The 55,527-nt window shown below is 62.3% G+C and carries 58 protein-coding genes (1 of these 58 cut by a window edge); 37 read left to right on the plus strand and 21 right to left on the minus strand.

The genetic code is table 11. The annotated features are described in order from the left end of the window. Both phbB and P0D96_RS00570 read left to right on the plus strand, forming a co-directional pair. Window positions 1–698 carry the 3' portion of an acetoacetyl-CoA reductase gene (gene phbB / locus P0D96_RS00565; RefSeq protein ID WP_132374144.1) on the plus strand. It extends 46 nt beyond the left edge of the window, so only the last 698 of its 744 coding nucleotides appear in the window; the start codon falls outside the window, past its left edge; its stop codon occupies window positions 696–698. A 27-nt stretch (window positions 699–725) separates the two neighbouring features. Further along, a complete protein-coding gene (locus P0D96_RS00570; RefSeq protein WP_408176092.1) occupies window positions 726–884 on the plus strand; it encodes a hypothetical protein in 159 nt (52 codons plus the stop codon). A 218-nt stretch (window positions 885–1,102) separates the two neighbouring features. Here the strand turns inward: P0D96_RS00570 and P0D96_RS00575 are convergent, their stop codons facing one another. Beyond that, complete coding sequence (locus P0D96_RS00575) at window positions 1,103–1,261, minus strand: STAS domain-containing protein (protein WP_408287523.1); 159 nt, start codon at window positions 1,259–1,261, stop codon at window positions 1,103–1,105. Window positions 1,262–1,504: 243 nt separating this feature from the next. Between P0D96_RS00575 and P0D96_RS00580 the strand changes: the two genes are divergently transcribed. Then, window positions 1,505–2,689 (plus strand): acyltransferase family protein, encoded by a 1,185-nt coding sequence (locus tag P0D96_RS00580; protein WP_408287520.1) that lies wholly within the window; start codon window positions 1,505–1,507, stop codon window positions 2,687–2,689. Between the two features lie 202 nt (window positions 2,690–2,891). Continuing rightward, complete coding sequence (locus tag P0D96_RS00585; protein WP_132374146.1) at window positions 2,892–3,557, plus strand: protein-L-isoaspartate(D-aspartate) O-methyltransferase; 666 nt, start codon at window positions 2,892–2,894, stop codon at window positions 3,555–3,557. Between the two features lie 375 nt (window positions 3,558–3,932). On the opposite strand, the gene P0D96_RS00590 is transcribed toward P0D96_RS00585, so the two are convergent. Next, on the minus strand, window positions 3,933–4,277 hold the full coding sequence (locus tag P0D96_RS00590) for a hypothetical protein (RefSeq protein ID WP_408310763.1): 345 nt from the start codon (window positions 4,275–4,277) through the stop codon (window positions 3,933–3,935). A 232-nt stretch (window positions 4,278–4,509) separates the two neighbouring features. Beyond that, window positions 4,510–4,917, minus strand: coding sequence for a hypothetical protein (locus tag P0D96_RS00595; protein ID WP_408310766.1), 408 nt, complete (start codon window positions 4,915–4,917; stop codon window positions 4,510–4,512). 108 nt (window positions 4,918–5,025) lie between these two features. Here P0D96_RS00595 and P0D96_RS00600 point away from each other — a divergent pair, with 108 nt between their 5' ends. After that, window positions 5,026–5,289, plus strand: a complete 264-nt coding sequence (locus P0D96_RS00600) for a DUF2934 domain-containing protein (protein WP_132374149.1) — start codon at window positions 5,026–5,028, stop codon at window positions 5,287–5,289. Window positions 5,290–5,403: 114 nt separating this feature from the next. Here P0D96_RS00600 and P0D96_RS00605 read toward each other — a convergent pair whose 3' ends face one another. From P0D96_RS00605 to P0D96_RS00615, 3 genes are all read right to left on the minus strand, one after another. Further along, window positions 5,404–6,321, minus strand: a complete 918-nt coding sequence (locus P0D96_RS00605; protein ID WP_408310770.1) for a YihY/virulence factor BrkB family protein — start codon at window positions 6,319–6,321, stop codon at window positions 5,404–5,406. A gap of 150 nt (window positions 6,322–6,471) precedes the next feature. Then, on the minus strand, window positions 6,472–7,344 hold the full coding sequence (locus P0D96_RS00610; RefSeq protein WP_408310773.1) for an endonuclease/exonuclease/phosphatase family protein: 873 nt from the start codon (window positions 7,342–7,344) through the stop codon (window positions 6,472–6,474). Window positions 7,345–7,396: 52 nt separating this feature from the next. Beyond that, complete coding sequence (locus P0D96_RS00615; protein WP_408176105.1) at window positions 7,397–7,996, minus strand: ParB-like protein; 600 nt, start codon at window positions 7,994–7,996, stop codon at window positions 7,397–7,399. A gap of 246 nt (window positions 7,997–8,242) precedes the next feature. Here P0D96_RS00615 and P0D96_RS00620 point away from each other — a divergent pair, with 246 nt between their 5' ends. Further along, entirely contained in the window at window positions 8,243–8,902 is a 660-nt protein-coding gene (locus P0D96_RS00620; protein WP_408310776.1) for a UdgX family uracil-DNA binding protein, read from the plus strand. 34 nt (window positions 8,903–8,936) lie between these two features. On the opposite strand, the gene P0D96_RS00625 is transcribed toward P0D96_RS00620, so the two are convergent. Then, a complete protein-coding gene (locus P0D96_RS00625) occupies window positions 8,937–9,842 on the minus strand; it encodes a DUF72 domain-containing protein (RefSeq protein ID WP_408311644.1) in 906 nt (301 codons plus the stop codon). Window positions 9,843–9,997: 155 nt separating this feature from the next. Between P0D96_RS00625 and P0D96_RS00630 the strand changes: the two genes are divergently transcribed. Beyond that, on the plus strand, window positions 9,998–10,510 hold the full coding sequence (locus P0D96_RS00630) for a hypothetical protein (RefSeq protein WP_408287503.1): 513 nt from the start codon (window positions 9,998–10,000) through the stop codon (window positions 10,508–10,510). A 487-nt stretch (window positions 10,511–10,997) separates the two neighbouring features. Continuing rightward, window positions 10,998–11,375 carry a YybH family protein gene (locus tag P0D96_RS00635; RefSeq protein WP_408176109.1) on the plus strand — a complete coding sequence of 126 codons (378 nt, stop codon included), beginning with the start codon at window positions 10,998–11,000 and terminating at the stop codon, window positions 11,373–11,375. A gap of 235 nt (window positions 11,376–11,610) precedes the next feature. On the opposite strand, the gene P0D96_RS00640 is transcribed toward P0D96_RS00635, so the two are convergent. Then, window positions 11,611–12,354, minus strand: a complete 744-nt coding sequence (locus tag P0D96_RS00640) for an SDR family oxidoreductase (RefSeq protein ID WP_408310778.1) — start codon at window positions 12,352–12,354, stop codon at window positions 11,611–11,613. A gap of 98 nt (window positions 12,355–12,452) precedes the next feature. Here P0D96_RS00640 and P0D96_RS00645 point away from each other — a divergent pair, with 98 nt between their 5' ends. From P0D96_RS00645 to P0D96_RS00680, 8 genes are all read left to right on the plus strand, one after another. Further along, a complete protein-coding gene (locus P0D96_RS00645; RefSeq protein ID WP_408287496.1) occupies window positions 12,453–13,355 on the plus strand; it encodes an AraC family transcriptional regulator in 903 nt (300 codons plus the stop codon). A gap of 218 nt (window positions 13,356–13,573) precedes the next feature. Continuing rightward, window positions 13,574–14,122, plus strand: a complete 549-nt coding sequence (locus P0D96_RS00650; RefSeq protein ID WP_408176112.1) for a hypothetical protein — start codon at window positions 13,574–13,576, stop codon at window positions 14,120–14,122. Window positions 14,123–14,296: 174 nt separating this feature from the next. Further along, window positions 14,297–15,178 carry an RNA polymerase sigma-70 factor gene (locus P0D96_RS00655; protein ID WP_408310781.1) on the plus strand — a complete coding sequence of 294 codons (882 nt, stop codon included), beginning with the start codon at window positions 14,297–14,299 and terminating at the stop codon, window positions 15,176–15,178. Window positions 15,179–15,347: 169 nt separating this feature from the next. Further along, a complete protein-coding gene (locus P0D96_RS00660) occupies window positions 15,348–15,827 on the plus strand; it encodes a carboxymuconolactone decarboxylase family protein (protein ID WP_132374160.1) in 480 nt (159 codons plus the stop codon). A 70-nt stretch (window positions 15,828–15,897) separates the two neighbouring features. Beyond that, window positions 15,898–16,305, plus strand: coding sequence for a cupin domain-containing protein (locus P0D96_RS00665; RefSeq protein ID WP_408287490.1), 408 nt, complete (start codon window positions 15,898–15,900; stop codon window positions 16,303–16,305). Between the two features lie 102 nt (window positions 16,306–16,407). Beyond that, window positions 16,408–17,418, plus strand: coding sequence for a LysR family transcriptional regulator (locus P0D96_RS00670; protein WP_408176117.1), 1,011 nt, complete (start codon window positions 16,408–16,410; stop codon window positions 17,416–17,418). Between the two features lie 241 nt (window positions 17,419–17,659). Further along, window positions 17,660–18,415: an SDR family oxidoreductase gene (locus tag P0D96_RS00675; protein WP_408310785.1), complete on the plus strand. Its 756-nt coding sequence runs from the start codon at window positions 17,660–17,662 to the stop codon at window positions 18,413–18,415. A gap of 23 nt (window positions 18,416–18,438) precedes the next feature. Beyond that, window positions 18,439–18,954, plus strand: coding sequence for an Ohr family peroxiredoxin (locus tag P0D96_RS00680; RefSeq protein ID WP_408310787.1), 516 nt, complete (start codon window positions 18,439–18,441; stop codon window positions 18,952–18,954). Between the two features lie 211 nt (window positions 18,955–19,165). Here P0D96_RS00680 and P0D96_RS00685 read toward each other — a convergent pair whose 3' ends face one another. Together P0D96_RS00685 and P0D96_RS00690 are read right to left on the minus strand one after the other, a co-directional pair. Further along, on the minus strand, window positions 19,166–20,638 hold the full coding sequence (locus P0D96_RS00685; protein ID WP_408310790.1) for a UdgX family uracil-DNA binding protein: 1,473 nt from the start codon (window positions 20,636–20,638) through the stop codon (window positions 19,166–19,168). Between the two features lie 9 nt (window positions 20,639–20,647). Next, on the minus strand, window positions 20,648–21,856 hold the full coding sequence (locus tag P0D96_RS00690; protein WP_408176122.1) for a putative DNA modification/repair radical SAM protein: 1,209 nt from the start codon (window positions 21,854–21,856) through the stop codon (window positions 20,648–20,650). Between the two features lie 322 nt (window positions 21,857–22,178). Between P0D96_RS00690 and P0D96_RS00695 the strand changes: the two genes are divergently transcribed. Continuing rightward, the gene (locus P0D96_RS00695; protein ID WP_408176123.1) at window positions 22,179–22,784 is read left to right on the plus strand and encodes a 2'-5' RNA ligase family protein; all 606 of its coding nucleotides are present in this window, start codon (window positions 22,179–22,181) and stop codon (window positions 22,782–22,784) included. Window positions 22,785–22,827: 43 nt separating this feature from the next. On the opposite strand, the gene P0D96_RS00700 is transcribed toward P0D96_RS00695, so the two are convergent. Continuing rightward, window positions 22,828–23,061 (minus strand): hypothetical protein, encoded by a 234-nt coding sequence (locus P0D96_RS00700; RefSeq protein WP_408176125.1) that lies wholly within the window; start codon window positions 23,059–23,061, stop codon window positions 22,828–22,830. A gap of 261 nt (window positions 23,062–23,322) precedes the next feature. Here P0D96_RS00700 and P0D96_RS00705 point away from each other — a divergent pair, with 261 nt between their 5' ends. From P0D96_RS00705 to P0D96_RS00750, 10 genes are all read left to right on the plus strand, one after another. Beyond that, the gene (locus tag P0D96_RS00705; RefSeq protein ID WP_132374168.1) at window positions 23,323–23,724 is read left to right on the plus strand and encodes a DnaJ family domain-containing protein; all 402 of its coding nucleotides are present in this window, start codon (window positions 23,323–23,325) and stop codon (window positions 23,722–23,724) included. Between the two features lie 173 nt (window positions 23,725–23,897). Then, window positions 23,898–24,455, plus strand: a complete 558-nt coding sequence (tadA, locus tag P0D96_RS00710) for a tRNA adenosine(34) deaminase TadA (RefSeq protein ID WP_408311647.1) — start codon at window positions 23,898–23,900, stop codon at window positions 24,453–24,455. Window positions 24,456–24,483: 28 nt separating this feature from the next. Further along, window positions 24,484–25,410, plus strand: coding sequence for a muramoyltetrapeptide carboxypeptidase (ldcA, locus tag P0D96_RS00715; protein ID WP_408310793.1), 927 nt, complete (start codon window positions 24,484–24,486; stop codon window positions 25,408–25,410). Between the two features lie 312 nt (window positions 25,411–25,722). Continuing rightward, window positions 25,723–26,463, plus strand: coding sequence for a GntR family transcriptional regulator (locus P0D96_RS00720; protein ID WP_132374170.1), 741 nt, complete (start codon window positions 25,723–25,725; stop codon window positions 26,461–26,463). A gap of 334 nt (window positions 26,464–26,797) precedes the next feature. Continuing rightward, window positions 26,798–28,279: an NCS1 family nucleobase:cation symporter-1 gene (locus tag P0D96_RS00725; RefSeq protein WP_408310796.1), complete on the plus strand. Its 1,482-nt coding sequence runs from the start codon at window positions 26,798–26,800 to the stop codon at window positions 28,277–28,279. A 26-nt stretch (window positions 28,280–28,305) separates the two neighbouring features. After that, window positions 28,306–29,172, plus strand: coding sequence for an aspartate/glutamate racemase family protein (locus P0D96_RS00730; protein ID WP_408310799.1), 867 nt, complete (start codon window positions 28,306–28,308; stop codon window positions 29,170–29,172). A gap of 238 nt (window positions 29,173–29,410) precedes the next feature. Further along, window positions 29,411–30,361, plus strand: a complete 951-nt coding sequence (gene puuE, locus P0D96_RS00735; RefSeq protein WP_408310801.1) for an allantoinase PuuE — start codon at window positions 29,411–29,413, stop codon at window positions 30,359–30,361. Beyond that, window positions 30,358–30,879 carry a 2-oxo-4-hydroxy-4-carboxy-5-ureidoimidazoline decarboxylase gene (gene uraD / locus P0D96_RS00740; RefSeq protein WP_408287466.1) on the plus strand — a complete coding sequence of 174 codons (522 nt, stop codon included), beginning with the start codon at window positions 30,358–30,360 and terminating at the stop codon, window positions 30,877–30,879. Before puuE ends, uraD begins: the two co-directional genes overlap by 4 nt. A 72-nt stretch (window positions 30,880–30,951) precedes the next feature. After that, a complete protein-coding gene (gene alc / locus P0D96_RS00745; protein ID WP_408287463.1) occupies window positions 30,952–31,965 on the plus strand; it encodes an allantoicase in 1,014 nt (337 codons plus the stop codon). After that, window positions 31,962–32,474, plus strand: a complete 513-nt coding sequence (locus P0D96_RS00750) for an ureidoglycolate lyase (protein ID WP_408176132.1) — start codon at window positions 31,962–31,964, stop codon at window positions 32,472–32,474. Before alc ends, P0D96_RS00750 begins: the two co-directional genes overlap by 4 nt. A gap of 138 nt (window positions 32,475–32,612) precedes the next feature. On the opposite strand, the gene P0D96_RS00755 is transcribed toward P0D96_RS00750, so the two are convergent. The 4 genes from P0D96_RS00755 to uraH form a co-directional block, all read right to left on the minus strand. Next, complete coding sequence (locus tag P0D96_RS00755) at window positions 32,613–33,962, minus strand: type II toxin-antitoxin system HipA family toxin (RefSeq protein WP_408310804.1); 1,350 nt, start codon at window positions 33,960–33,962, stop codon at window positions 32,613–32,615. Next, window positions 33,959–34,225: a helix-turn-helix domain-containing protein gene (locus tag P0D96_RS00760; protein WP_011488637.1), complete on the minus strand. Its 267-nt coding sequence runs from the start codon at window positions 34,223–34,225 to the stop codon at window positions 33,959–33,961. Before P0D96_RS00760 ends, P0D96_RS00755 begins: the two co-directional genes overlap by 4 nt. Before the next feature lie 267 nt (window positions 34,226–34,492). Continuing rightward, on the minus strand, window positions 34,493–35,686 hold the full coding sequence (locus P0D96_RS00765; protein ID WP_408310807.1) for a urate hydroxylase PuuD: 1,194 nt from the start codon (window positions 35,684–35,686) through the stop codon (window positions 34,493–34,495). Window positions 35,687–36,033: 347 nt separating this feature from the next. After that, entirely contained in the window at window positions 36,034–36,387 is a 354-nt protein-coding gene (uraH, locus tag P0D96_RS00770) for a hydroxyisourate hydrolase (RefSeq protein WP_132374179.1), read from the minus strand. Between the two features lie 537 nt (window positions 36,388–36,924). On the opposite strand from uraH, the gene P0D96_RS00775 reads away from it, so the two are divergent. Then, window positions 36,925–38,322 carry an 8-oxoguanine deaminase gene (locus tag P0D96_RS00775; RefSeq protein WP_408310811.1) on the plus strand — a complete coding sequence of 466 codons (1,398 nt, stop codon included), beginning with the start codon at window positions 36,925–36,927 and terminating at the stop codon, window positions 38,320–38,322. Window positions 38,323–38,385: 63 nt separating this feature from the next. On the opposite strand, the gene P0D96_RS00780 is transcribed toward P0D96_RS00775, so the two are convergent. Continuing rightward, a complete protein-coding gene (locus P0D96_RS00780) occupies window positions 38,386–39,318 on the minus strand; it encodes a LysR substrate-binding domain-containing protein (protein ID WP_074764203.1) in 933 nt (310 codons plus the stop codon). 251 nt (window positions 39,319–39,569) lie between these two features. Here P0D96_RS00780 and P0D96_RS00785 point away from each other — a divergent pair, with 251 nt between their 5' ends. The 4 genes from P0D96_RS00785 (at window position 39,570) to P0D96_RS00800 (ending at window position 44,474) form a co-directional block, all read left to right on the plus strand. Beyond that, window positions 39,570–41,171, plus strand: a complete 1,602-nt coding sequence (locus P0D96_RS00785; RefSeq protein ID WP_408176137.1) for an ABC transporter ATP-binding protein — start codon at window positions 39,570–39,572, stop codon at window positions 41,169–41,171. 75 nt (window positions 41,172–41,246) lie between these two features. Next, window positions 41,247–42,353, plus strand: coding sequence for an ABC transporter permease (locus P0D96_RS00790; protein WP_132374181.1), 1,107 nt, complete (start codon window positions 41,247–41,249; stop codon window positions 42,351–42,353). Window positions 42,354–42,396: 43 nt separating this feature from the next. Then, window positions 42,397–43,326: an ABC transporter permease gene (locus tag P0D96_RS00795; RefSeq protein WP_106313708.1), complete on the plus strand. Its 930-nt coding sequence runs from the start codon at window positions 42,397–42,399 to the stop codon at window positions 43,324–43,326. Between the two features lie 53 nt (window positions 43,327–43,379). Then, window positions 43,380–44,474 carry a BMP family ABC transporter substrate-binding protein gene (locus P0D96_RS00800; protein WP_408287450.1) on the plus strand — a complete coding sequence of 365 codons (1,095 nt, stop codon included), beginning with the start codon at window positions 43,380–43,382 and terminating at the stop codon, window positions 44,472–44,474. A gap of 123 nt (window positions 44,475–44,597) precedes the next feature. On the opposite strand, the gene P0D96_RS00805 is transcribed toward P0D96_RS00800, so the two are convergent. Continuing rightward, the gene (locus P0D96_RS00805; RefSeq protein WP_091793652.1) at window positions 44,598–44,804 is read right to left on the minus strand and encodes a dodecin; all 207 of its coding nucleotides are present in this window, start codon (window positions 44,802–44,804) and stop codon (window positions 44,598–44,600) included. A 173-nt stretch (window positions 44,805–44,977) separates the two neighbouring features. Here P0D96_RS00805 and P0D96_RS00810 point away from each other — a divergent pair, with 173 nt between their 5' ends. Together P0D96_RS00810 and P0D96_RS00815 are read left to right on the plus strand one after the other, a co-directional pair. Next, window positions 44,978–45,919: an NAD(P)-dependent oxidoreductase gene (locus P0D96_RS00810; protein ID WP_408310814.1), complete on the plus strand. Its 942-nt coding sequence runs from the start codon at window positions 44,978–44,980 to the stop codon at window positions 45,917–45,919. 83 nt (window positions 45,920–46,002) lie between these two features. Continuing rightward, on the plus strand, window positions 46,003–47,595 hold the full coding sequence (locus tag P0D96_RS00815) for an ABC-F family ATPase (RefSeq protein WP_408310817.1): 1,593 nt from the start codon (window positions 46,003–46,005) through the stop codon (window positions 47,593–47,595). 87 nt (window positions 47,596–47,682) lie between these two features. On the opposite strand, the gene P0D96_RS00820 is transcribed toward P0D96_RS00815, so the two are convergent. Continuing rightward, complete coding sequence (locus P0D96_RS00820) at window positions 47,683–48,879, minus strand: acyltransferase family protein (protein WP_408310820.1); 1,197 nt, start codon at window positions 48,877–48,879, stop codon at window positions 47,683–47,685. Between the two features lie 323 nt (window positions 48,880–49,202). Continuing rightward, complete coding sequence (locus tag P0D96_RS00825) at window positions 49,203–49,694, minus strand: hypothetical protein (RefSeq protein WP_408310822.1); 492 nt, start codon at window positions 49,692–49,694, stop codon at window positions 49,203–49,205. Window positions 49,695–49,993: 299 nt separating this feature from the next. Between P0D96_RS00825 and P0D96_RS00830 the strand changes: the two genes are divergently transcribed. The 3 genes from P0D96_RS00830 (at window position 49,994) to P0D96_RS00840 (ending at window position 53,466) form a co-directional block, all read left to right on the plus strand. Beyond that, on the plus strand, window positions 49,994–51,418 hold the full coding sequence (locus P0D96_RS00830) for an aldehyde dehydrogenase family protein (protein ID WP_132374185.1): 1,425 nt from the start codon (window positions 49,994–49,996) through the stop codon (window positions 51,416–51,418). Window positions 51,419–51,547: 129 nt separating this feature from the next. Beyond that, on the plus strand, window positions 51,548–52,738 hold the full coding sequence (locus P0D96_RS00835; protein WP_408310826.1) for an NAD(P)H-dependent flavin oxidoreductase: 1,191 nt from the start codon (window positions 51,548–51,550) through the stop codon (window positions 52,736–52,738). 71 nt (window positions 52,739–52,809) lie between these two features. Then, complete coding sequence (locus tag P0D96_RS00840; protein ID WP_132374187.1) at window positions 52,810–53,466, plus strand: OmpW/AlkL family protein; 657 nt, start codon at window positions 52,810–52,812, stop codon at window positions 53,464–53,466. A gap of 149 nt (window positions 53,467–53,615) precedes the next feature. On the opposite strand, the gene P0D96_RS00845 is transcribed toward P0D96_RS00840, so the two are convergent. Continuing rightward, a complete protein-coding gene (locus P0D96_RS00845; RefSeq protein ID WP_132374188.1) occupies window positions 53,616–53,819 on the minus strand; it encodes a DUF1289 domain-containing protein in 204 nt (67 codons plus the stop codon). A 159-nt stretch (window positions 53,820–53,978) separates the two neighbouring features. Beyond that, window positions 53,979–55,307 carry a phospholipase A gene (locus tag P0D96_RS00850; RefSeq protein ID WP_408310828.1) on the minus strand — a complete coding sequence of 443 codons (1,329 nt, stop codon included), beginning with the start codon at window positions 55,305–55,307 and terminating at the stop codon, window positions 53,979–53,981. Between the last annotated feature and the right edge of the window lie 220 nt (window positions 55,308–55,527).

Genomic DNA, 55,527 nt, shown 5'->3' on the forward strand with positions numbered 1-55,527 from the left:
GCGAAGCAATCAGTGTCAAGCTGCATGACGCCGGGTATGCAGTCGTGGTCACCTGTTCGCCGGCCAACACCGGCGCGAACGAGTGGCTCGCACGGATGGAAGCCCAGGGACGACAGTTCCGCGCGTACGCGGTCGATGTCGCCGACTACGACTCGTGCGAAAAATGCATGGCGCAGATCAAGGCAGAAGTCGGACCGGTCGATATTCTGATCAACAACGCCGGCATCACGCGCGACGCGAGCTTCAAGAAGCTGGACAAGGTCAATTGGGACGCAGTAATCCGAACCAACCTCGATTCGGTGTTCAACATGACGAAGCCGGTGTGCGACAGCATGGTCGAGCGGGGTTGGGGTCGCATCATCAATGTGTCGTCGATCATCGGCTCCAAGGGCGGCTTCGGGCAGACCAACTATGCGGCGGCGAAGGCCGGCATGCATGGCTTCACGAAATCGCTGGCGCTCGAAGTGGCGAAGAAAGGCGTCACGGTCAACACTATCTCGCCAGGTTACATCGCGACGAAGATGGTGATGGCGGTGCCCGAGGAGATCCGCGAGACGAAGATCATTCCGCAGATTCCGGTCGGCCGGCTTGGACAGCCCGACGAAGTCGCCGCACTCGTGCTGTACCTGTGCTCGCGCGAAGCCGGTTTCGTGACCGGAGCCAACATTGCCATCAACGGCGGGCAACACCTGCAATGAAGCCGATAGTCGGCAACGGAGGTTCCGATGAATGAAGCAGTGGCAATCGTCGTAGGTTCGTTCGTGATGGCGACGGCAGCCGTGTTCGTCGCCGCTCACTATCACCAGGAGCAAATGCGTCGAAAACGACTCAGACAGATGGGGCACCATCACTACTGGCGGCATTGGAGCAGCGCCCGGCATTGAGCTGCGCTACCGCGCTTGCAGGCGCGGTGACCGCCCGCGGATTCTGCTGGTCATCTCGACCAGCAGAATTCCCCAAGCCAAGACAACCGCCACACACTGCCTCTGTAGCGCGACACGCCTACGCCTGATCCTCCCAATCGTGCCATCCGACCGGATGCGACTCCAGATAGCGGTTTAACGCCCGTCCGACAGTAGGAAAGAAGTGTTGCGATGGCGATTCATGCGGTTTTTGTCGCCGCTTCGCGCACGGCCTGCAGCATGCGCTGGCGAAAAATCTCCGTGTTGGCGAAGAAGAACGTGGCATCCCATCGGGGCATGACGAGCCCCGGAATGCAGCGGCCCTCCGGATTGCGGGCGACGTCGCGATAGCCCTTCATCTGATCGACGCGACCGCGGACGCCACGCACGCCACAGGAACCGCATAACCGCGAGCGCAAGCGCAACGCCGACGCCGTTCACGACCCCGTTCATCGCGACACCGATCAGACACCCGATCGATTGCACGAACTCTCAAGCCCCATTCTGTAGCGAAAAAAGTAGGAACTTCCGCGAACCGTGCCTTGTCCACGAAGCTCGCCCCCGCCTGATCGGGCGGCATGAACCGCGAGGAGGACGTATCGATGGAAAAAGGACGTGTTGCCGCGCTCGACGTCGGTCGGGCGCTCGCGATCGTCGGTGTCGTTGCAGTACACCTGTCGTTCCAGTTTCCCAATCTGCCGCACAGCGTCACGCTGCTGGCGCGCATGGGCCAATACGGCGTGCAGCTGTTCTTCGTAATCAGCGCGATCACGATCTTCATGACGCTTGAAGCGGACCACGAACGTTGCGCGGGCCCACGTCACGTGACATTGCGTTTCTATATCAAGCGTTTCTTTCGCATTGCCCCAATGTATTACGCCGCGATCGCCGTGTATGGACTGATCAGTTACGGCGCGACGCGCTCAGGCTACGAACCCGCATGGGTGCTCGGTGCCCACGGCGCAACGGATATTCTGCTCAACGTGCTGTTTCTGCATGCGCTGTCGCCGACTGCGATCAACAACGTGGTGCCGGGCGGTTGGTCGATCGGTGTCGAGATGCTGTTCTATTTGATCGCGCCGCTGCTGTTTTTCGTCGCGATGAACCGCACGCGCTTGCTGATCGCGACGGTGTCGTTGCTGGCGCTGTCGGTCGTGGCATTGTCGATCGGTGACTGTCACGGCACGCTCGACTGTCATGTAACGAACAACTCGTTCAGCTATTTCTGGCCGCCGGTGCAAGGGCCATGCTTCATCGTCGGCATGTGGGCGTGGTACGCATTCCGCTCGCATCTGACGGGCAGATCCAGCGTGACGCGGCGCACGACGTGGCTGATTTTTTCGCTCGCCTCGGGTTTCGCGCTCGCGACGGCGGCGCTCGGCGTGTGGCTCGCGAAAGCGCACGAACTCGCGCCGGTCTTCGCCGCGTGCAGCGCAGTTGCGTTTCTCCTACTCGTCTGCTCTCGCAACCGCCCCGCGCCGGGCGACAATGCTCGCGGCGCATACATCCGCCGTTGTGCCGACGCGTTGGGTCGCGAAAGCTACGGCATCTACCTGTGGCACTTCATCTGCGTCTACGCGACGTTGCACTTTTTCGAAGGCGTGTTCGGGCAGAGTGGCCGGGAGACGTCGCTTGTGCTCTTCGTCGCGACCGTGCTGGCCGTGCTCGCCGCGTCGTATGCGTTCTCGCGCGCCTCCGACCGCATGATTCAGGGACGCGCGGCCCGTCTGTCGCGCAGCATTCTCGCCCATGTCGACCGGCGCTTCCATCTGAGTAGCCGGGCGTGATGAGCTGCACGTGCAAGCGATCCTGAGGCACGTCAGTTGCTGAAAAAAAGATAAAGGGGTGTGAATCAAAATCGGAATTCTGCCGTGAACACACCTGTCTTCTTTCTCAGGTCATGTCTTTTGGCATTTTCCGCGCTATGGTGATGTATGGTTGGGCAGCCCCCGGGACAGCGAGCCGCTGCACAACAAGGGGAGAAGCACTGTGCATGAAGATCTGGCGGTGTCGCGCGAAACGATGGTCGAGCGGCAACTGATTGCGCGCGGCATTGCGGAGCCGCGCATTCTTGACGCGATGCGGCGCGTGCCGCGCGAGGCCTTTCTGAGTCCCGACCTGCGCGCATGGGCTTATGCGGACGCAGCCCTTCCGATCGAAGCCGGCCAGACCATCACCCAACCGTTCATGGTAGCGCGGATGCTGCAGGCGGCGCGGCTCAAGCCGGACGACCGTGTACTGGAAATCGGCACAGGTTCCGGCTACGCGGCGGCCGTGCTCGCGGAAATCGTTGCACACGTCGATACGGTCGAGCGTCATCCGCAACTCGCTGAGAGCGCGATGGACCGGCTCCGTACACTCGGCTACGACAACGTGAACGTCTACACCGCGGACGGCACACTCGGACTGCCGGCGCATGCACCGTTCGATGCAATCGTCGCCACCGCATCCGGCCCGGGCGTGCCGCCGGCGTGGAGCGCGCAACTGCAGATTGGCGGCCGGATCGTGATGCCGGTGGGTCCGGGCCCGGAGCATCAGCGGCTGATCCGGCTGACTCGTAACAGCAGCACGACTTACCACGAGGAAATGCTCGACCTCGTGCGTTTTGTACCGTTGATTGGTGCTCAGGGCTGGGGCGACATCGAAGGGAAATGAGCCGGCGTGGGCGTGGACATCATCCGAAGCGCCTGCGAGGAATCCGTCCGATGCATCTGTCCGTGAGCAGGCTGCAACGCCCGCGCACGGTGAGGGGCCGCGCGCGCGATATCCCGTGCGCTATGCGAGTGGAGATCACAATGGTCAGCACATTGACGAAAATTCTTCTCATCGTTGTCATTGCGGCGTCGTGCAGCGGATGCTCGCGCAAGGACGACAGCGGAATCGGTGTTCCGGGTGGACACAACGGCATTGGCAACAGTGCGTCATCGCCGAGGGCGGACACGGATTCCTGAGTTCTCCAGGTGATCCGTCGAGCGCGGCACGCGTGCGCGCAAGGTACTCGTCAGGCGGCGGAAGCGAGCAGGGAATTCTTTACGCCTGAGGCAATGCGCAGGGACAAAAGTACGCATCGAGCGCCCACGGGAGCGCGACCAGGCGGCCCACCATCGTTGCGAGTGTATCGGGCGACACTGCGGCGAACGTAATGGTCATTTCTTCGAAGCTGTGACGGCGATCCACACGGATCCGAACGTGATCCGCCTGGGGCGCCTCGCAACCGAAAACCTGCCACGCGGCAACGACCCTCAAGTTGCCTGCCTTTGCACGCACGGTGAGCCGGTAACGATCGTGCTGGAGCGGTGCGCTGTCCCGGGTTGTCATCCCCTGCACGGCGGGATCGTCCGGTGCCGCTTCGATTTGCTCGTCGGTCGATTGCATACTGAACTCCGGATGGCCGGTCATGCGGGACAGGAGCCAGAGCCGATCGGCCGCTCGCAGGACGTCCGCTGTATGAGTATCGTTATAGTCCGCGAGTTCATCGAACGTTAGGATTGCGCGTCGAAATCGACAATATTCTGTGCGCCGGGGCATGGCATGCGTTGCGATGCTGCGACTGCTTAGTCGATAGAAGGGCAACCGGCGATTTCGTTGGGCTCAAGCCCTTAGCGGTTTATAGAAGAAAACACGTGTGCCCGCGAATTTTTACGCTGCGTTGCAATTTGTGCAAAGCATCGTAGGCCGTATGAAAACCGCATCTTCGCGACGCGTCTGTGGGCATGCTTATTGCTCCGTTGAGGAGGGGCGGCGTGTTGTTTGGCCGCGACCCCGAACCATGAGGAGATTCAGCGATGAAACCGAACTTCAGGAACGTCATGGTGATCACGGCAATCGCGATACTGACGATGGGTGGCGCAGGCTGCAAGCGCGCCGACAACAGCAGCGGTGCAGGTGCTGATGCCGGCAGCAGCACAGGAGCAATGAGCGCTCCGTCTGCCGCGAGTGGCATGAGTGCCGGCGCATCGGGCGCGAGCCAGTAGCTCTGGTCGGCGAGCAGCTCGTCTTCACTGCCATCGCGCACGAGTCGATTGCGAACGACAGCAAGGCGCCGGACAGGCAGCGATATCGGCTCGCATCGCCGCACGCCATCTGTAGCGCGGTGCAGCCGAATTTTATGGAGAAACGCAGCATGGACAACGATCTCGAAGCTCGCATTCGCACCCGGGCGTATCAGCTCTGGGAAAATGATCCGTCGCCGGACAGCAACGCAGAAAAGCACTGGGAGGAAGCGCGCCGGCAGATCGAAGCCGAGGGTGATGATGCGCAGGGCAGTCCAGAACCCAACGTCGATCAATCGGCGGATCGGGAGCGGGGCGGCCGGATTGCGCCGGAAGAGCAACTGCAGGACGTGCCCGGCGGCGATGCGGATGCGGCAGGTAGAGAAAAACGGTAGCGCCGGCGTTGCGTGGGCGCGAGCGACCGCAGATGCGGCTCACTCCCTAGAGCGTTGATACAGGACGCTCTCGGCCTTGAATGTCCCAACTTCACCGGTCGGTGTTTTGGTCATTCAATGCGCTGCGCTCAAGCGAGCCTTGACGTCCTCGGCGTTGCCGTCTTTCGGCGTTTGACCCAGCGAAGCAGTGACCTCCGCGCCAAAAAGAAAAACGATGGCGCAAAAATATAGCCACATCATCAGCACTGCAAGCGAGCCCGCTGCGCCGAATGCGCCCGCCGTCCCCGCGTGGGCGAGGTATAGGCCAAACAGGTGCCTGCCCACTGTAAACAGCAACGCTGCGATGGCTCCCCCTATCAAGGCGGAGCGGAAGTTGACTCGCTTGTCAGGTAGCCACTTGATCAGCGCACCTAGTCCGAAAGTCATTATCACGAGGCCAAAAATAGACTGCGCGACGTCGGCAACGACGCTAAGGGTCGAACTGCCAAATACAGCACGGCCCGCTGTCTGTATCGCGGCGTCGAGGACCAGCGAGACCACCAGCAGAAAGCTGAGTCCCATGAGCAGGCCGAGCGAGACGAGTCGCGCCCGTATCACCCATGCCAGGCCGGCTAGGCCTTTAGGCGATTTCGCCGCAAAGACCACATCGAGTGCCGTATTCAGGCACGAAAACGTCGCCGAAGCCCCGATGAGCAGCAGCACGACAGAGAACGCCGCAGCCACGCCACTGCCACTCGAACGATGCGCGTGTTCGACAACAGCCTGCATCGCACTGGCAGCCTCGTTGCCGAGCAACTGCCTGATCTGGCCGAAGAACTGGCCCTGTGCGATGTCGCGGCCGACGAACCAGCCCGTAATCGCGAGAACGATCAGTAAAGTCGGAGCCAGCGAAAACGCGGAGTAGAAGCCGATGCTCGCGCCCATCATCGCGCACCGGTCCGACGAAAATCGTTCGACGGCGTCCCTCATGACGGCCACTGCGTTGCCTGCTCGGCTGGATCGGGAGCCGGCGTTGCGTCTCTGATATTCCATGCTGTTCTCCCGTCGGCTCGTTGCCTTAAGTGTCCAGAGGTCGAGCAATTTCCCAGCCGCCGGACGTCAGGCACTCAGTCTTCTTCGAGGCGCTGCGCAAATATTCAACGACGAGTCCGATCCGCACACACTTCGTTAGCTATGGACGACCTAACGCAATTCGAGCCACATTGGCTGATGATCCGAGGCCTGACTGTCCGGATCGACCTCGCAAGCCGCAACGCGTGATGTCAGGTCGTCCGTTACGAAAATGAAATCGCAGGCGAATGGACCATCCGGCCACTGCTCGTGATCATATAAACCCACCGTCGGGGCGCGCGGCGCGCGAGGGTGGGCGCTGGCCCACGCATCGATAAAACAAGGGGCATCGGCGATCGGTTCAAGCATCCGGCAATACGCGCTGCTTTCAAACGCACTGTTGAAGTCGCCACAGACAATCGCGCTCATAGGCCGCGCGGTGTCGGAAAACGGGCTGTCGATTTTTTCCGCCTTGGCGGGCGCTCGTGCGTGATCGCATGCTTCCCTGTGCAACTCCCGCAATCGGGCGAGTTGCGCGAGCAGCTGTTTCTCCGAATAGAACTCGAGATGCGTGGAGACCACCCGTATCGCGCCGATATCGGTTTCGATCACGGCTTCGAGCGCCACTCTCAGCATCGACGGTCTGGCGGGATCCGCAGGCCACGGGAGGGCGTGGCGCAACACCTGCCTGACGGGCAACCGCGTCACGATCGCATTGCCGAACTGACGCCGATGGTGGCTCGCGCCGAGCGCTGGAAGATCGGAGCCCACTGCGTCGAGCACCGTGAACTGCGGAAGCAATGCGGCCAGTTCGGCGAATTGATCGGCGGAGGGGCCGCCGGCCAAACCTCCCGACATCGGGTCCTCATGAAAACCGCGCGTGACTTCCTGCATGCAAAGGATGTCGAAATCGCACAGCGCGCGCGCTTCGCTCACGATTCGGGCGAGGTCGACCCTGCCGTCCACGCCGCGTCCCCATTGAACATTCCAATTGACGAGTTCCATGGCGGTTTCATCTCCATTCGGCTTACGCCCGCGGGTTCCTGTGGTGCAGAGGCTAACCGTCCGTGTCCGGACCGAGGTAGCCGGGCAATCCCAGTGCCGCGTTGCTCTTTGCCAGTCTGATCGCTTCGTTCACTAGCGCGGCGAATGTCTCGTCGCTGTCCGGCCGCGGCAGAGTCGAGCGAAAGAAGTCGGCCCATCGGAATTCTTCCAGAGGGACACTGGTTTTTTCATAGCCGCCGGCATCGCGGACTGCCGCTGCGAGGCTGCGGTACTCGTCATCCCCCAGCGCCCAGATGTGTTCCGGTAAATCGGAAAACGGCCGACGTCTGCCTTCGGCGTCGTACGGGAATGTCCATCGCTTGTTTTCCATGCTGAGCCAGAATGACGCCTGTGAATAGGAGGACAGATCCCTGACCAAAACAATCGGCACGGACTTGATGCCCACGTGCCAGAGCGCGGCGGCCACGTGATGATGATCGATCGCAAACGGCGCGTCGTTCGGCCCGTAGACCACGGGTATCGGTTTCTCTGCGATGGCCATCTCCAGATCGTGCCCGCTCAGCGCTTTGTATTGTTTGATTTTTTCGCGGACCTCCCGTGCGCCGTGTGTCATCTGGGTGGGACGTAGACGTTCGATTTTGAGAGTGGTCATGCCGGTCTCCTGTCGACCCGAGTTGGCGGATGTTTTGAACCTACCGCAAGATGCATACCGTCCGCCGCTAGGGCAGGATACAAGCGGAATTACCGATGCCCCCCAGCATTGGCGCGCCATGCGGTGAACATCCATCAGCCGGGCCTGTGTTTTGCTACCAAACCGAGCCATAGGGGTATGCATCAAACAGCAGGCGTTACATCCTCCGACGCCTCGCAACGTTTTGCGGCTCCCCACAATCGACCCATGTCTGAAGACAAACCGAAGAGCCGTCCGCGCGGCAGCACGCAGGCCGACCCAGATGCCGAGCGCGACCAGCAACCGGCGACGTTAGACGAATGCCGCCGTTGCGCGCTATGGCGCAATGCGACACAAGCGGTGCCCGGTGAAGGGCCGAAACATGCGGCAATCATGTTGATTGGCGAGCAGCCGGGGGACGCCGAAGACTTGCAAGGCAGACCATTCGTCGGACCAGCGGGAGCACTGCTCGATAAGGCACTCGAAGAGGCCGGGCTGGAACGCAAAAAGGTTTATGTGACGAACGCCGTCAAGCATTTCAAGTGGACGCCGCGTGGCAAGCGCCGCACGCACAAAACGCCGGGACAGCGAGAGATCGAAGCGTGCGGATACTGGCTCGAACAGGAACTGCGGAGTACAGCGGCGCTCGTGATCGTTGCGTTAGGCGCTACTGCGCTAAAGGCGGTGCTGGACGATTCGCACGCGCGGTTACAGGATACGCTCGGCAAAACGATCGAGCACGGCGAGCGGACGGTTGTTGCGACGTATCATCCGTCGTTCGCATTGCGCGCGCCGGATGCCGCAACGCGGCAACGCGCGTATGACGCGATTGTCTCGGCCCTTCAGGACGCGGACAAGCTGAGTCGCAAGCACAAGCGATCCAACTGATGCCGTAGCCCACGCTGGACCGAGCGCCTTGCGCTCACGCCGCCGATTGCGCTGCCTGTAAGCCAAGCCGTTCCATCAACCGTTGCGCGTCGAAGGGCGCATGTGTTTTGGCGTCGTTGTCGAAATAGCAGTACACGTCTCGCCGCGCCCGAGTGGGTGGACGAAGGTGCGGCGCGATCAGCCGCGCGTCGGCTGGCTGCGAACCGCGGCGCCATGCATCGATCCGGGCGGCCCAGTCGTCTAACGCTTCGTCCGCGTAGGCGCCGGAATACCGCGATTCGGTGCCGTGCAGTCGGATGTAGACGAAGTCAGCGGTAACGTCTTCGGCCAGCGGCCACGGTTCGGTCGAGTCGGAGACAACCAGCGCGGTTTCGTACTCCCTGAGCAGATCGACGAAGGCAGGGTCCATAAAACTGGCGTGGCGTACCTCGATGGCGTGGCGCAGTCTCCGCTTGCGGTCCATCGCGATATACGGCGTCTTGACGCGCTCATCGTGTTGCTCCGCCAAAGAGAGCGCGGCGGCGGTGTCGCGAGGCAGAAAACGTAAAAAGCGTTCCATGGCCGCCGGTTCGAAGCGGAACGAAGGCGGGAACTGCCACAGAATGGGCCCGAGCTTTTCGTTCAGCGAGAGGAGGCCCTGCGCGAAAAAGTTGGCACTGGCGACTCGCGTGCTGTCGTCGCGGAAACGCAATAGGTGCGTCAGATACCGCGCGCCTTTCACGCTGAAGACAAAGTCGGCAGGAGTCTCGGCATACCAACGCCGCCAACTGTCGAGCGACTGAAGGCTGTAATGCGTACCATTGATTTCAATGCTCTGGAAAAGCGACGACGCGAACTGCAATTCGGCGGCCTGTTTTAGCCCATGGGGATAGAAGCTATCTCTCCATCCCTTGTAGCGCCAACCGGAAATGCCTATGCGTACGTCGCCAATTTGTTTCATGGGTACATCGCGCGATTGCATGCGTGGACTGAATTCAGACGAAGCGAGCAACGCCTGTTCCCGCGGTGGCGGTACATTCCAGAGTGCAGTTCATCAGGTATGGGCCGCCTGATTGCAAGGCGCTGAACAACGGGACCATCAAGGAGCAAGAACTCGTGCCGAAAGCCTCTCCATCAACTGCGTTTGGAATTTTCGAGCGGGTGGTCATTAGCCTTTACGACGGCGGCGTTCTGTCGCCAGCGGTGCTAGAGCGCGTCATTGGCGCGTTCGCGCAGGCGGGTGCCGACTGGCATGGCACTTCCACTGGCCGTTCCGTCGACGGCCGCTCGCTGCATGAAATCGTCGTACAGACAATGCTTCCGCGCGATGACCTGCAGTCGGCTTCAACGTCGTTCATGACGGTGGTCGAACACATCGCGGAAAGCGTGCTTTCGGCTAGCGCTGCGAGCAAATCCGCCAAAGAGGCTGAACCACGGCGTACCAGAAGCAGGAAAACGTCCGACGCAGACGAAGACGAAGACACCGGCGCGGACGAACTGTTGGCGCAACTATCGGGCAGCGCACAACCAGGCAAGCGACGTCGCTCGAACAAAGCCGATACGCCGGCCAAGTCGAGCAGTTTCAATCCGTTTCTGAATGCGGCGCTGCCGCGTACGAAGAAGTCGTGACAGCCCACTCGAGGCAAGAGGCTGGCGCAACGCAGCATAGAGATATGTCGGTGCGCCGGGCCGAGGGGTCCCAAGACCTTGGCGCGAACTACGTTGACCGAAATCGCGCGGATAGCAACGTTAACCTTGGAAAATCCATGCAAATTTGATTGGAACGACGCGTATCGGACGAGCACTGAAAGGGCGGGACGTGTAGTTTTCCGCGCACCCGGAGTGGGTCTTACGGTTGATGCGCCGCAACAGCCGATCACGGGCGTCGATCGAGGACGGAAGGCCGGAACAAGTGCATCATCCTGGAACGGAGGGCCTTCGCCGCCTGAATGACGGCACCCGGCTTACCTGTGAGTACACGGACGACGATCGGCATCCTAACCATCCCCCTTTGTGCGGAAGGCACCCAACATGCGGGCGTCATTCCGCATTCGGCCGGTCCAACCCGGTGCCCGATGGAAGTGCCCACCGGGCCGAAAAGATAGGAGGCAGCATCATGCCCGCCACGAATCCTGAAGAGATCTGTCGCCTGTTCCAGCAGTACATGGCCGAGGGCGATCTTGAATCAGCGTTGAGCGTGTACGACCCCGACGCAGTCTTCTTGAATCAATCGCGCGACATCAGCAAGGGCCGGGAAGGTTTAAGGCAGGAGTTGGCGCCCCTCGCGGCAATGAAGGTTCGCTTCGACTTCAAGGTCAAACAGGTGATCGAGACCGGAGGCATTGCGCTGATGCACACGGAGTGGACAGTCTCCGGACCGGAGCCGATGAAGGTGTACGCGATCGAGGTTGCGCGCCGTCAGCAAGATGGCAGTTGGCGCTGGCTGATCGGCGACCCTTTTACGGTCAGCAGGGAGTTTGGCGCTGAGAAGTAGCCCGTATTGGCCAAAGGCGATTTCGTGCTGATGGCGTTGCCGCGTGGGCAAGGGGAGAACGCTGTGCGCTAACCGGTGCCGTCCGGTTTAGCTGGCCTGTAGCGATCCCCAATCGCAGCCTTTCGAACGCAAACGCAAGGGAATGTGCCACCGGCCTCGAATCAAAGGACATCGCTGGTCGTCGCCACGAAGGACATTCACGGCGACGACAAACCTCGGCGCTTGCCTTCCCGCTTCACCGTGAATTGGCCCACGCGATAGCGTCAGCACCGGCGGCGATGCGAAGCGGGCTCGATGGATCGTTCGCTGCGCGCCACACGGCTTCCGCTACGTCGAGCGAGCGTGTGATTGCCGACTCCTGCTGCCATTGGGTGAAAACGCGCTGTGCCAACTCAGAATACGCTTCGGGAACGCCGCTCCGCATGCGGGACTGTGCATTCTCGCCGAAGCGGGTCTCCGGCGCGCGTCCCGGCAGGACCAGGCGCACGCGCACATTGAATGGCTCGAGTTCCAGAGCGACGGATTCGGTGAACGCGTTAATCGCCGCCTTGCTGGCGGTATAAACGGAAAGCAGATGCAGCGGCCTCAAGGTCACACTCGAGGTGACATTGACGACGACGCCTGCTTTCCGCTCCCGAAACTGAGGCAGGACCGCCTGGGTCATCGCTATCGTGCCGAGGGTGTTCGTTTCGAAGACTTCGCGAGCGATGTCCATCGATGTGCCTTCGAGGGCGTTCAGCACGCCAATCCCCGCGTTATTGACGAGCACGTCGAGCGGCCCGGCCGCATCCACGGCGTGACGGATGCTTTCCGAGTCTGTCACGTCGAGGGCGAGCACGCGCAGACGCTCGGAGCGCGGCAGAACCTCCTCCCGCAGCGTGCGCATGGTGGCGACGACGCGCCAGTCGCGATCGAGGAAATAGCGGGCGGTTTCGAGGCCGAATCCGGACGAGCATCCGGTGATCAGGACGGTTTTCATGACGATTCCTGTAGAAGGTCGAAGTACCGACACGATAAGTCGCCCTTGGTGGACTTGCTACAATTGAACGTCCAGTTTTCATTCGAAGGAGTCCGGTTATGGTCGACCCTCTCGCCGAGATCGTCACGCTGCTACAGCCGGTCGCCACGTTCTCGAAGGTGGTCAGCGGCGCCGGTCGCTGGCGTGTTCGCCGCTCGGACGCCGGGCAGCCGTTCTACTGTGTGATCCTCGATGGTTCGTGCCGCCTCGTCACGAACGGGCACGAACCGGTCATCCTTCAGGCAGATGATTTCGTTCTGATCCCGGAGGTATGCGGCTTCACGATGTCGAGCCTCGAGCCGCCCGACCCGGAGGACACCGATACCTCGCCCGTCGCGCTGCTCGATGGCGGATTCAGGCTGGGCGTCGAGGGCGAACCGGCTGACGTTCAACTGCTCGTCGGCCACTGCGTGTTCGGTTCGCCGGACGCCGCCTTGCTGGTGTCGCTTCTTCCTGAACTCGTGCACGTTCGCGGCGAGCGCAGACTGGCCACCCTGGTGAAGCTCGTCAGGGAGGAATCTCGCGAGCAGCGGCCCGCGCGGGACGTCGTGCTCGCGCGCCTGCTCGAAGTTCTTTTCATCGAGGCACTCCGGTCGACGGGAACGGCAGCGTCGCCCGGCCTCGTGCGCGGGCTCGCCGACGGACGCCTTGCGCTGGCGATATGTCAAATGCACGAACGTCCTGACAAGTCCTGGACGGTGGCGCAACTGGCGACGGCAGCCGCGCTTTCCCGCTCGGCATTTTTCGAACGCTTCAGCCGCGCGGTAGGCGTCGCGCCGATGGAGTACCTGTTGTCCTGGCGCATGGCCCTGGCCAAGAACCTGCTGCGACGGAAAGATAGCGGCGTCGCGAAAATAGCGGAGCGCGTCGGCTACAGTTCGGCGAGTGCGTTCAGCGTTGCATTCACTCGCTATGTCGGACTACCGCCGACTCAATACGCACAAGAGCAGAGGGATACGTGACGCCCATAACGAACGCTGATGCGGCGGAGCGGCCTGCACATTTCAGGTAGTATTTGTTCGCGGTGAATCGCACGTCGATTAGAACAAGTCATGTATTCGACGCAAGACGCTCTTGTCAATCAGGCCTGTACCAATCAGCTTCGAGTGTCCCTGGCATTACTGCAGAGCGAAGCGGCGCAGGTGTGCGCCGATGCCGGACATCAGGATATTCACAAGCGATGCACGGACGGTTCAGTTCGCTGACATGTCGCGCAAGAGTTTGGCTATACAAAGGTACCGCAACCGGTTACCACCGAAGCGCAGCCGCTCCAGGAGGATCTGCCATGAATACGAAGCAGGGTAAAAAAGTACATCTCGATGCTGCTGCATCGCATCACGAGCAAGCGGCGCGATTTCACCGCGAGGCATCGCAGTACTACGAGGCGGCCAAGAATTACGATCACGCGGCTCATCAGGCCGTGTTGGCGCAAGGCCATGCACTGTTCGCCATCGAGGAGTCCAATCTCGCCGCCAAGCATTCAGGCGCGCCATTGCCGGCCGGGTCCGTTGAAAGCGGGCTGACTGCCGCGCAACACCATGCAGCGGCGTCGGAGCTTCATGGGCAGGCGGCGCAACATCTGCGGCGCGCGGCAAAAGTCTTCGATGAAGACCGCAGCGCAGTCGCCCATGAAACTCAGGTGGGTTTTTCTCTTGCGTCACGGGCGCTCGCGCATGGCAACGAAGCAGCCAAGCAATATGTCGCGTCGCTGCGGGAAAAAGGAGTTTAAATTTTTACCTGAAACGAAGCCGCGCTCTGCAAGTGAGTGCGGCGAGCTCCAGTTTCTGTAGATCGAAAGGACACAATGCCCGGCGTATCAGGCTTGTCCGATCCGTGGCAATACTTTGCTGCCAGCATCTCTTCGGGCAGCGTTTGTCCTTTCAACATAACAGGAAGTCTGTGCATGGACGAAGATGCACGTGCCTTTAACGGGCTGCGCCCGCGACTCCAGAAGATTGCGTATCGAATGCTGGGGTCGGTTGCCGAGGCCGAAGATATCGTGCAGGACGTCTGGCTGCGTTGGCATGCGACAGCCCGTGAAGCCATTGATAACGCGGAAGCGTGGCTGGTCTCAGTTACGACTCGCATGTCCATCGACCGTTTGCGCGCGGCGAAGATTCAACGCGAACACTACGCGGGCATCTGGTTGCCCGAACCGCAGATGACGGACTTCCCGGCTACGCCAGAGGAGGCCACGGAGCGCGCCGACGACGTCTCCGTGGCGTTTCTGGCGCTGCTCGAGCGGCTGACGCCGGAAGCCCGGGCGGCGTTCCTGCTGCGCGAGGTATTCGACGCCGACTATGACGAAGTCGCACAAGCCATCGGCAAGACTGAGGCGGCGTGCCGTCAACTGGTCAGCCGTGCAAAAACGCAACTACGCGACGATCGTCCGCGCTATGTGGTCCCGCGCGAGACGCATCTCCGTTTGCTGGGAACGTTCGCGCAGGCGCTGCAGCGCGGCGACTTCCACGCGATCAACGCGTTGCTGGCCGAAGACGCGACGCTGATCGGCGACGGCGGCGGCAAAGTCCAGAGTTTCCCGAAGCCGATGGCGGGTGGGCGGCGCATCGCGCAGCTTTTCTACGCGTCGTCGCGGCGCTATGGCGACGAACTCAGCGTCAAGCTCGTGGTGCTCAACGGTCAATGGGCACTGTTGCGTTTTATCGAAGGCAAACTCGAATCGGCACAGTCGTTCGAAACGGACGGCGAGCGCATCGTTCGCATCCATGTGCAGCGCAACCCTGACAAGCTCTCACGCATCGCGGCGGCACACGCCAACGGCTGAACGCCGGTCTCTCTGCGGCGCGTCGATTGGTGTCTCGCGGGCAACACCGTGAGCGCGTGCACCGGCCTACCGTGACACGCCGCCCTGGCCTACGATGAATTCGTGCGGCTCACTGCCGCTAACGGCACCTGCAAGGCAGGGTGGCCACTCATCGTCGCCAGGAGAAAACATGACGCAGCGTATCAACTATGTGCAGCAATCGCCGGAACTGTTCAAGAAGTTTTTCGAACTCAGCAATCTGCTGAAAGACAGCGCAATCGAAGAATCGATCCGTGACCTGGTATCGATCCGGGCGTCGCAACTCAATGGCTGTGGATTCTGTCTGGACATGCACGTGAAGGAAGCGCGCCTTCACGGCGAGCGCGAGTTGCGCGTCCATCACCTCGCGACGTGGCGCGAGTCGACGCTTTTCTCCCCGCGCGAACGCGCCGCACTGGCGTGGACGGAAGTGCTGACCAGGCTTCCCGAACACGGCGTGCCCGACGATATCTACGAGCGCGTGCGCACCCAGTTCTCCGAAAAGGAACTCTCGGACCTGACGTTCGAAGTGATGGCGATCAACGGATGGAACCGCGCGAATGTTGCGTTCAAGACGGTGCCGGGTTCGTCGGACAAGGCATTCGGTCTGGACAAGGCGAACCTCGTCTGAGCGGACGCGTTTCGCTGGTTCTTCAGTTAGGCCCGCACTGGCGGGCCGCGTTACTTGAGGACAAACTATCATGCTTCGTTTGAGAAATACGGCTCTGGCCGCGCTCATCGTCGTGGGCGCGTCGTTGGGTGTGGCCCGCGCCGAGGCGCCCGCCGCAATCGTCACGCCGCTGATGACGCAGCCGCTCGACGACTATCCGGGCAAGGAAGCCTTGATGATCAGCGTCGAGTACCCGCCGGGAGCGGCGGATCCCGTCCATCGGCATCATGCGCACGGTTTTATCTATGTACTGGAAGGAACGATCGTGATGCAGGTCAAGGGCGGCAAAGCCGTCACGCTGACACCCGGACAGACCTTCTATGAAGGTCCAAACGATGTTCACACGGTCGGACGCAACGCAAGCCAGACCAAGCCGGCCAGGTTCCTCGTGCTATTGCTGAAGGATAAGGGCGCGCCCGTTCTCGTTCCGGAGAAATAGCCGCCTCTGCGCGCCGCATCCGGTTTAAAAAAATGGTGGACCGTGTCACAAACGGCAGCGCTGATACGTCTAGTCGCTATGGACTTCACGAACCGCGCTTCCATGTCAGACAACCCGCCACGCCGTCCCATCGCCGGCGCCGCCGACCCGTTCGCAAGCAGTTTTGCGACCAGCTACGCCGGCGTCATTTCTTTTCTCGCTGTTGCCAACGAAGGCAGCTTTGCCCGCGCGGGAGATCGCCTCGGTATCGGCCGCTCCTCCGTTAGCCGCAACGTGCAGAAGCTCGAGGCCCAGCTCGACGCGCGCCTCTTCCTGCGCACAACGCGCAGCACGTCGTTGACGCGCGAGGGCGAGCTCTTCTACGAGAACTGCCAGCCTGCCATAGAGCGCATCGCCCAGGCGCTGGAAGACATGCGGGAACTGCGCAACGGACCGCCTCGCGGCCATCTGCGCATCGTCTCGACGCCGGGCTTCGGCCGCAAGATCGTGGCGCCCTTGCTGCGGGGCTTTCATACGCGCTATCCCGAGATCGCCCTCGAACTGCTGCTGAACGATCGGCCCGCCGACTTCACGGCCGATCGCGTCGACGTTTCGTTTCACGACGGACGCATGGAAGACAGCGGGATCGTGGCGCGCCAGCTGATTCCGATGCAGATGCTCGTGTGCGCGTCGCCGGCTTATGCACGACAACACGGGTTGCCGCGGCATGTCGATGAACTGGCGGATCATCGCTGCATCAACTTCCTGACCGCGTCAGGCCGCATCAGTGAGTGGGAGTTCAAGGTCGACGGACTCCCGCAGCGGCGCCAACCCGTCGCACAGCACATATTCAACGACCCGGATCTGATCGTGCAGGCGGTGCTGGACGGGCTGGGCGTTGCGCAGTTGCCTGCGTATCAGGTCTGCGACCTGCTGGGCGATGGGCGGCTGGTCAGTTGTCTTGCGCAGCACGCGCCGGAAGATGGCGGCCACTACATCTGCTATCTCAGCCGCAAGCAACTTCCCGCGCGGGTCCGCGTGTTCGTCGACTACATGACCGAGCATACGAGAGCGCTCGACCTGCAGTGTCTGACCACGATGACGACGCGATCGTCGTTATCCACGGTCGAATGACGGCATCCGAACGACCTTGTGTTGATTGATGCTCGTCATGCAACACGGTGCGTCCCGCTGCGGCCCTACCGCATGACGCAGTGCATGCCTACCATGCTTTCTGTACGGACGGCACGCGAATCGCGGCCCGTCCGGCACAGCACCGGCAAACCCATCCGCACCTTCCGCACTGCGATGCAAAGCCGGAGTCGAACAATTGGCGGCGGCGCGAGAGCCGCGCACAAGCTCATGGAGAGACATCATGAAGATCGTCGTGATTGGTGGCACGGGACTCATCGGTAGCAAAGTCGTCAAGAATCTGCGCGCGCGCGGTCATGCGGTCGTTGCCGCGTCGCCCGCATCGGGCGTGAACACCATCACTGGCGAAGGCCTGAAGGAGGTGTTGGCGGGCGCGAATGTCGTGGTCGATCTGGCCAATTCCCCGTCGTTCGAAGATGCCGCCGTGCTCGAGTTCTTCGAGACGGCCGGACGCAATCTGTTTGCGGCGGAGATTGCCGCCGGCGTACAGCATCACGTCGCGCTTTCTGTCGTCGGCACCGACAGGCTTGCGGAAAGCGGCTATTTCCGCGGCAAGATCGCTCAGGAAGAGCTGATCCGCGAATCGGGCGTGCCGTACACGATCGTCCATTCGACCCAGTTCTTCGAGTTTCTTGGCGGCATCGCGCAATCGGGTAGCGACGGCCAGACCATCAGGCTGTCTCCGGCATTCTTCCAGCCGATCGCATCGGATGATGTGGCGGCAGCCGTCGCGGACTTTGCGGCGGGCGAACCGCGCAACGGCATCGCGGAGATCGCGGGCCCGGAACGCGTGCGGCTCGCCGACATGGTGCAGCGTTTCCTCCTGGCAACGCACGATTCGCGCAAGGTCGCCGAAGACCCACAGGCCCGTTATTTCGGCGCAAGGTTGCAGGATGACACGCTCGTCCCGGGCGCAAACCCGCGTCTCGGTACGATGACCTTCGAGGCGTGGTTCGCCCAGACGCAAGCCGCGAAATAAGCCACGAGCTTAGGAGACGCGCCATGACCACGTTGCGTCCACCGCCGCTGACGCTGCTCGACAAGTATCACGGGCGCGACCTCCAAACGCTGTACTCGACTACCGTCACCGTAACAGGCGGGGACGCGGGGCACGGGCGCGCGTCGGGCATCGCCCGTTCTGACGACGGCAATCTCGTAGTCCATTTGCGATTGCCGAAGGCGCTGGGCGGGCCCGGCGGCGGCACCAATCCCGAGCAGCTGTTCGCGGCGGGTTACGCGGCCTGCTTTCATGGCGCGCTGAGTCTGCTTGCGGCACAGGCGAGCATTCCGATTCCCGATGCCTCGGTGCAAGTCACCGTCGATTTTGGCCGTGACCCGATGGACGGTCTGTTCATTCTGAGCGCGCAGACCCGTGTTCGATTGCCAGGTGTCGAGCGTGTTGTCGCCGAAGAACTGGTTCGCAACAGCGAACGCTTTTGCCCTTACACCAAGATGGCGCGGCAGGGAATCGAGAATGTCGTCGCGCTGGTGCGGCAGGATGATGCCGGGGAATCGTGATGCTGGGAGCAGGCGCTCTCAGACGTTGTTAGAGCAAAAGCGGAGCTTTATCCGGCTCGTTAGATCGTTGTATTGCGAATGTTCTAGACGCGTATCTGGATATAAATTCAGCTGTCGCCACGTCAAGGGTGCTTTGCCCGGTGACGTTCCAGCAGGAATAAATTCAGCGAACTAACGGCACGAAAGAGGGCGCCGCGGCGTCATTTTTTGTTTACTGCTCTTTAGTGCCAGCCGGCGTGGCGGATTCGGCCAACTCACGCGCCCGGATGAGCGCCTTGCTGATGTCGGCCAATACTTTGTCGCGGTCCGCGTCGTTCTGCTGCCGTAACGCGAACGACGGATGATAGGTGGCGATGCCCCAGCCGCCTTCCACTTTGAACGGCGCATCAAGATGGTCTCTCAGGCTGACTTTGCCACGCAACAAGGCGGTGAGTGCAGTAGCGCCGAGCGCGACGATCACCGCCGGGCGCACTGTGCGCAACTCACGTTCGAGCCAGTAAGAACACGCTTCGATCTCACGCTGTCCCGGCGTTTTGTGCAGCCTGCGTTTGCCGCGGGGTTCCCATTTGAAATGCTTCACCGCGTTGGTCAGATAAATCTGGTCGCGCGATAGCCCGGCGCGCGTGATCGCTATCGTCAACAATTGCCCCGCCGGCCCGACGAACGGTTGACCACTCAGATCTTCCTGATCGCCGGGCTGCTCGCCGATCAGCATGATGCGCGCGCCGCTCGGCCCCGAACTGCCGACAGCTTGCGTCGCATTACGCCACAGGTCGCAACGTCGGCATGCATCGAGCGACGAAGGTTGATCGCGGACCGGCTGCGCCATGTCCGCTTCGATCGGAATGGTTTTGCCGGCCAGCGCGCCGACGCCGCTCGCCTGCGCCACGCGGCGCGCGCCGCTTTTCGCTTCACTGATCATGGCGGGGATCAGATGGCCCTCCGGCAAGCCTTTCCAGAAGCGTACCGGCATGTGCTGCTCGAGCGCCGCTTCGTTCAGTCGCGCCGGATTGAACGTGCTGCGGTAATAGGCGAGCCATAACGCCTCGGCTTCGTCCGCGGTATCGCGACGATGGTCGCCGGGCAGGGCGCGGCGTTGCTCCAGATGCAGTTGCTGACCGTCCCAGAAGGCCGCGCCGCGCGGCGTCGTGATCATCCAGGTCGAGCGTCCCATGCGTTGCGCAAAATGTTCCGCGGCCCACGCCAGGACATCATGCTCGGGCTCGTACCAGGCGATGTATTCGGGTGTCTGCACCGCTGACGCCGACGCTGACGTCTGCTTGCGAAACCGCACGTACGCGATCATGTCGTGCTTGGCACGCCGCACGCTTTTGGCCATGCGATGGAGTTGTGCGCCATCTGCGTCTGCCGGCGAGGCGACCGAGCGGTCGCCGTGCTGCCAACGCCACAGCACCTTGTATAAAAACGCCCAGCGCTGTGATTCGCGATACAGCGCGGCGTCTTGCAATAGCGCTGCCAGTTCCTTTGAAACATGCACGGCAGAGGGTCGGGGCTCCGCTGCTTGGGATGTCGCGCCATAGTCGAACAGCGCCTGCTCTTGCGACGACTCAGGTTCCTGCTTGACGCGCCATTCGATCGTCTCCGGCGCGAGGCCTTCGCCCAAAGCGCCAAGCGACGCGGCGCGCCACGCGACGAAATGATCTTCGATAACGATGGAACGCATCGCGACGCGTCACAACAACGCCAGTTGCACCGGCGGCGCCAACACCCGGCGCAATCGCGCCGACGACGCGTCATGCAGCGCCGCGCGATAGTCCTGCGTCACGACAAACGGCTTGATCTTCTCCAGCGGACAACGCAGCCGCACGAGGTCCTCGTAGCGCACACGCCGCGAACGCCGTAGCTCGACCAGGCGTTTCGCGTTGCGCATGCCGATGCCCGGCACACGCGCGATCATGCGCAGCGGCGCGCGGTTCAGGTCGACCGGAAACTGCTCGCGATGCGCCAACGCCCACGCGAGCTTCGGATCGATATCGAGCGAGAGGTTGCCGGGTTGTTCGAACAACTCGTCCGCACTGAAGCCGTAGCCGCGCATCAGGAAATCGGCCTGATACAGGCGATGTTCGCGTAACAACGGCGGCGCCTGAGCGGGCAATGCGGAAGGGCTATCGGGAATTGGGCTGAAGGCGGAGTAGTACACGCGCTTGAGCTTGTACGCTCCGTAGAGCGTCGCGGCGGTTTGCAAGATCGTGCTGTCGTTCGTCTGATCCGCGCCGACGATCATCTGCGTGCTTTGACCCGCGGGCGTGAACTTCGGCGCTCTGGCGTCGCTATGCGCCTCTTCCTGCGCAAGACGGATCGAGCCCATGGCGAGCTTGATGGTGCGGACGTTCTTTTCCGGCGCGAGCCGCGCGAGGCTGCCGTCGGTGGGCAGTTCGATGTTCACGCTCAAGCGGTCGGCATAGCGCCCGGCTTGCGCAATCAATTGCGGATCGGCGTCGGGAATCGTCTTCAGATGAAGATAGCCGCGAAACTGATGATCCTCACGCAAAGACTGGGCGACGCGCACGAGCTGTTCCATCGTGTAGTTCGATGACCGAATGATTCCGGAACTCAGAAACAGTCCGTCGATGTAATTGCGCCGATAGAAATCCAGCGTCAGTTCGACGACCTCCTCGGGCGTGAAGCGTGCGCGCGGCACGTTGCTCGAGCGCCGGTTGACGCAGTACTGACAGTCGTACAAACAGAAATTGGTGAGCAGAATTTTCAGCAGCGAGACGCAGCGCCCGTCCGGCGTGAAACTGTGGCAAATGCCCGCGCCGGTGCTGGCGCCCAGACCGGCAATGCCGCGAGAGCCGCGCTTGGGTGCGCCGCTGCTTGCGCATGACGCGTCGTACTTCGCCGCGTCGGCCAATACTTCCAGCTTTTTGAGCAGTTCCACGTTGCCGCCAATACTGTATGGATGTACAGTATTGTACGTGGGCGGGTCGTGACTGCAAGCGGTTTTTAATGAGAAGCGGGCGTTGTTCCACGGGGGCGCGCCCGGTGAACAAACGGGGCGAGCTGAAGCAATACAACGGGAATCGGGCGTATGCCGAACGGCGTTGCGCTTGCTTGCAGCTCCAGCGGCGCGATGGGATTAATAACAAGACGATCGCGGAACCTCGCACCGGCGAGCGGTCTGAATAGATCAAGTACGCGGGTGAGCCCGCACAATGAACGGAGATTCATCTACATGCCGGCTTTATCCGGTCAGGAACGCCATGCCTGAACAACTCTGGCTGCCTGGGCTCGAGGCGCCGCCAACGCCCACAGACGGTCTGTTCTTCGCCGTGTTTCCCGATGCCACGACAGCGGCCAGCATCGCGAAGCTCGCGCAACAGCTTTGCGGGGAGACGCGCGCGCGGAGTAAGCCGCTTGCGGCGGGCCGTCTGCATGTCACCTTGCATCATCTGGGAAATTTCGCGGGCGGTTTGCCGCAGAAGCGAGTCGACGCGGCGATGCAGGCGGCCGCCTCGATCAAAATGGAGCCGTTCAGCGTCGAATTCGATACGGCGGTCAGCTTTGCGTCGAAGCCGCGACCGGGACCGCTGGTGCTGGGCGGAGGCGAGGGCGTCGCTGGCCTGCACATGCTGCACGGCGCTTTGGGCCATGCATTGCAGGACGCTGGTTTGGGGGACCACGCCGTCTCATCGGCGGCGCGCTACATACCGCATGTCACACTGGCGTACGGCATGCCATGGGCCGCGGCGCGTCCCGTTGACCCGATATGCTGGAACGTGCGTGAGTTTGCGTTGATGCACAGTTTGCTCGGGCGTACGCGGCATGTCGCGTTGGCTCGATGGACTTTAGCGGGCGCCGAGTCATAGCGCGCGTCGCCCAAGGTGACGGCGGCGTGTCGATCGCGCCGGGCTAGAACCGCATGCCCGTCGCGCAACCGCCGGCGAAGCCGCCACCGCTGCCGCCCGCGCCGCCGCAGAACACGCCACAACCGGATAGCGCGAGCGACATGGCCACGGCGGCTAGCGTTGCGCGCAATCTCGGTTTGCGAATGCGTTCGCCGAGGTGTGCGAGATCGGGAGCGGCATGCGGGCTGTTGCCGGCGTCGAAACCGATGGTGGCGCAGGTAAGGCTTGAGTTGGTCATCGGGATTTCATAACTTCAGTGTCTTTGGGGAGCGGCGGGCAAAGGCGCGAACGGCGTCGTTCGTTGAAAGTCTTCTGTCATGTTTGTGCGGAGAAAAAGGGGCGGCATGCGGCACAGCCGGGAATCGCTGAGGCTAGCGCACGACCCTATGTCCCTCAAATACGCAGAATCTGAAAACGTAGGAGGTTTCGTCGGTTCGAGAAGCGGAACGATCGTGCGCTCCCTGATAGAATGCTTGGGCCGCAACGTAGTGGATTGCAGATGAAATTGCTTGATGCGTTAGTCGAACAGCGTATTGCCGCCGCCGCCGCGCGAGGCGAGTTCGACGAGTTACCTGGCGCGGGCGCGCCGCTGTCGCTGGACGACGATGCTCTGGTCCCCGAAGAAGTGCGCGTCGCCAACCGGATTTTGAAGAATGCGGGCTTCGTGCCGCCCGCTGTCGAGCAGTTGCGCGCGTTGCGCGACCTGCAAGCGGAGTTGAATGCCGTGAGCGACCAGGCTACCCGTTGCCGTCTCCAGGCGCGCATGCTGGCGCTGGATATGGCACTTGAATCATTGCGTGGCGGGCCGCTGGTTCTGCCGCGCGAGTACTGCCGGCGCATTGCCGAGCGGCTGTCCGAGCGCGCCGGCAACCTCAATACGGCAGACGCGGGTTCGCAGTGAGCGAGCCGCTTGCCCACGCCGCCTTGCCGGATTCGGATTCTGTTGAGTCTCGCGATGTGCTGAGTACGCAGGGTTCTCAGGCCTCGATCAGCGGTGTCGCTGAATTGACTACGGCCGAGCCGGGCGCTGCCGCCGCCTCGGCGAGTTCAGATCCCACGCCTGGCGAGCCGTTCATATTTCCCGCTGTTCCCGAAGTCCCGGAGCGCGATCGACGCTTCATGGCGCTGGCGCAAGCCGCCGCCGAAGAGGCGCGCGCTGCCGGCGAAGTGCCCGTCGGCGCAGTCCTCGTGCGCGGCGACGAAGTCATCGCCACGGGTTTCAATCACCCGATCGGCGGGCACGACCCGTCGGCACATGCGGAAATGGCCGCGTTGCGCGCCGCGGCGCAGGCCGTCGAGAACTACCGTCTGCCGGGCTGCGAACTCTACGTGACCCTGGAGCCGTGCCTGATGTGCGCCGGTGCGATCATGCACGCGCGCATCGCCCGTGTCGTGTTCGGGGCACGCGATCCGAAAACCGGCGCGTGCGGCAGTGTCGTCGATGCCTTCGCGAATCCGCAGTTGAATCATCACACCACGGTGATCGGCGGCGTGCTCGAAAATGAATGTGGCGCCGCGCTCAAGTCGTTTTTTGCCGAGCGGCGGCGCGCGAGCCGCGCAGCACGCGCGGCGGCACGCGCCGACGCAGGCAGCGAACCGGACAACGAACCGGGTCCGGCTGAGTCGCTCTAAAACAACAACGTCCAACAAGGTCTTGCCAATGGCCGTCCATCGCACCATCGAACTGATCGCGCCGTCCGGGTATCCGCATGATCCCGAGGTGCTGCATCGCGCGTTGCAGCGCTTCCATACGCAAGGGCATCACGTCGAGGGCGTGGAGGCGGCGCGGCGTCGCTATCAGCGCTTTGCCGGCACCGATGGCGAGCGCGCGGCCGATCTGAACCGGCTCGCCGACCCGTCGCGCAAGTTGCCGGACATCGTGCTGGCCGTGCGCGGCGGCTACGGCGCGGTGCGCATCCTGCACGGGCTCGACTACGACGGGCTGCAGCGGCGGCTGACCGATCAGCCGATCGCGCTGGTGGGACACAGCGATTTCACCGCGATCCAGCTTGCGCTGCTGGCGCGCGCCGGTGTGAAGACCTTCGGCGGCCCGATGGTGATGAGCGACTTCGGCGCGGACGAACTGAGCGAATTCACCATGCAGCACTTCTGGTCGGCGTTGACGAAGCCGACCATGACGGTCTCGAGCAACACGCCGCAAGCGCAGCCGGTCGACGTCTCGGGCATGTTGTGGGGCGGCAATCTGGCGGTGCTGGCATCGCTGATCGGCACGCCGTATATGCCGCCGGTGCAGGGCGGCATCCTGTTTGTCGAGGACGTCAACGAACAACCGTTCCGGGTCGAGCGGATGATCTATCAGTTGCACCTGGCCGGCATCCTCGCGCAGCAACAGGCGCTCGTGCTGGGCGATTTCTCCGGCGCCAAACCCTACGACTACGACAATGGTTACGACCTGCACGCCATGATCGAGCAGGTGAGGTCGGTGATCGGTATTCCGGTCGTCACCGGCCTCCAATTCGGGCATGTCCGCAACATGCTGACGCTGCCGGTGGGCGCGGACGCGCATCTCGTCGCCGACGCACACGGGTTCAAACTGAGTTTGTCGGGCTATCCGTACCTCGCCTGAACCGGCGGAGGAGGGAAGCGGGCGTTTGCCCGCTTTCTTTTAAGACCATTAACGCAACTAACGGTCAATTTAATCGACCACCTCCCACAGAACGACTCGTGCAGGTCCTTCGATTTTGTTGACAAAATCCGCCACCAATAGACGACCCCAGCCTCACCTAATTAAACTCGTACTGAGGCGGCACTAGGCACTCAAGCCGAGCCGGCAGCCCGCCAGCCCGCCGTCACCGCGAAGATTGTCGAAATTCTAAGCAAAAATTGTTGACAATCTTTATGTCCATCCTATGATGACCTACATACCGAGACGAACATCATGTCCGACACAGAGTCCGCAGCCGCTAATAGTTCGAAACCCGAAGTGATTGCCGAGCGCATCCGCGCCGCGATCCTCGAGCATCGGCTCGCGCCGGGCTCAAAGCTGACAGAAGCGCAGTTGTGCGAAGTATTCGGTGTGAAGCGCGGCCCGATCCGGCAGGCGCTGGCGCAGTTGGCGACTGATCACCTCGTCGACCTCGAACCGAATCGCGGAGCGTTCGTAGCAAGCCCGTCGCTGCAGGAAGTGCACGAAGTGTTCGAGATGCGTCGCATCATCGAGTTGGCGGTGGTCGAAAAGATTTGCACCGGTCACGGCATGCGGCGTTTGAAGAGCATCGGCAGCATGATCGGCCGGGAACGCAAAGCGTTCGAGACACGTGATTTTCCGGCGTGGATTCGCCTGTCGGGCGAGTTTCACACCGAGTTGGCGGGACTCACCGGCAACGCCGTGTTGTGCGACTGCCTGAACGGTCTGGTGGCGCGCTCCACGCTGATTTCCGCGCTGTACGAGTCGCTCGGACGCAGCCCATGCTCGTTCGAGGACCACGAAGCCATTCTCGCCGCGCTAGACGCCGGCGATGCAAAAGAGGCGGCGGCCTTGATGTCGCGCCATCTGCAAAGCGTCGAGTTGAAGATGCTGGACCGCCCCGCACGTGGCGCGGCCGATCTGCACGAAGTGTTCGGCGCACTCAACGGTGCAGCCAGAGATTCATCGAAGACAAAGTCCGCGCAAGGCTGAGGCAAGCGGCCGGCGTGCGCCCGTTACCGGTGCGCGCCGCACTGAATTGAACTGAACCAATCAAGCGTTGCAAGGCGGCTCGGCGTGAGCGCTGTCGGCTTGTGCACGCGTGTCCGCCGCCGGGCGACGGGCTTCGAGTAGTAACGCATCGCCGGGAAGTCGCGGCTGCTGGCGGTGCGATAAACACAGTACTTCAAGTACGGAGACATCCGCGGCACGGCCGGACGGACGCGCCAAGACCCTTCGTCTCACACGGACGAGGCGGGCGCGACTGGCATGGCCGATGCAACGTCCTTCGATTCGCTATCGACGGTCCCTATTCCAAGGAGGAATCATGGCTCAGTTCAGTGCAGCGCCCGGCAATCCCGCAATTCCCACTTATGCAGATGACGGCGCGCCCAGCGAACCGTCGATGCCCGCAGGCTACAGCGACCGCCTCTATAACGAAGATCTCGCGCCGTTGCGTCATCAAACCTGGGGCGCTTACAACATCTTTGCGTTCTGGATGTCGGACGTGCACAGCGTCGGCGGCTACGTGTTCGCGGGCAGTCTGTTCGCGCTCGGCCTGACGAGCTGGCAAGTGCTGATCGCGCTGCTGGTCGGCATCACCATCGTCAACATGCTGTGCAACCTGATCGCGAAGCCGAGCCAGGCGAACGGCGTGCCGTATCCGGTGGCGTGCCGCGCGACCTTCGGCGTGCTCGGCGCGAATATTCCCGCGGTGATTCGCGGCCTGATCGCGGTCGCGTGGTACGGCATTCAGACCTATCTGGCCTCGAGCGCGCTGGTGATCGTCGTGTTGAAGTTCGTTCCGCAGTTGCTGCCTTACGCCGATGTTCATCATCATGGCTTCATGGGACTCTCGACGCTCGGCTGGACCGGATTCATGCTGCTGTGGGTGTTGCAGGCACTGGTGTTCTGGCACGGCATGGAGACCATCAAGAAGTTCATCGACTTCGCCGGTCCCGCGGTCTACGTGGTGATGTTCATTCTCGCGGGCTACATGGTGTATCGCGCGGGATGGCGCAACATCGGCATCAACCTGGGCGGCGTCAAATATCACGGCATGCAGGTCGTGCCGGTGATGATCACGGCGATCTCGCTGGTGGTGTCGTATTTCTCCGGACCGATGCTGAATTTCGGCGACTTTTCGCGCTACGGCAAGAGCTTTCGCAGCGTGCAGCGCGGCAACTTCTGGGGGCTGCCGGTCAACTTCCTGGCCTTCTCGCTGGTGACGGTGATCACGACCGCGGCCACGCTGCCGGTGTTCGGCGAACTGATCACGGACCCGGTCGAAACCGTGGGCCGTATCGACTATCCGACCGCGGTGATTCTCGGCGCGCTGACCTTCACGATCGCGACTATCGGCATCAACATCGTCGCCAACTTCGTCTCGCCGGCTTTCGACTTTTCCAACGTGGCGCCGCGCCTGATTAGCTGGCGCATGGGCGGTATGCTCGCAGCGGTCGCGTCGATCTTCATCACGCCGTGGAATCTGTTCAACAACCCGGCCGTGATCCACTACACGCTCGACGTCCTCGGCAGTTTCATCGGACCTTTGTACGGCGTACTGATCGTTGACTACTATCTGGTGAAGCGTCAGAAGATCGTCCTCGACGATCTGTACACGGTCGCGCCCACCGGTTCGTACTGGTATCGCAACGGCGTCAACTACCGGGCTGTCGCCGCGCTGCTGCCGGCTGCCGTGATCGCGGTAATCTGCGTGATGGTGCCCGCGCTCGACGGCATGGCGAATTTCTCGTGGTTCATTGGCGCAGGCCTCGCCGCGCTGTTCTATCGCGTTCTCGCACGCTGAATCTTGCAGACGCAACAGGAGTCGATATGCGCATCAAACTGATCAACCCGAATACGACCCAACGCATGACGGAAGCGATGGGCCGCTGCGCGCGCGAAGTCGCCGCGCCGGGCACTGAAATCATCGCGGTGAATCCGACCATGGGGCCGCCGTCGATTGAAGGTTATTACGACGAAGCGCTTGCGACGCCGGGCCTGCTCGCCGAAGTCGCCACCGGCGAGCGCGAAGGTTGCGACGGCTACGTGATCGCCTGCTTCGGCGATCCCGGTCTGTACGCCGCGCGTGAGCTGGCGCGCGGCCCGGTGATCGGCATCGCCGAAGCAGCGATGCACGCGGCCAGCGTGCTGGCGCCGGGCTTCTCGGTGGTGACCACGCTGGCGCGCACGTGCGGCATGGCGTGGCACCTCGCCGAGCGGTACGGCATGAAACGGTTTTGCCGCAACGTGCGCGCCACCGACGTCGCCGTGCTCGACCTCGACAAGCCAGGCTCGGCGGCGCGTCGCATCATCCTCGACGAATGCCGGCGCGCGCTCGCGGAAGACGGTTCGGACGCGATCGTGCTCGGCTGCGCGGGCATGGCCGAGTTGTGCGCGGAGATCGAAGACGCGCTCGGCGCACCGGTGATCGAAGGCGTGACAGCCGCTGTGAAGTGGACCGAGGCGCTGGTCGCGCTGCGTCTTTCAACGGCCAAACGCGGCGACTATGCGCGGCCGCTGGCCAAGCGCTACGACGGCGCGCTGGCATCCTTCAGCCCGACCGACACCGATCCGAATCCGCTCACGCCGCGAAGTTCTGCTGTCATTTCAGCCGCAAATGCGCCGCAAACCGCAGGAACGGCCGATTTATTGCGGGTAAACACTACAGAATCGGGGCCGCACATACATTCAGTCTGACACGCACTATCTGCCCGGGTGTATGGGCGCACCCGGGTGTTTTCGCTACACTGGTCCAACTCGGCGCGGGCTGCCTGAAAGGTTTTTTTCTGCTGCTTTCGGTACAGCTTCTGGTGTTTTTCCACCCACGCCCGCGTGAGCCATTTGCACTCAGCACGCAAACTCACGCCAACCTCACGTGCATGCCACGTGAGTTCCACGCGAATTTTACGTACCGTCACCACGCATTCGTCAAACCATGTCACTCGACCCGAACTACCCACGCGATCTGATCGGCTACGGCCGCCACCCGGTGCAGGCAAACTGGCCGGGTCGAGCGCGTGTCGCGGTGCAATTCGTCCTGAATTACGAAGAGGGCGGTGAAAACTGCGTGTTGCACGGCGATCCCGGCTCGGAGCAATTTCTGTCGGAAATCGTCGGCGCCGCGTCTTTTCCGGCGCGCCACATGAGCATGGAGTCGATCTACGAGTACGGCTCGCGCGCGGGCGTCTGGCGTATCCTGCGCGAATTCGAAAAGCGCAAGCTGCCGCTCACGGTGTTCGGCGTCGGCATGGCGGTCGAACGGCATCCGGAACTGGCGCGTGCCTTCGTCGAACTCGGTCATGAGATTGCGTGCCACGGCTATCGCTGGATTCACTATCAGGACATGGCGCCGGAGAAAGAAGCGGAACACATGCGCCTCGGCATGGAAGCGATCGAGCGCGTGACGGGCGAGCGTCCGCTCGGCTGGTACACCGGCCGCGACAGTCCCAACACGCGGCGCCTCGTCGCTGAATACGGCGGTTTTCTGTACGACTCGGATTACTACGGCGACGATCTGCCGTTCTGGATGGACGTTGACGTCACCGGCGGCGCGAAAGTGCCGCAACTGATCGTACCGTACACGCTCGATACCAACGACATGCGCTTTGCGAGCCCGCAAGGCTTCAACACGGCGGACCACTTCTTCACGTACCTGCGCGACGCATTCGACGTGCTCTACGAAGAAGGCGATGAAGCGCCGAAGATGCTGTCCATCGGCATGCACTGCCGCCTGCTCGGGCGCCCTGGGCGCTTCCGCGCGCTGCAACGTTTTCTCGACCATATCGAACAGCACGATCGCGTGTGGGTGACGCGACGCGTCGATATTGCGCGCCACTGGCGCGAACATCATCCTTACCAACAAAACAACCGCGGGGCTGCGGCATGAAGGCGATGCAATACACTCTGGACCAACTCAACAGCACCTCGACCGACGCGTTCGTGGCAGCGCTGTCGGGCATTTTCGAGCACTCGCCGTGGGTCGCGGACATTGCCGCGCAGCAACGGCCTTTCGCCAGCATTGACGAGTTGCATCGCAAGATGTCGAACATCGTCGAAACGGCCGGTGAAGAGAAGCAACTGGCGTTGATCAATGCCCACCCGGAACTCGCCGGCAAGGCTGCCGTGCGCGGCGAACTGACGGCCGAATCCACGCGCGAGCAGAGCGGCGCCGGCCTCGCGCAGTGTACGCAGGAAGAATTCGACAAGCTGCTCGCGCTGAACGCCGCGTATCGCGAGAAGTTCGGCTTTCCGTTCATTCTGGCCGTGCGCGGGTATGACCGCCACGGCATCATCGCGAACTTCGAGGCGCGCGTGAACAATAGCCGCGCCGACGAACTGCGCGCGAGCCTCGATCAGATCTACCGCATCGCACGTTTCCGGCTCGACGACCTGATCGACGCGTAAGGTCTTATCACGGGTCGCTGGACTCGAACCGAAACGTTTTTTCAGCACTGACAAACACTAAGGAAGACAAAGATGGCACTCCCGATTCTCGACCCCAACGCACCGGAATTCACGCGCCGCTATGTGAATCTGGCGGACCCGCGCCTGGGCGCGCAGGCGCTCGAGGCCAGCGACGATTTCTTCGCACCGAAGGAACGCATGCTGAATCCGGAGCCGGCCGTCTTCATTCCAGGCAAGTACGACGACAACGGCAAGTGGATGGACGGCTGGGAAACGCGCCGCAAGCGCGCCAACGGCTATGACTGGTGCGTCGTGAAGCTGGCGCGTCCGGGCGTGATCAAGGGTCTCGATCTCGACACCAGCCACTTCACGGGCAACTTCCCGCCGGCGGCGTCGGTGGAAGCCGCGCGCGTGGTGGACGGCGCGCCGACCCAGTCCACGCAATGGACCGAAATCGTGCCGTCGACCACGTTGCAAGGCAATAGCCACCACTATCACGAAGTCAGCGACGCGAATGCGTACACGCACCTGCGCGTGAACATCTATCCGGACGGCGGTATCGCGCGACTGCGTGTGTATGGTCAACCGCAAGTCGACTGGGCCGGCGCGAGCCGCACCGAGCAGTTCGATCTGGCCGCGATGGAAAACGGCGCGTATCTGGTCGCGGCGAACAACCAGCATTTCGGCGCTGCGTCGACGATCCTGATGCCGGGCCGCGGCGTGAACATGGGCGACGGCTGGGAAACGCGCCGCCGTCGCGAGCCGGGCAACGACTGGGCGATCATCGCGCTGGCGCAACCGGGCGTGATCAGGAAGATCGAAGTCGATACCGCGCACTTCAAGGGCAATTATCCGGACCGCTGCTCGATTCAGGCCGCGTACGTGACGGGCGGCACGGACAGTTCGCTGATCACGCAAGCCATGTTCTGGCCGGTGCTGCTCGGCGAACAGAAGCTGAAGATGGACAACCAGCACTATTTCGAAAGCGAAATCGCAGCGCTGGGTCCGGTGACGCACGTGCGCTTTAACATCATTCCGGACGGCGGCGTGTCGCGTCTGCGTCTGTGGGGTACGCTCGCATCATGAAAACGCTCGCGATCGAACCGTTGACGAAGGAAGCGTTCGCCGCATTCGGCGACGTGATCGAACTCGAAGGTGCGAAGCAGATTCCGATCAATCTCGGCACGACGATCCGCTATCACGATCTCGCGAAAGTGGACGTAGACGACGAGAATGGCCGCACGCTCGTGAACCTGTTTCGCGGGCAGCCGCGCACGCTACCGTTCGAACTGAAGATGCTCGAACGTCATCCGCTCGGCAGCCAGGCGTTCGTGCCACTGAACGACAAGCCGTATCTGGTGGTCGTGGCGCCGGCGGGCGAGCTGGATGCGTCGAAGATTCGCGCGTTCGTGACGAGCGGCTGGCAGGGCGTGAACTATGCGAAGGGCGTATGGCACCATCCGCTGATCGCGTTGGGCGACGTGAGCGACTTTATCGTCGTCGATCGTGGCGGAGATGGCCTCAACCTCAATGAGCAGGATCTCGCGGAGTCGTTGTGGCTCACGGAAGATGCGTTGAGCGCGGTGGCTGTTTGAGTTTTATCGCTTTGACGTAGCGAGCCGGTTGACTTAAAAAGAACCCACAGCATCAGTGCTGTGGGTTTTTTGTTTTAGCGGCGAACCGCGAAGTTAGCGCGACGCCGTCGTTCCGCGTTTAGCTGCGTTTAGCTGCGTTTAGCTGCGTTTGGCAAGAAGTGGCGAATGCCCGATCACCTCGCGCGCGCGTTCCGCTGGTTCAGGCGCGGAAAAACCCGCGGCTTCGATAGCCGGTTTGAGCCCTTTGAATTGCAGGCTCTTCTTCGGCGAACGCAAGGACGCCATGCCGTCGTCCCACGCGTGAAGCATGTGCTTCGCGACGGTGTGCCATTGCGTCTCGTTGCGCGCCGCTTCGATCAACTCATGGCCGACGGCGACGGCCGAATCGCACAGCGCCTCGACCATCTGCGCGTATTGCCGTGGCGCGATGCCCATGCGCGTGTTGAAAAACCGCTCCAGCGTTTTGCCGGCCGCCCAGGTTTTGCGACCGTCGATCGGCAAGCCTGGCGGATTAGCCGCGTAGCGTGGGTACGCCTGCGTCGTGACGATGTCGTAGACGGGCGTGAACGCGACATCGTCGACCGACGTATAGAACAACGCCACATTCTTCGTATGGCAGTCCGCGTTGCGTACGACGTAGTTCGTCAGCAAATGCCAGCCGAGATATTCCAGTTGCTGTCGCATGGTGTTGCGATCGAGCAGATACGCTCGCGCGGCATTGAGCATTTTCTCGCTGGTCGAGTTGTATTTTTCATGTGGCGGCAAACCCAATAGACCGCACATGTCTTCGATGCCGTAGGCCGGCAATCCTTGTGCGTCGACGTCGAAGCGCTCGACGATCAGCGCCCGGCCATCATCCGACATCTGCGTGCGCGCCACCGGCGCGACGCCGAGCCGTTCCAGCACGCGCATGGAATAGAACTCGTTGAAGCCGAGAAACGGCGTGTTGTCGTCCGAGCCTTTGACGATGTGGCGGCTCGTCCGGATGGTCGGTTTGCCGAGCGGCATCGGCGTAGACGTGCTGGACGTCGCGTCTTGAGGCGCGATGAACTTCGGCACGGCGCCCGAGATGGCCGCGCGCGCATATTCGCGCACGAGTTGCGCGAAATGTTCGGCCGTGTTGTCGCCGTGCAGAATGTCCTGCACGTCGAGCGCTTGCAGTTCCGTGCCCGGCGCGACGCCTTCGGGTGTCACGGTGACGCGGCCGATCCCCATGGCGCCGACTACGGTGAGCAGCGACAGGTCGGTGCCGTCGAGCAACGGCCCGAATTGCTCGCGGATCAGATTCAGCAGATAACCCTCCGGCAGGTTTTGCCGGAAAAACGGATGCAGGTCGCGCGGCCAGCGCCAGGCCTCTTCACGCACCGGCATGGCCAGACTGACGAAGTCCGCCGCGCTCGCGTCGCGGTTGTATTTGAGGACGTAGTCGTCGCGCTCGCGAAATAGCGTGGCGACGTTCTTGCCCAGTACCTGAACGTCGAGCCTCATGAGTTCGCGTCCGGATTGCGTTGTTCAGCGAGGATGTCTTCGAGCGTGCGCCCGTGTCCATGCGCGACGAACTTGAGGTCGTAACCTGCCGCTTCGAGCAGGCGCACGAGCACGGACACGCTCATGTCGTTTTTGGCGAGCGTTTCCATACGCGCGACGGTGGTGCGCGCGACGCCCGCCCGGTGCGCCAGTTCCTCTTGCGACAGATTGCTTTCGCGGCGCACGGCCTTCAGCATGTCCGATACATCGGCGAGATTGGTCATTTGTAGTCCCACGGCAGCAATTTTGACTAATTAGTTCGTTATTGTAGCCCATGAGGTACAAAACAGCCGATAAGATTTGTGTCTCAAGGGCTACATTCTGACCAGTTTTTGGTATCCTGTAGCCTGCAGGCTACAAGATACCAAAACGCGCCTTTGAGGAGCCGACACCGACGCGGCCAAAGAAAAGCGGGCTTCCCGCTCGCGCGAAAAGCCCGCCGTTTGTAGCTTCATCCATCGCCACGCCGGGCAACGCGCCCGGCCCGGTCACTACTTCACCGCTCCACCTTCGAACCACGCGGCGATCTTCATCCGCTCCTCGTCGGTCATGTGCGTCACGTTGCCGAGCGGCATGGCCTTCAGCGTCACCGCTTGCTGATAGATCCGCTGCGCGTTCTGCGAGATTTCATCCGGCGTATCCAGCAGCACGCCGGCCGGGGCGCTGCCCATCATCGTCGGATGCGCGGAGTGGCAAGCCACGCAGCGCTGCTGCAGCACCGGTGCGATGTCGGCTACCTTGACCGTCGGCGCATTCGCCGCTTGCGCTTGCGGCACGATCGGCTTCGGCATGGTCCAGAAGAGGGCGACGAACATCAGCGCGATGCCAACCAGCGGCAGATACCACAGCACCTGGCCACGGTGACGCATCACGAAGAACTGACGGATCAGCGCGCCGGCCAGCATGATGACCAGCAGCACGGCCCAGTTGTACGGATGCGTGTAGGTCATCGCGTAGTGGTTCGACAGCATCGCGAACACCACCGGCAGCGTGAAATACGTGTTGTGCACCGAGCGTTGCTTGCCGCGCTTGCCGTAGATCGGGTTCGGCGTTTCACCCTTGAGCATCGCGTCGACCATCTTGCGCTGGCCCGGAATGATCACGAAGAACACGTTGGCCGACATGATCGTCGCCAGCATCGCGCCCATGATCAGGTAGGCCGCGCGGCCCGCGAAGATATGGCACGCGAGCCACGCCGCGATCAGTACGTACACGCCGACGCAGATACCGAGCACCTTGTCCTTGTTGCCGAGAATGCGGCACAGCGAGTCGTACACGATCCAGCCGGCGGCGAGGAAGCCGAGCGCCGACGCGACCGCGACCGCCGGGCCCATATCCAGCACGTTCTTGTCGATCAGGTAAGTGCTCGGCGAGAACAGATACAGCACGGTGAAGAGACCGAAGCCCGACAGCCACGTGGTGTACGACGGCCACTTCGACCAGTGCAGATCGTCCGGCATTTCCGGCGGCGCGACGGTGTACTTCTGCATGTTGTAGAAGCCGCCGCCGTGCACGTGCCACAGTTCGCCGAACACGCCGCGCTTGCGCTGGTTCGGGTCGATCGGCGGTTTCAGGCTGTTGTCGAGCGCGACGAAATAAAACGATTCGCCGATCCATGCAATCGCGGCGATGACGTGGAACCAGCGAATCGCCAGATTCAACCAGTCTGTGATAAAGCCTTCCATGAAACTCCTCCACTTCTGATTCGTTGTACACGCAATGACGTCGTGTGCCTTCTAAAACCCGGCTGACGGGTCGCTGGCAGGGCAGCACGAGCAGCACGTCACTGCGCAGACTGCGGGGTGAAGACGCGATGCGCTCAGTTCGCACAGCGCCGTTTTTTTATTGGCTCGTCGCTTGGGTCGCGTATGGGGCGAAGCGGGTCGAGCCGCATGCGTTCGATTGCGTTTCGCGGGTGCTCGCATGTGTCTCCATGAGCATCTGCGCAATGCAATCGAGCGCGACCGGTATGCTGCGCGAACTCGACCTCGCTTTGTCCAACACCTTTCCCGCATCTCGTGGCAGATGTCTCCTAGCTGCCGCGATACGTGCTGTACGACCACGGTGACACGAGCAGCGGCACGTGATAGTGCGCGCTGGCATCGGCCACGCCGAAGCGCAACACGACGCGATCGACGAAGCGCGGCTCCGGCACCTTCGTGCCGATCGACGCGAAGTAGTCGCCGGCGCCGAACACGAGTTCGTATTCGCCCGCAACTAGCGCCTCGCCTTCGAGCAGCGGCTGATCGCAGCGACCGTCGTCATTGGTGGTAGTGGTTTTGAGCGCGCGGCGCGTATCGCCTGAGAGCGCGAAGAGTTCGACCTTGATGCCCGCGCCGGGACGGCCGTTCGCGGTGTCGAGCACATGGGTAGTGAGCTTTCCCATTCGCAATTTTCCTTATGTGAATGCGAGGTTTCGGCGGCAGCCCGATCCAGATACGTTTGCGGCGGATCGAGGCTCCACGTCAGTGGCTACATACCCGTCGGCGAATTGAAGCGAGCGCCGTGACAGCCATTGTAAAAAGGTTGTTCCGTCCAGCGCGCGCGAGATAGGAAAGATAATAGCTGGCGCATGACGGACAGCCTGCTGAAAGCCGCAACGACTCGATTCCTTCGACTATTACAGCGCATTTGCCTTACCGGCGGATCGTACCGGCGCCAAAAAAGGCCCACTATATCGACGGCGTGAAGTTGGGTATCGCATTGGCGTGAGTTGTCAGCATTATTTTGGCCGTCGAAGGTTACGTCTGTGCGTTGCAGCAAACGCGAATCGACGACGATTCAGCCGCGACGCACCCCGAAGACGGCGGAAACACGCTGGGTAACCGGGCCAACGGCGTTCGACGGGACGCGGCGGCACGGTGGCGTGCCGTCACATCGCGTTCGAACGGCTTTGCACGGAAGCAATGAAGCGGAGAAACGAATGACGATGGAACAAGCGGCTAATCAAACGAATAAGCCCAAAAAAACGATGCTGGTGAAGCACGCGGACGTGCTGGTTACGATGGACGGCGCCCGGCGCGAACTGCGCGACGGCGGCCTGTATATCGAGGACAACCGCATCGTCGCGGTCGGACCGACGGCGGAACTGCCGCAAACCGCCGACGAAGTGCTGGACATGCGTGGACATCTGGTGATTCCGGGTCTCGTGAACACGCACCACCACATGTATCAGAGCCTGACGCGCGCGATTCCCGCCGCGCAGAACGCCGAATTGTTCGGCTGGCTGACCAACCTCTACAAGGTGTGGGCGAACCTCACACCGGAGATGATCGAAGTCTCGACGCTGACAGCAATGGCCGAGCTGTTGCTGTCCGGTTGCACTACTTCGAGCGATCACTTGTATATCTATCCGAACGGCAGCCGGCTCGACGACAGCATTGCGGCGGCGCGCCGGATCGGCATGCGTTTTCACGCGGCGCGCGGCAGCATGAGCGTGGGGCAGAAAGACGGCGGCCTGCCGCCGGATTCGGTGGTCGAACGTGAAACGGACATTCTGAAGGACACGCAGCGCCTGATCGAGACATACCACGACGAAGGCCGTTACGCGATGCTGCGCGTGGTGGTCGCGCCATGCTCGCCATTCTCGGTGAGCCGCGATCTGATGCGTGAATCGGCGGTCATGGCGCGGCGGTATGGCGTGTCGATGCATACGCACCTCGCGGAGAACGTCAACGACATCGCGTATAGCCGGGAGAAGTTCGGCATGACGCCGGCGGAGTATGCGGAAGACCTCGGCTGGGTCGGTCATGACGTGTGGCATGCGCACTGTGTGCAACTCGACGACGCGGGCATCGAGCTGTTCGCGCGCACCGGCACCGGTGTTGCGCATTGTCCGTGTTCGAACATGCGGCTCGCGTCGGGCATCGCGCCGGTCAAGCGCATGCGTCTGGCGGGCGTGCCGGTGGGTTTGGGCGTCGACGGATCGGCGTCGAACGACGGCGCGCAGATGATCGCCGAAGTGCGTCAGGCGTTGCTGTTGCAGCGAGTCGGCTTCGGGCCGGATGCGATGACCGCGCGCGAGGCATTGGAAATCGCGACGCTCGGTGGCGCGAAAGTGCTCAATCGCGACGACATCGGCGCATTGGCACCCGGCATGGCGGCGGATTTCGTGTCGTTCGATTTGCGTCAGCCGCTCTTCGCGGGCGCGTTGCATGACCCGGTCGCGGCGCTCGTGTTCTGCGCGCCGTCACAAGTGAGCTACAGCGTGATCGGCGGCAAGGTGGTCGTGAAGGAAGGGCAGTTGACGACGCTGGAACTCGGACCGGTCATCGAGCAGCACAACCGGTTGGCGAAGACGCTTTACGAAGCGGCGGCGTAACGGGGAGGGTGAGGTTATCGGCGACGAGACACGTAACCGCCGATAACCCACAAACGCAAAGACTCAAGGCTTGTCGATCAACGTCTTGGTCGCTTCAGCAACCAGGCTGCGTAACCAGCGCACTTCATCGGAGTAATGCACGCGCTCGTGCCACAACTGGTAGTACTGCATCGGCGGAAAATCGAGCGGTGCGGGCACGACCGTGAGCGGCAGGAACTTGGCGTAGTAATCGGCAAAGAGACGCGTCGTCGTGAAGATCAGATCGGACTTGATCAGTACGTACGGCGCCAGATTGAAGTACGGCAAGGTCACGACCACATGACGCTTTAAGCGCTCGCGCGCGAGGTGCACGTCGATCGCGCCGCGCTGGCCCACCGAATAAGGAGTAGGCGCGAGATGCGGCGCATTCAGGTACTGGTCGAGCGTGAGGCCGCCGCGTTTGGCGAACGGATGCGTGTTGCTCATCAGGCAGACGATCTGATCGACGAACAGGTTCGACAGGTGCAACTGCTCCGGCGGCTCTGGCCAGTTGCCGACCACGATGTCGAGCTTGCCGTCCTCGAGCGCGAGTTCGTAGTCGAAGGCCGGTCCCAGCGAGTGAAACTCGAGCGTCGCGTTCGGCGCGGCCTGGCGAAAGCGTTCGACCACCGTCGGCACGAACAGCACGTTCAGGTAGTCCGGGCAGCCGATCCGGTAGCAACGGATGGACGTGGCCGGATCGAAGTTGTGCTGCTGAAACTTGATGCGTTCGATCTCGCGCAGCGCGTTCTGCACCGGTTCGAGCAGGCGCAGGCCGTATTCCGTCGGCACCATGCCGGATTTGCCGCGCACCAGCAGCGGGTCGCCGGTGATGTCGCGCAAACGGCGCAGCGCCGCGCTGATGGCGGGTTGCGATTGATTCAGTTTGACGGCCGCGCGCGTGACGCTGCGTTCCATCAAGAGGGTGTGCAAGACGCGTAATAGATACGTATCGATCGCCTCGCGTTGCTGACTCATGACTTCTCCGAAATATATGTGCTGGCTGATCGAACGGGCGTGGGGGTATATGACTTTTAATATGAACGAGACGCCGCGTCAAGAGTGGGATACCCGCAGAGCGCGCTGCGGCGCGGGTTTGCGGGGAATTTTGGCGGCTCGACTGACTGGGTCGAATTAGGTATTGTCATCCGGTTGTGGTGACGGATCGGCCGCCGGCAAGGTGGACGGACGCGCTGTAACCGGCAGTCACTGACGTACTACGGAATCACATGAGCGACTCTTCTTATAGCGACGGCGCCGCCGCGCAGCCGGCAGACAGGCCGGAACAGGCGGCGCCCCGGTTGGTGCTTCAAGGCATCACCAAACAATACCCGGCCGTGCGAGCCAACGACGACGTCACGTTGATCGTCGCGCCGGGCGAGATCCATGCCGTGCTCGGCGAAAATGGCGCCGGCAAAAGCACGCTGATGAAAATCATCTACGGCGCGGTGCGGCCCGACGCCGGCGAGATTCGCTGGGGAGGCCAGACGGTCGAGATCGCCAATCCGGCGGCGGCGCGCAAGCTCGGCATCGGCATGGTGTTCCAGCATTTTTCGCTGTTCGAGACGCTCACGGTCGGCGAAAACATCGCGCTCGCACTCGACGAACCGTTCGATCTGAAGACGCTGTCCAAGCGCATCCGCGAAGTCTCGGCCGACTACGGGCTCGACATCGACCCGCAGCGTCACGTGCATAGTCTGACAGTGGGCGAGCGGCAACGCGTCGAGATCGTGCGCTGTCTGCTGCAGAACCCGCGTCTGCTGATCATGGACGAGCCGACTTCGGTGCTGACGCCGCAAGCGGTCCGCAAACTGTTCGAGACGCTGCGGCGGCTCGCCGCCGAAGGCTGCAGCATTCTCTACATCAGCCACAAGCTCGACGAAATCCAGGAACTGTGCGACACCGCAACGGTGATGCGCGGCGGCCGCGTGACCGGTCACGTGAAGCCGAAGGGCGAAACCCACGCGTCGCTCGCTCAATTGATGGTCGGCCATTCGCTGCCGGATTACACGCGGCGCGAACACAACCCGGGCGCGGTGCTGCTCGACGTGAAGCAACTCTCGGTGGAAAGCGACGATCCGTTCGGCACCTCGCTGCGTGACGTGTCGTTCGGCGTGCATGCGGGCGAGATCTTCGGCATCGCGGGCGTCTCGGGCAATGGACAGGCGGAACTGCTGTCGGCGCTGTCGGGCGAAAAGCGCGGCGTACGCGCCGACGCGGTCACGATTTGCGGCAAGGCGGCGGGACGCCTCGGCGCAGGCGGCCGACGTGCGCTCGGCTTCGGCTTCGTGCCGGAAGAGCGTCTTGGCCGCGGCGCGGTGCCGGCCATGACGCTGTCGGAAAACGCGCTGCTCACCGCGCATCGTCAGCAGATGGTGAGTTCGGGCTGGATCAAGGCCGGCGCGATGCGCGCGTTTGCGAAGCGCTGCATCGACGCTTTCGACGTGCGCTGCGGCGGCTCGGAAGCGCTCGCGCAAAGTCTGTCGGGCGGCAATCTGCAGAAATACATCATGGGCCGCGAGATTCTGCAGGCGCCCAAGGTGCTGGTGGTCGCGCAGCCCACGTGGGGCGTCGACGTCGGCGCGGCGGCGTTCATTCGCCAGCAGTTGCTCGATCTGTCGGCGCGCGGTGTGGCGATTCTGGTGATCTCGGAGGAGTTAGAAGAGTTGTTCGACATCTGCGATCGCATCGCGGTGCTCGCAGGCGGCAGACTCTCGCCGGTGCGCGCCACGGGAGCGACCAACGCCGAGGAAATCGGCCGCTGGATGGCGGGCCTGTTCGGCGATCGCGAGGGCGCAGCGCCTTCGGCGGAACAACCGGCGCATGCCTGAGCGGGCGTCTGTCGCGCGAATACGCGTGACGTCGCCCGGCATCAGTACGAGAACCATATCAATCACACGCTACCCATGATTCTTCCGTATCGACTCGAAGCACGCACGACGCCCTCGCGCACCATGCAGCTCGCCGTGCCGCTGATCGCCGCGTTGCTCACGCTCGCGATCGGCTTTCTGATCTTCAGCCTCGTCGGCCGCGATCCGCTGCAGGCCATGCACGCGTTTTTCATCGAGCCGCTGTCCAGCGTGAACGGCTGGTCCGAGCTGCTGCTGAAGGCATCGCCGTTGTGCCTGATCGGCTTGGGTCTCGCCATCGGCTATCGCGCCAACGTCTGGAACATCGGCGCCGAAGGGCAAATGCTGCTCGGCGGCATCGCCGCGAGCGGCGTCGCGATCTATTTCGATCAGGCCACCGGCTGGTGGATTTTGCCGACCATGATGATTGCCGGCGTGCTCGGCGGCATGGCGTGGGCGGCGATTCCGGCGCTGCTCAAAAGCCGCTTCAACACCAACGAGATTCTCGTCAGCCTGATGCTCACGTATGTGGCCACGCAACTGCTGATCTACCTGGTGAGCGGCCCGTGGCGCGATCCGCAGGGCATGAACTTCCCGCTTTCGGAGATGTTCAGCGGCGACGCGCTCTATCCGACCTTCTCCGGCGACTGGCACTGGAAATGGCTGCGCGGCACGCGTCTGAACGCATCGGTGTTCGTCACGCTGATCGCGATTCCGCTCGTGTGGGTTTTCATGCGCAAGAGCTTCGCGGGCTACCGCATGAACGTCGGCGGTCTCGCGCCACTCGCCGCGCGCTACGCCGGCTTCTCCGACAAGAAGACCATCTGGACGTCGCTGCTGATCAGCGGCGGCCTCGCCGGCCTCGCCGGCATGGGCGAGATCTCCGGTCCGATCGGGCAGTTGCAGGCCACGTGGTCGCCGGGTTACGGCTTCACCGCGATCATCGTCGTGTTCGTGGGGCGGCTGCATCCGCTCGGCATCGTGCTCGCGAGCCTGCTGATGGCGTTGCTGTACCTCGGCGGCGAAGCCGTGCAAACCTCGATGCAACTGCCGCAAGCGCTTTCCGGCGTGTTCCAGGGGCTGTTGCTGTTCTGCCTGCTGGGTGCCGACCTGTTCGTGAACTACCGCGTGCGCCGCCGAACGCTGGCCGCCCAGGTTCACTGACCAGCTCTCCGACATTCGCTCACTGATTTATCGCCGGATCCACATGGACATTCAACAAGCCAGCTCGCTCACGTCGAGCGCCGTCACCGCCGCGATTCCGCTGATGTTCGCGGGCGCGGGCGAACTCGTCACCGAAAAATCGGGCGTCCTCAACCTCGGCGTCGAAGGCATGATGCTGATGGGCGCCGTGACCGGCTACGCGGTCACCGCGATCACCGGTAGCCCGTGGCTCGGCGTGCTTGCCGCGATCGGCGCCGGTCTTGCGATGTCGCTGCTGTTCGCGTTTCTCACGCTCACCATGCTCGCCAATCAGGTCGCCACGGGTCTTTCGCTGACCATCTTCGGCATCGGCCTCTCGGCGTACGTCGGCAAGCCTTATACGTCGGCTGCGGTGCGCGCGACCATCGACACGTGGACGATTCCCGGCCTCTCGAAGATTCCGGTGCTCGGGCCCGCGTTCTTCAGCCTCACGCCGCTCGATTACCTCGCGTTCCTGATGTTCGCGGTAATCGGCTGGTTCCTGTACCGCACGCGCGCGGGCCTCGTACTGCGCTCGGTCGGCGAATCGCCGCAGGTCGCGCACTCGGTCGGCTTTCCGGTGGTCGGCGTGCGCTACGGCGCGGTGGCGTTCGGCGGCGGCATGGCCGGACTCGCGGGCGGGTACTACTCGATCGTCAATCTGCACCTGTGGCAGGAACAGCTCACCTCGGGCCGCGGCTGGATCGCGCTCGCGCTGGTCGTGTTCGCGACGTGGCGCCCGGGGCGCCTGCTGATCGGCGCGTTGCTGTTCGGCGCCGTGACGGGCCTGCAGTTTTACGCCCAGGCGATCGGCGTGCCGGTGCCGACGCAATTTCTCGCGATGCTGCCGTACGTCGCGACGGTCGTCGTGTTGGTGCTGATTTCGCGCAATCCGAACACGATCCGTCTGAATGCGCCGGCCTCGCTGGGCAAACCGTTTTTCTCGGCGGGCTGACCGACCATCGACTCCGCTTTTCACATCATTCGATAAACACGACAGGAGAAAACATGAAGAGAAGAAATCTGCTGACCGCTTTCGCTTGGGGCGCGGCCTCGCTGGCGCTCGCCGCGCCGCTCGCGCAAAGCGCGCAGGCCGCCGATGCGCCGGGCGTCGCGTTCGTCTACCTGGGCAATCCGGGCGATGCGGGCTGGACCTTCGCGCACGATCAGGGCTCGAAGGAAGCAGAAGCGAAGTTCGGCAACAAGATCAAGATCACGCGCATCGAAAACGTGCCGGAATCGGCCGACTCCGAGCGCGTGTTCCGCGATCTGGCGAACAAGGGCAACAAGATCATCATCGGTTCGAGCTTCGGCTATCAGGACTTCGAACTGAAGGTCGCGAAGGATTTCCCGGATACCGTTTTCCTGCACGCAACCGGCTACAAGAAAGCGCCGAACTTCGGCACCTATGACGTGCGCATGTACCAGGGCGCGTACCTGGCCGGCGTCGCCGCGGGCTACGTGACGAAGACCAACACGCTCGGCTTCGTGGCGTCGGTGCCGATTCCCGAAGTGATCCGCAACATCAACGCGTACACGCTCGGCGCGCGCTCGGTGAATCCGAAGGTGCACACCAAGGTCATCTGGATCAATAGCTGGTTCGATCCGGGCAAGGAAAAGCAGGCGGCTGAAACGCTGATCGGCCAGGGCGCCGACGTGCTGCTGCAAAACACCGATTCGAGCGCCACGCTCGCCACGGCGTCGGCCAAGCACGTGCACGCGTTCGGCTGGGATTCGGATATGAAGAAGTTCGGTCCTGACGCGCACCTCGGTTCGGTGGTCGCGCACTGGGGTGTCTATTACAACGCGGCGATCCAGCAGGTGCTGGATGGCAAGTGGAAGAACGATCCGGTGTGGTGGGGCATTCCGCAGAAAGCCGTCAACCTGGAAGATCTGAACACGTCCGCGATTCCGGCTGACGCGCAGAAGCAGGTCGCGGCCAAGCGCGACGAACTGGCGGGCGGCAAGTGGGACGTGTTCACGGGTCCGCTCAAGGATCAATCCGGCGCGGTGAAGGTGCCGGCCGGCAAGACGCTGACCGATCCGGAACTGCAACGCCTGAACTGGTATGTGGAAGGCGTGGACGGCACTCTGCCGAAGTAACGCCGCCAAAGGTCGACCAGGCGGCGGTCTCAGCAACCGCTGCTTTGAGGAGCTGCGTCCTGTACGGACGCAGCTTTTTTTGCCTTGGGTTTTTAACGCGCCGATGGCCAGGCGGCCGGCACATCAGTCGATGCGCAAACCAACCTTGATGGTCACCTGCCAATATGCCACCTTGTCGTTTTCGATCTGGCCCCGCGTTTCCGTCACTTCGAACCAGTGCAGATTGCGCAGCGTCTTCGACGCTTTCGCGATTGCCGTGCTGATGGCGTCGTCGATCGATTTGGTCGACGAGCCGGTCAGTTCGATCTGTTTATAGACGTGTTCGGACATGGACTTCCTCCTTTGATCTTCGTTGGTGTTCAAAAAGTATAGGCAACGGAAGCGCCGCGAACGGCCCCCGCGTGAGCAAGTCATGCCGCACATGCCGTGCCCGGTATGCGGTGGCGGGACGCCGCCGTTATCATGTCCGCGCAACTCAATCTGACATGCGACGAGGTTCCAAAGTGGAAATTGGTTTTTGCGGTCCTGGTTTGATGGGCGCGCCGATGATCCGGCATCTGCTGCGCGCGGGGCATACGGTGCATGTCTGGAATCGCACGCGGGCCAAGGCGGAAGTGCTGCTGGCGGACGGCGCTCAAGTGGTCGAGACGCCGCGCGAACTCGTCGCACGGTGTGAAGCCGTGCTGCTGTGCGTGGCGGACGCGGCGGCAGTGGAGCAAACCGTGTTCGGCGCCGCGGGCCTGCTGAGCGCCGATGTGCCCGTACCGGGCCGGTTGCGCTGGATCGTCGATCACTCCAGCATTCCGCCGGCCGCGACGCGCGCCTTCGCGCAGCGCGCGGCGGCGCTGACGGCGGTTCGCGCGGACGCCGGCGAGGGTGAGCGCGAAGCGGTCGGCAGCGTCGGCTGGATCGACGCGCCGGTGTCCGGCGGCGTGGCCGGCGCGACAGCCGGCACGCTGGCGGTCATGGCGGGCGGCGCCGCCGCGGACGTCGAAGCCGTCAAACCGCTGCTCAGCGCCTACGCGGCGCGTGTCACGCACATGGGCGAGGTCGGAGCGGGGCAGACCGCGAAGCTGTGCAATCAGGCCATCGTCACCGCGACGCTGGCGGCGATCGCCGAGGCGGTGAGCCTCGCGCAGCGCAGCGGCCTCGACGCCTCCCGGCTGACCGAGGGTCTCGCCGGCGGCTGGGCCGATTCGGTGCTGCTGCAGACGTTCGTGCCGCGCATGACGCAAAGCGGCCTCGCGCCGATCGGCGCGTTTCGGACCTTTCAGAAAGACATCGACACGGTGGCGGCCACCGCGTACGAGACGGGCACGCCGATGCCGGTGTCGTCGACGGTCCAGCAACTGCTGCGGCTCGGCGCGGCGATGGGGCTCGGCGAGGCCGACCTGTCGGCCTTCATCGACGTTTTGCAGACGCCGCGCGGCGCCCAAACCCAGTAGCGCGACGCGCGTGCGGGTTGAATTCGCGATAACCTGCTAAAATATTGGGTTTTTCGCCGATATCACATTCAAAGGGACGCGCCGTGCTGTCTACCGCCAATATCACCATGCAATTCGGGCCAAAGCCCCTCTTCGAGAACATCTCGGTCAAATTCGGGGAAGGGAACCGCTATGGCCTGATCGGTGCGAACGGCTGCGGCAAATCCACCTTCATGAAGATTCTGGGCAGCGACCTGGAGCCGAGTTCGGGCAGCGTCATGCTCGAGCCGAACGTGCGCCTTGGTAAGCTGCGCCAGGATCAGTTCGCTTACGAAGACGTGCGCGTGCTCGACGTCGTGATGATGGGCCATACGGAAATGTGGGCCGCCATGACCGAGCGCGACGCGATCTACGCGAACCCCGACGCGACGGACGACGACTACATGCACGCCGCCGAACTCGAAGCGAAGTTCGCCGAGTACGACGGCTACACTGCCGAAGCGCGCGCGGGCGAACTGCTGCTCGGCATCGGCATTGCGATCGAGGACCACAATGGCCCGATGAGCAACGTGGCGCCGGGCTGGAAGCTGCGCGTGCTGCTCGCGCAGGCGCTGTTCTCGAAACCGGACGTGCTGCTGCTGGACGAGCCGACCAACAACCTGGACATCAACTCGATCCGTTGGCTGGAAGACGTGCTCAACCAGTACAACTCGACGATGATCATCATCTCGCACGATCGACACTTCCTGAACCAGGTCTGCACGCACATGGCCGACATGGACTTCGGCACGCTGAAGGTCTATCCGGGCAACTACGACGACTACATGCTGGCGAGCACGCAGGCGCGCGAGCGTCAGCAGAACGCCAACGCGAAGGCGAAGGAACGTGTGGCCGACCTGCAGGACTTCGTGCGCCGCTTCTCGGCGAACAAGTCGAAGGCGCGTCAGGCCACCAGCCGGCTGAAGATGATCGACAAGATCAAGATCGAGGAATTCAAGCCGTCGTCGCGGCAGAATCCGTTCATCCGCTTCGAGTACGAGAAGAAGCTGCACAACATCGCGGTGGTGGCCGACAAGATCTCGAAGAAGTACGAGCGCAGCATCTTCAACGACTTCAGCATCAGCGTGCAGCCGGGCGAGCGTATCGCGATCATCGGCGAGAACGGTGCGGGCAAGACCACGCTGCTGCGTTCGCTGCTGGGCAGGCTGGAGCTCGATCACGGCACGGTGAAGTGGGCCGAGAACGCGAACGTCGGCTACATGCCGCAGGACACGTACGAAGAGTTTCCGGACGACGTCACGCTGATGGACTGGATCGACGGCTATCGCAAGGAAGGCGACGACGAGCAGATGGTGCGCGGCACGCTCGGCCGGCTGCTGTTCAATGCCGACGACATCCGCAAGTCGGTCAAGGTGCTCTCCGGCGGCGAGAAGGGCCGCATGATCTGGGGCAAGCTGATGCTGGGCCGCCACAACGTGCTGCTGATGGACGAGCCGACCAACCACATGGACATGGAATCGATCGAGTCGCTGCAGATCGCGCTCGACAAGTTCGAAGGCACGCTGATTTTCGTGTCGCACGACCGTGAGTTCGTGAGCGGTCTGGCGAATCGCGTCATCGAAGTGAAGACCAATGGCACGTTGAACGACTTTGGTGGCAATTACGAAGACTTTTTGCTGAGCCAGGGTGTGCAGTAAATCGTCGGTTTTCTGACTATCAGAGGCGTGCAACTCGAAACGGTTGCACGCCTTTTTTGTATCGCTGGCGGCCCATCGGGCCCGATGCTATTCGGCCAGCACGCTGCTCGATCTTGTGGCGCCGGTCGGAAGATGTTGAATGACCCGGCGCCCCAGGCGAATGCCGCCTCGCTCTATGACGTAATAGGTAGCAATCGAGATAGCGATGATAAAACCATAGGTCAGAAACGTAACGAGCCAGAATCTTTGAACGGTGAATACAAGGTTCGCGTTGTAACGGGGGAATTGCATCAGGATATTGATAACCAGCCCATGCAACAGGTAAATGCTGTAACTCACATTGCCAAGCCGCTTCGTGCCCGAGGCGGTCAATATTCCAAATACTGAAGCACCTGAAGCCACGAGAAAGAAAGATATGCCAAGAAGAACGGTTCCGAGCTTCGAATAAGGGCTACCGGAAAGGAAGATTGCCGAGGCAACGGCGACAATCGCGAAAACTGAGCGAATAACACCATGTCCCCTAAGTTTGGGGTATGAGCGAAGCAGGCTCGCCGTGAGCATTCCGATTACAAAGTGCTCGATGAAGACGACGTTCAGATCGTCGACCACACCACTGCCAAACAGCAAAACGATCAAGGTTGAAGCGGTGATTGCAACCGTAGCCTTTTCGCGGGCGACAATTGCGAGCAGCGGAAGTGACATATAGAAGAGCCATTCGTAATGAAGGCTCCACGTTTGTCCGACTACCCCCAGATACTCAGGATGATTGAGGAATGGGATAGGTTGATTGACGAGGCCGAAAAAAAGCCATTGCGAGAGTTGTGCAACCGTTTCACCATGCGTCTGAGCGGTAGCGATGCCCACATGACGAATGACAAATATAAAATACGCGACAATCAGCAGCAGGTAGAGAGGGTAAATCCGGAATGCGCGATTGATATACAGCTCAAGCCATTTAATGTTTCCCTGGCGATCAAGCAGGCGTCCCCAAAACAAATACCCGGTAATCATGAAGAAAATCGACACTGCACCCGGTCCAATGAACGCATAGAAAGGCGATGGCGGCAACCCGGATGTTCCTTGCTTCATGTTGTATGCGGTCATCACAAAGTGATGAAATACAACCGCTGAAGCAAGGATCCCACGCAATCCGTCAATCGAATCCAGTCGATGTTGATGCGCAACAGGGGCGGTATCGAGAAACGAAAAAGCACGCTTCGGCGACAGAATGAGGATCGTGAGACCGAGAATGACCAGGGTAGGCCATATTGAAAGCATATTCATAAAAGTTTTCCCCTGGACGGGGCTTTCCGAGCGGGAACCTGGCATTTGTCGATGCCGGATGGTACTACATCCAGCACCAACGATTTCCTGACGGTTTTTTGTCCCACGCACGTTGATGGAGTCCGTGCATATTCTCCGGGTGGTTGATTTCGAAAATGCGTTGGCGCCATGTCGCACGACCGTGAGTTCGTGAGCGGTCTCGCTAATCGCACCATCGAAATGATGACCGATGACGCAGCGGCTTCGGCGCCAACTAAGAAGGCTTCCTGTTGAATCAGGGTGTGCAGCAAGACTGACGCATCGCGGGGCCGCTACCCGCCGCACTACTGCGCGGGCGGCTGACCCGACGATAGGATTGTGCTCAACTTCGTGCCGCCGATGGACTCGCAACCCGGTGGCTTAGGCTCCGTCCACTGCACGGCAACGCCGCGCACTACCGGGCGGACCATGCGCCACGGCCAGAAGCCGAAACGCTGCGATCCGGTGTACTCGACGATCGCGTCCGCTCCGCGCACCTGGGCGTACTCAGCCATCTTGGGCAGGATGTCCTCGACGCTGCCGTAGGTGCCCTTGCCGATCTTCAGATCTTTGATGATCCTGTATTTCTGGCTCGCGGGCGGGAGATGTGCGAAGAAGCAGAAGTCACCGAGACCGCCTGGGAGATTAACCGCCGAGTGTGGCGCTGCCGTGGTGTTGAGTTCGGTCTCAGATGTGGCTTCCGCCGAAGACTCAGCCGCATGCGTGGGACTTGCCGTGATGCCGATAGCAAGCAATGCGGCAATCAGCCGAAGTTCGGAGTGTCGTGTGGGGTTCATGGTTGGTCTCAACGATGCGCGCGCCGGAGGGCGGCACTTTCTTATGAAGTCGGATAGTAAGCGAGCGAAGCGCTGCTGGCTACCCGATTCCGTGGTTTATACGTCGCCGCGTCTGCACGTACGCTAGGCTTCTGAGACTGCCACGGCCCGAGGAGCCACTGTTCGCCGCATCACGTTGCACCGCAAAGCCCGCTTCTTCGAAGCGGGCTTTTTTCATGGCACGCGCCTCGCGCATCGGCCTTCCCCACGGCGCTGGTTAGAATAGAAGACCATTCCGGAGACACCAGGGACCGACCATCATGAAGACCTACGAGCAACTCTATATCGACGGCAAGTGGATCGCACCGTGCGGCACCGGCACGATCGACGTGATCGACTCGGGCACGGAAGAGATCATGGGCCGCATCCCTGAAGGCGTCGAGGCCGATGCCGAAAGCGCGATCGCCGCGGCCCGCGTGGCGTTCGACGGCTGGGCCGCGACGCCCGCCGCCGAGCGCGGCGAATATCTGCGCAAGATCGCCGCGAACCTGAAAGCGCGCACCGACGAACTGGCCGGCTTGATCGCGGGCGAAGTCGGCATGCCGCTGAAGCTCGCGCGCGCCATTCAGGTGGGCGGCCCCGTCTACAACTGGGGCGCGTACGCGAAGCTTGCGAGCGAATTCCAGTATGAGGAACGCGTCGGCAATTCGCTGGTGGTGCGCGAACCGGTCGGCGTGGTGGCGGCGATCACGCCGTGGAACTATCCGCTCAACCAGGTCACGCTAAAGGTCGCGGCCGCGCTCGCCGCAGGTTGCACGGTGGTGCTCAAGCCGTCGGAGATTGCGCCGCTGAATGCGTTCGTGCTGGCCGAGGCGATCCACGAAGCCGGGCTGCCGGCCGGCGTGTTCAATCTCGTGAGCGGTTATGGACCGGTGGTGGGCGAGGTGCTGGCGAGCCATCCGTCGGTCGATATGGTCTCGTTCACCGGCTCGACTCGCGCCGGCAAACGTGTGTCCGAACTGGCTTCGGCGACGGTCAAGCGCGTGGCGCTCGAACTCGGCGGCAAGTCGGCGTCGGTGATTCTCGACGATGCGGATTTTGCCGCGGCGGTGAAAGGCACGGTCAGCGCGTGCTTCCTGAACTCCGGGCAAACCTGTTCGGCGCATACGCGCATGCTGGTGCCCGAATCGCGCTACGACGAAGCACGCGCGCTGGCGAAGCAGGCCGCCGAGGCCTACGTCGCCGGCGATCCGCGCAATGAAACGACACGTCTCGGCCCGTTGGCGTCGGCGGCGCAACAGGCGCGCGTGCAGCAGTACATCGCGAAGGGGATCGAGGAGGGCGCCGATCTGGTGACGGGCGGCGCGGGCTTGCCTGATGGACTATCGAAAGGCTTCTTCGTCAAGCCGACCGTGTTCGGCCGCGTGCATCCCAAGGCGACGATCGCGCAAGAAGAAATCTTCGGCCCGGTGCTGTCGATTCTGACCTATAAGGACGAAGAGGAAGCCGTTCGGATCGCCAACGATTCGCCGTATGGTCTCGGCGGCGCGGTATGGGCCGGCAGCGACGAGCGTGCCGCCGGCGTCGCTCGGCGGATTCGAACCGGTCAGGTCGATATCAACGGCGGCACGTGGAACATGGCCGCGCCGTTCGGCGGTTTCAAGCAGTCGGGTTTCGGCCGCGAAAACGGGGTCTACGGACTCGAAGAGTATCTCGAACTCAAGTCCATGCAGTTCAAGGCGTGATTCAGCTGACCGACGTCAACCGAAGAGCACACATGACCTGGACATTCGCCGGCTCATTGACCTGAAGCAACGCAGACTGCGCCCGACCGACGATTATCAGCGTTTCGATAATCCGCCATCGGGCCAGTCATGCTCACCTCTCATTCCTTTCCACCGCTCGTCATTCGCGGCCGCTCGTTATTGCCGATCGTGCAAGGCGGCATGGGCGTCGGCATCTCGGCGCACCGCCTGGCCGGCAGTGTCGCCCGTGAAGGCGCGCTCGGCACCATCGCCAGTATCGACTTGCGGCATCATCATCGCGATCTGATCGAACGTTGCCGCGAGTCGCCCGATCGGGCCACGCTGGAAGAAGCCAATCTCACCGCGCTGGCCCGCGAAATCCACGCCGCCAAAGCACTGAGCGAAGGCCGCGGCATGATCGCCGTCAACGTGATGAAAGCGCTCAGCGCGCAAGCCGACTACGTGCGCGTCGCGTGCGAGCGCGGCGCCGACGCGATCGTCATGGGCGCGGGCCTGCCGCTCGATCTGCCGGACATGACCCAAGGCCATGACATCGCGCTGATTCCGATTCTGTCGGACAGTCGCGGCGTTGCGCTGGTGCTGAAGAAGTGGATGAAAAAAGGCCGTTTGCCCGACGCGGTGGTGATCGAACATCCGGCGCATGCGGGCGGCCATCTCGGCGTCAACAACCTGGCCGATCAACATGATCGACGCTTCGATTTCTTCCGCATCCTCGAAGAACTCGACACGGTCTTCACCTCGCTCGGCCTGAACCGTCAGGACGTGCCCTTGATCGTTGCGGGCGGCATCAATAGTCACGAAGCCGTCAGTAAGTTGCTGAGCGCGGGCGCTAGCGGCGTGCAGCTCGGCACGCCGTTCGCCGTCACCGAGGAAGGCGACGCGCATCCGAACTTCAAGCGCGTGCTGGCCGAAGCCACGCCGGAGGACATCGTCGAATTCGTCAGCGTGACGGGACTGCCCGCGCGCGCCGTGAAAACGCCATGGCTGATGCGCTATTTGCGCCACGAAACGAAGATCCGCGAAAAAGTCGGCGCGCTCAAACACGTCTGTCCGACCGCGCTCGAATGCCTCAGCGCGTGCGGCTGGCGCGACGGTATCGAGAAGTTCGGCCACTTCTGCATCGACACACGGCTCGCGGCGGCGTTGCGCGGCGATGTGGCAAATGGTCTGTTCTTCCGCGGCCGCGAAGCGTTGCCGTTCGGCACGGCGATTCGCAGCGTGCACGACCTGCTCGAACTGCTGCTCACAGGCGCGACGCGACCGGCTGTCGCAGGGCGCAGGGCATTCTCGCTGGGTTGATACGCGTCAACCCGCCGCGCGACGAGAACTTCGACAATCCCCGCACGCAAACAAACAAAGCGGGGAAGCACATGAAGTACTCATCCAGAAACAGAATCAGAACAGCCGTCATCGCTTCGAGCTTGCTGTTCGCGGGCGCGCTCGCGCCGCAAGCGCATGCCGCCGGCGACGACACGATGAGCGGCATTCACGCCGGCGACGTGCTGGTGCGTCTGCGCGCGATCAGCATCATGCCGAACGTGAGCACGACCGGATCGCTGACCACGCTCAACGTGGGTGTGAACAACGCGATCGTGCCGGAGCTGGATCTGACGTACATGATCCGTGACTACCTCGGCGTCGAGCTGATTCTCGGCACGTCGCGGCATCAAGTGACTTCGAGCCTCGGCGGTCTTGGCGGCGTGAATGTGTTGCCGCCCACGCTGCTGCTGCAATATCACTTCAACCACGCGGGGCGGATTCGTCCGTATGTCGGCGCGGGTCTCAACTACACGCTGTTCTATAACAACGGCCTGAACGCGGGCGGCCAGCCGATCTCGATCACCAATCACAGTTGGGGGCCGGCGTTGCAGGCGGGCGTCGACGTGCAAGTCACCAAGTCGTTGTTCGTCAACGCGGATATCAAGAAGATCTGGATGCACACGGATGCTTCGCTCGGCGGTCAGGCGCTCGGCCGCTTGAGCATCGATCCGGTGGTGGTTGGGTTGGGTGTCGGGATGCGGTTCTGATTGTCACGCGTTGCTTGCGCGCTTGATCAGCCGTAGTCGCCATGCAGGAACGCCGAGGCGCGGTTCGCGCCTCGGCGTTTTCTTTCAGGTTTCAAGTTTGAGCGCGACCCGAGCGCAACCATGCGACCAGGGAATGTGGGAATGCAATCCTACAGCTTGTCGTTCGCAAAGCGCATCGCCGAGCCTTCTTGCTCGATGCGAACCCACACGGCGCGCTTTTCCTCGTCGCTCAGGAAAACCCAGTTGGACACCTCGGTGGCAGTGCGGCCGCAGCCTTTGCAGACGTCGTCGAACAGCGTGGAACAGACGCCGATGCACGGGCTGTCGGGAAGATCGTGGAGATTCGAGGCCATCGGAAACCTTGGGGCGGAGAAGCGAAGTTCCGCTATGTTAACCGATGCGCGCGATGCGCCTCGCCATACGCGACCGGCATGGCCGCGGTTCGCGCACGGTTGGCAGCATCCGTCGCACGTTTTGCCGCATGTTTCGGCACACGGTAGCGCCCGCTCGTATCAGCGCGCGATGCTGTAGCCGATCCGCGCCATCCAGTGCTGACGGTTGTTGTAGTCGAGCAGGTCCTCGCCGTAGCCGTTGAAATAGCCTACCCAGAGATAGCCGCCCCACGCGCTGCCCAGCAGTTTGGCGAGCGGGTAGGTGAATTGGGTATCGATGCTGCCGTACCAGTGCTTGGTGCCTTTGCGCAGCGTGGTCGCCAGTTGCCAGCCGTCCGGACTGCCGTATTTGACCAGCAAGTCGACGTAGCCGCGATAGTCGGCGATATCGGGGTTGCTGCTCGTGCCGAGGTAGTAGTAGATCTTCGGCGACACGCTCAGGTGGTTGGCCGTCAGATCGCCGAATTCCCAGGTCGGCCGGATGAATGGCATATTGATGCTGCGCGAGTCCGCTCCGGCCTTGCCATTCGATTCGTGCGCGACGCCCGCCGCAAAACCCATGCGAGTGAAGAACGGGCTCTGCCAGCCGGTATCCGGCACGTAGTAGAACAATTGCGGCGAGTAGGTCGTGTCGCGGAACGGGCGCGAATCGGCGGACAGATCCCAGATCGAAGTTTGCGTGTACGCGAAGTACAGGTTGTCGAGGAAGGCCTTCGAGCGCAAATCGTCCGGTATCAGGATGCGGTATTTGAAGCTCAATTGCAGCCGCGCGTTCGTGTCGCCGTTGTGACCGAAGGCGATGTACATCGGATCGTAATAGGAGAGGTGCGAGAGCACACCGCGTCCCGTGGTCGCGAGCGAGTCGCCGGGCGGCGAGATCGCGTCGCCGGTCGGGCCGCCTACCACGGCTGCCGTCGCCGCGGCTTCAGCGGGTGTGGTCGCCTGGGTTTCCGCGCGTTCCGCCTCGGCAATCGCGTCCTGCTGCGGTCCGCGATTGATCGCGACGAGCGCCGGCGACGCATCGAAACCCACCGGGTCGATGCGCACCTCGCCACGCGCCGACTGCGGCCAGGGCGCCGAGAAACGCACTTTGCGGAATTGTCCCGGGCGCAGATGCAACGTGTCCGGCACGCCCGCTTCGCGCTGCAAATCGAGCGGCTGTGGTGACACTTCGCCGGCGCTCAGCGTCACGCGAATGGTCGGCGGGACGGTGATGGTCAGGGGCTTGGCGTCGTCGGCGGAGTAGAGCAGCGTGATCTGCAACGGCTCGTTGGCCGCGGCCACGCGAGCAGGTTGCAGCATCGCGACCGTTGCGCGCGCCTCGCCGGACAGCACAGCGCAGACCACGAGCGTGGCGAGCGGCGTGACGCGGGAGAAGCGCGCGATGAGTTGACGAATCTGAGGGAAGGCGTTGCGGGCAAGGCGGTCGATCGAGGCGTCAAAGCGCATGGGGCTGTCGTCCTGGAGCAAGGGCAGCGAGCGAAACGGACGCGGCAGCCATCGAAAGACGACACGTGCAAGGCACACCGGACCGATCGCGCGGAAGCGCTGAAGGGCGCAAAAAATGGGCACAAAAACGGCTGCCGCAAGAAACCCGGCAGCCGAGATGGAAACAGGCCGCACGGCCGGCACGCCGCAGCAGCGGGCAGCGTCGCCGGTCATGGCGAGA

This window comes from Paraburkholderia sp. RL17-347-BIC-D, assembly GCF_046027915.1.
GTDB lineage: Bacteria > Pseudomonadota > Gammaproteobacteria > Burkholderiales > Burkholderiaceae > Paraburkholderia.

Excerpts from the sequence above, each read along its gene's own strand:
- P0D96_RS00700 (WP_408176125.1), bottom strand. The coding sequence starts at position 23,061 with ATGACCAACTCAAGCCTTACCTGCGCCACCATCGGTTTCGACGCCGGC.
- P0D96_RS00570 (WP_408176092.1), top strand. The coding sequence starts at position 726 with ATGAATGAAGCAGTGGCAATCGTCGTAGGTTCGTTCGTGATGGCGACG.
- P0D96_RS00800 (WP_408287450.1), top strand. The coding sequence starts at position 43,380 with ATGAAGAGAAGAAATCTGCTGACCGCTTTCGCTTGGGGCGCGGCCTCG.
- P0D96_RS00620 (WP_408310776.1), top strand. The coding sequence starts at position 8,243 with ATGTCTGAAGACAAACCGAAGAGCCGTCCGCGCGGCAGCACGCAGGCC.
- P0D96_RS00610 (WP_408310773.1), bottom strand. The coding sequence starts at position 7,344 with ATGGAACTCGTCAATTGGAATGTTCAATGGGGACGCGGCGTGGACGGC.
- P0D96_RS00785 (WP_408176137.1), top strand. The coding sequence starts at position 39,570 with ATGAGCGACTCTTCTTATAGCGACGGCGCCGCCGCGCAGCCGGCAGAC.
- P0D96_RS00720 (WP_132374170.1), top strand. The coding sequence starts at position 25,723 with ATGTCCGACACAGAGTCCGCAGCCGCTAATAGTTCGAAACCCGAAGTG.
- P0D96_RS00850 (WP_408310828.1), bottom strand. The coding sequence starts at position 55,307 with ATGCGCTTTGACGCCTCGATCGACCGCCTTGCCCGCAACGCCTTCCCT.
- P0D96_RS00670 (WP_408176117.1), top strand. The coding sequence starts at position 16,408 with ATGTCAGACAACCCGCCACGCCGTCCCATCGCCGGCGCCGCCGACCCG.
- P0D96_RS00640 (WP_408310778.1), bottom strand. The coding sequence starts at position 12,354 with ATGAAAACCGTCCTGATCACCGGATGCTCGTCCGGATTCGGCCTCGAA.
- P0D96_RS00820 (WP_408310820.1), bottom strand. The coding sequence starts at position 48,879 with ATGAATATGCTTTCAATATGGCCTACCCTGGTCATTCTCGGTCTCACG.
- P0D96_RS00680 (WP_408310787.1), top strand. The coding sequence starts at position 18,439 with ATGACCACGTTGCGTCCACCGCCGCTGACGCTGCTCGACAAGTATCAC.
- uraD (WP_408287466.1), top strand. The coding sequence starts at position 30,358 with ATGAAGGCGATGCAATACACTCTGGACCAACTCAACAGCACCTCGACC.
- P0D96_RS00835 (WP_408310826.1), top strand. The coding sequence starts at position 51,548 with ATGCTCACCTCTCATTCCTTTCCACCGCTCGTCATTCGCGGCCGCTCG.
- P0D96_RS00825 (WP_408310822.1), bottom strand. The coding sequence starts at position 49,694 with ATGAACCCCACACGACACTCCGAACTTCGGCTGATTGCCGCATTGCTT.
- ldcA (WP_408310793.1), top strand. The coding sequence starts at position 24,484 with ATGGCCGTCCATCGCACCATCGAACTGATCGCGCCGTCCGGGTATCCG.
- P0D96_RS00725 (WP_408310796.1), top strand. The coding sequence starts at position 26,798 with ATGGCTCAGTTCAGTGCAGCGCCCGGCAATCCCGCAATTCCCACTTAT.
- alc (WP_408287463.1), top strand. The coding sequence starts at position 30,952 with ATGGCACTCCCGATTCTCGACCCCAACGCACCGGAATTCACGCGCCGC.
- P0D96_RS00775 (WP_408310811.1), top strand. The coding sequence starts at position 36,925 with ATGACGATGGAACAAGCGGCTAATCAAACGAATAAGCCCAAAAAAACG.
- P0D96_RS00600 (WP_132374149.1), top strand. The coding sequence starts at position 5,026 with ATGGACAACGATCTCGAAGCTCGCATTCGCACCCGGGCGTATCAGCTC.
- P0D96_RS00655 (WP_408310781.1), top strand. The coding sequence starts at position 14,297 with ATGGACGAAGATGCACGTGCCTTTAACGGGCTGCGCCCGCGACTCCAG.
- P0D96_RS00675 (WP_408310785.1), top strand. The coding sequence starts at position 17,660 with ATGAAGATCGTCGTGATTGGTGGCACGGGACTCATCGGTAGCAAAGTC.
- P0D96_RS00750 (WP_408176132.1), top strand. The coding sequence starts at position 31,962 with ATGAAAACGCTCGCGATCGAACCGTTGACGAAGGAAGCGTTCGCCGCA.
- P0D96_RS00830 (WP_132374185.1), top strand. The coding sequence starts at position 49,994 with ATGAAGACCTACGAGCAACTCTATATCGACGGCAAGTGGATCGCACCG.
- P0D96_RS00780 (WP_074764203.1), bottom strand. The coding sequence starts at position 39,318 with ATGAGTCAGCAACGCGAGGCGATCGATACGTATCTATTACGCGTCTTG.
- P0D96_RS00635 (WP_408176109.1), top strand. The coding sequence starts at position 10,998 with ATGCCCGCCACGAATCCTGAAGAGATCTGTCGCCTGTTCCAGCAGTAC.
- P0D96_RS00790 (WP_132374181.1), top strand. The coding sequence starts at position 41,247 with ATGATTCTTCCGTATCGACTCGAAGCACGCACGACGCCCTCGCGCACC.
- P0D96_RS00625 (WP_408311644.1), bottom strand. The coding sequence starts at position 9,842 with ATGAAACAAATTGGCGACGTACGCATAGGCATTTCCGGTTGGCGCTAC.
- P0D96_RS00730 (WP_408310799.1), top strand. The coding sequence starts at position 28,306 with ATGCGCATCAAACTGATCAACCCGAATACGACCCAACGCATGACGGAA.
- P0D96_RS00840 (WP_132374187.1), top strand. The coding sequence starts at position 52,810 with ATGAAGTACTCATCCAGAAACAGAATCAGAACAGCCGTCATCGCTTCG.
- P0D96_RS00795 (WP_106313708.1), top strand. The coding sequence starts at position 42,397 with ATGGACATTCAACAAGCCAGCTCGCTCACGTCGAGCGCCGTCACCGCC.
- P0D96_RS00650 (WP_408176112.1), top strand. The coding sequence starts at position 13,574 with ATGCACGGACGGTTCAGTTCGCTGACATGTCGCGCAAGAGTTTGGCTA.
- P0D96_RS00685 (WP_408310790.1), bottom strand. The coding sequence starts at position 20,638 with ATGCGTTCCATCGTTATCGAAGATCATTTCGTCGCGTGGCGCGCCGCG.
- P0D96_RS00590 (WP_408310763.1), bottom strand. The coding sequence starts at position 4,277 with ATGCAATCGACCGACGAGCAAATCGAAGCGGCACCGGACGATCCCGCC.
- puuE (WP_408310801.1), top strand. The coding sequence starts at position 29,411 with ATGTCACTCGACCCGAACTACCCACGCGATCTGATCGGCTACGGCCGC.
- P0D96_RS00695 (WP_408176123.1), top strand. The coding sequence starts at position 22,179 with ATGCCTGAACAACTCTGGCTGCCTGGGCTCGAGGCGCCGCCAACGCCC.
- P0D96_RS00645 (WP_408287496.1), top strand. The coding sequence starts at position 12,453 with ATGGTCGACCCTCTCGCCGAGATCGTCACGCTGCTACAGCCGGTCGCC.
- P0D96_RS00845 (WP_132374188.1), bottom strand. The coding sequence starts at position 53,819 with ATGGCCTCGAATCTCCACGATCTTCCCGACAGCCCGTGCATCGGCGTC.
- P0D96_RS00665 (WP_408287490.1), top strand. The coding sequence starts at position 15,898 with ATGCTTCGTTTGAGAAATACGGCTCTGGCCGCGCTCATCGTCGTGGGC.
- P0D96_RS00705 (WP_132374168.1), top strand. The coding sequence starts at position 23,323 with ATGAAATTGCTTGATGCGTTAGTCGAACAGCGTATTGCCGCCGCCGCC.
- P0D96_RS00575 (WP_408287523.1), bottom strand. The coding sequence starts at position 1,261 with ATGAAGGGCTATCGCGACGTCGCCCGCAATCCGGAGGGCCGCTGCATT.
- uraH (WP_132374179.1), bottom strand. The coding sequence starts at position 36,387 with ATGGGAAAGCTCACTACCCATGTGCTCGACACCGCGAACGGCCGTCCC.
- P0D96_RS00765 (WP_408310807.1), bottom strand. The coding sequence starts at position 35,686 with ATGGAAGGCTTTATCACAGACTGGTTGAATCTGGCGATTCGCTGGTTC.
- P0D96_RS00755 (WP_408310804.1), bottom strand. The coding sequence starts at position 33,962 with ATGAGGCTCGACGTTCAGGTACTGGGCAAGAACGTCGCCACGCTATTT.
- P0D96_RS00580 (WP_408287520.1), top strand. The coding sequence starts at position 1,505 with ATGGAAAAAGGACGTGTTGCCGCGCTCGACGTCGGTCGGGCGCTCGCG.
- P0D96_RS00605 (WP_408310770.1), bottom strand. The coding sequence starts at position 6,321 with ATGGAATATCAGAGACGCAACGCCGGCTCCCGATCCAGCCGAGCAGGC.
- P0D96_RS00760 (WP_011488637.1), bottom strand. The coding sequence starts at position 34,225 with ATGACCAATCTCGCCGATGTATCGGACATGCTGAAGGCCGTGCGCCGC.
- P0D96_RS00615 (WP_408176105.1), bottom strand. The coding sequence starts at position 7,996 with ATGACCACTCTCAAAATCGAACGTCTACGTCCCACCCAGATGACACAC.
- P0D96_RS00660 (WP_132374160.1), top strand. The coding sequence starts at position 15,348 with ATGACGCAGCGTATCAACTATGTGCAGCAATCGCCGGAACTGTTCAAG.
- P0D96_RS00805 (WP_091793652.1), bottom strand. The coding sequence starts at position 44,804 with ATGTCCGAACACGTCTATAAACAGATCGAACTGACCGGCTCGTCGACC.